Annotated in this window: 53 protein-coding genes and 1 pseudogene (2 of these 54 only partly in view); 35 read left to right on the forward strand and 19 right to left on the reverse strand. The window is 32.7% G+C overall.

Annotated features, from left to right (window positions below; all coding sequences use genetic code 11):
- Positions 1-149: the 3' portion of a hypothetical protein gene (locus ABD730_RS01350; protein WP_334467826.1), read on the forward strand. 43 nt of this gene lie to the left of the window's left edge; 149 of the gene's 192 nt are visible here — the last part of the coding sequence; its start codon lies off the left edge, out of view; its stop codon occupies positions 147-149.
- Here ABD730_RS01350 and lspA read toward each other — a convergent pair.
- The 4 genes from lspA to ABD730_RS01370 all read right to left on the reverse strand — a co-directional run bounded on the left by lspA (position 146) and on the right by ABD730_RS01370 (position 5920).
- Positions 146-646, reverse strand: a complete 501-nt coding sequence (gene lspA / locus ABD730_RS01355; protein WP_334467824.1) for a signal peptidase II — start codon at positions 644-646, stop codon at positions 146-148. The genes ABD730_RS01350 and lspA overlap by 4 nt on opposite strands.
- Positions 647-657: 11 nt before the next feature.
- Positions 658-1551 (reverse strand): ACP S-malonyltransferase, encoded by an 894-nt coding sequence (gene fabD / locus ABD730_RS01360; protein ID WP_344712024.1) that lies wholly within the window; start codon positions 1549-1551, stop codon positions 658-660.
- Positions 1552-1679: 128 nt separating this feature from the next.
- Positions 1680-3233 (reverse strand): NAD(P)/FAD-dependent oxidoreductase, encoded by a 1554-nt coding sequence (locus ABD730_RS01365; RefSeq protein ID WP_344712027.1) that lies wholly within the window; start codon positions 3231-3233, stop codon positions 1680-1682.
- A gap of 137 nt (positions 3234-3370) precedes the next feature.
- Positions 3371-5920, reverse strand: coding sequence for a S9 family peptidase (locus ABD730_RS01370; protein ID WP_344712029.1), 2550 nt, complete (start codon positions 5918-5920; stop codon positions 3371-3373).
- 164 nt (positions 5921-6084) lie between these two features.
- Here ABD730_RS01370 and ABD730_RS01375 point away from each other — a divergent pair, with 164 nt between their 5' ends.
- The gene (locus ABD730_RS01375) at positions 6085-7089 is read left to right on the forward strand and encodes an App1 family protein phosphatidate phosphatase (RefSeq protein WP_344712030.1); all 1005 of its coding nucleotides are present in this window, start codon (positions 6085-6087) and stop codon (positions 7087-7089) included.
- Here the strand turns inward: ABD730_RS01375 and ABD730_RS01380 are convergent.
- From ABD730_RS01380 to ABD730_RS01400, 5 genes are all read right to left on the reverse strand, one after another.
- Positions 7079-7537, reverse strand: a complete 459-nt coding sequence (locus tag ABD730_RS01380) for a glycosyl-4,4'-diaponeurosporenoate acyltransferase CrtO family protein (protein WP_344712032.1) — start codon at positions 7535-7537, stop codon at positions 7079-7081. The genes ABD730_RS01375 and ABD730_RS01380 overlap by 11 nt on opposite strands.
- Positions 7538-8152, reverse strand: coding sequence for a deoxynucleoside kinase (locus tag ABD730_RS01385; protein ID WP_215928415.1), 615 nt, complete (start codon positions 8150-8152; stop codon positions 7538-7540).
- 3 nt (positions 8153-8155) lie between these two features.
- The gene (locus tag ABD730_RS01390) at positions 8156-8950 is read right to left on the reverse strand and encodes a hypothetical protein (protein WP_344712035.1); all 795 of its coding nucleotides are present in this window, start codon (positions 8948-8950) and stop codon (positions 8156-8158) included.
- 109 nt (positions 8951-9059) lie between these two features.
- Positions 9060-9743, reverse strand: coding sequence for a response regulator transcription factor (locus tag ABD730_RS01395; protein ID WP_334467806.1), 684 nt, complete (start codon positions 9741-9743; stop codon positions 9060-9062).
- The gene (locus tag ABD730_RS01400) at positions 9736-11274 is read right to left on the reverse strand and encodes a sensor histidine kinase (protein ID WP_344712037.1); all 1539 of its coding nucleotides are present in this window, start codon (positions 11272-11274) and stop codon (positions 9736-9738) included. The genes ABD730_RS01395 and ABD730_RS01400 overlap by 8 nt, the downstream gene beginning before the upstream one ends.
- A 124-nt stretch (positions 11275-11398) precedes the next feature.
- On the opposite strand from ABD730_RS01400, the gene ABD730_RS01405 reads away from it, so the two are divergent.
- The 4 genes from ABD730_RS01405 (at position 11399) to ABD730_RS01420 (ending at position 16425) form a co-directional block, all read left to right on the forward strand.
- Positions 11399-11791: a hypothetical protein gene (locus ABD730_RS01405; RefSeq protein WP_344712039.1), complete on the forward strand. Its 393-nt coding sequence runs from the start codon at positions 11399-11401 to the stop codon at positions 11789-11791.
- Positions 11791-12642, forward strand: a complete 852-nt coding sequence (locus ABD730_RS01410) for a GLPGLI family protein (protein WP_344712041.1) — start codon at positions 11791-11793, stop codon at positions 12640-12642. The genes ABD730_RS01405 and ABD730_RS01410 overlap by 1 nt, the downstream gene beginning before the upstream one ends.
- A gap of 112 nt (positions 12643-12754) precedes the next feature.
- On the forward strand, positions 12755-13627 hold the full coding sequence (locus ABD730_RS01415) for a GLPGLI family protein (protein ID WP_334467798.1): 873 nt from the start codon (positions 12755-12757) through the stop codon (positions 13625-13627).
- Positions 13628-13665: 38 nt separating this feature from the next.
- Positions 13666-16425, forward strand: coding sequence for a carboxypeptidase regulatory-like domain-containing protein (locus ABD730_RS01420; protein ID WP_344712043.1), 2760 nt, complete (start codon positions 13666-13668; stop codon positions 16423-16425).
- A gap of 79 nt (positions 16426-16504) precedes the next feature.
- On the opposite strand, the gene ABD730_RS01425 is transcribed toward ABD730_RS01420, so the two are convergent.
- From ABD730_RS01425 to ABD730_RS01445, 5 genes are all read right to left on the reverse strand, one after another.
- Entirely contained in the window at positions 16505-18322 is a 1818-nt protein-coding gene (locus tag ABD730_RS01425) for a hypothetical protein (protein ID WP_344712045.1), read from the reverse strand.
- A gap of 150 nt (positions 18323-18472) precedes the next feature.
- Positions 18473-20896: a sodium-translocating pyrophosphatase gene (locus ABD730_RS01430; RefSeq protein ID WP_344712047.1), complete on the reverse strand. Its 2424-nt coding sequence runs from the start codon at positions 20894-20896 to the stop codon at positions 18473-18475.
- Positions 20897-21042: 146 nt separating this feature from the next.
- Positions 21043-21570, reverse strand: coding sequence for an inorganic diphosphatase (locus tag ABD730_RS01435; protein WP_334467790.1), 528 nt, complete (start codon positions 21568-21570; stop codon positions 21043-21045).
- Between the two features lie 128 nt (positions 21571-21698).
- On the reverse strand, positions 21699-24212 hold the full coding sequence (locus ABD730_RS01440; protein WP_344712049.1) for a DUF5686 and carboxypeptidase-like regulatory domain-containing protein: 2514 nt from the start codon (positions 24210-24212) through the stop codon (positions 21699-21701).
- A gap of 85 nt (positions 24213-24297) precedes the next feature.
- Positions 24298-25275, reverse strand: a complete 978-nt coding sequence (locus tag ABD730_RS01445; protein ID WP_215928435.1) for a pyruvate dehydrogenase complex E1 component subunit beta — start codon at positions 25273-25275, stop codon at positions 24298-24300.
- A 119-nt stretch (positions 25276-25394) separates the two neighbouring features.
- Here ABD730_RS01445 and ABD730_RS01450 point away from each other — a divergent pair, with 119 nt between their 5' ends.
- From ABD730_RS01450 to ABD730_RS01480, 8 genes are all read left to right on the forward strand, one after another.
- Positions 25395-25817, forward strand: coding sequence for a hypothetical protein (locus ABD730_RS01450; protein ID WP_344712051.1), 423 nt, complete (start codon positions 25395-25397; stop codon positions 25815-25817).
- A 471-nt stretch (positions 25818-26288) separates the two neighbouring features.
- A complete protein-coding gene (locus ABD730_RS17470) occupies positions 26289-26480 on the forward strand; it encodes a T9SS type A sorting domain-containing protein (protein ID WP_425583494.1) in 192 nt (63 codons plus the stop codon).
- A gap of 119 nt (positions 26481-26599) precedes the next feature.
- Positions 26600-27346, forward strand: coding sequence for an electron transfer flavoprotein subunit beta/FixA family protein (locus ABD730_RS01455; RefSeq protein WP_344712053.1), 747 nt, complete (start codon positions 26600-26602; stop codon positions 27344-27346).
- 129 nt (positions 27347-27475) lie between these two features.
- Entirely contained in the window at positions 27476-28438 is a 963-nt protein-coding gene (locus tag ABD730_RS01460; protein ID WP_215928439.1) for an electron transfer flavoprotein subunit alpha/FixB family protein, read from the forward strand.
- Positions 28439-28624: 186 nt separating this feature from the next.
- Positions 28625-29242 carry a bifunctional nuclease family protein gene (locus tag ABD730_RS01465; protein ID WP_215928441.1) on the forward strand — a complete coding sequence of 206 codons (618 nt, stop codon included), beginning with the start codon at positions 28625-28627 and terminating at the stop codon, positions 29240-29242.
- 16 nt (positions 29243-29258) lie between these two features.
- A complete protein-coding gene (locus ABD730_RS01470) occupies positions 29259-30980 on the forward strand; it encodes a NupC/NupG family nucleoside CNT transporter (protein WP_344712055.1) in 1722 nt (573 codons plus the stop codon).
- A gap of 278 nt (positions 30981-31258) precedes the next feature.
- Positions 31259-32083 (forward strand): thymidylate synthase, encoded by an 825-nt coding sequence (locus ABD730_RS01475; protein ID WP_334467775.1) that lies wholly within the window; start codon positions 31259-31261, stop codon positions 32081-32083.
- Positions 32084-32092: 9 nt separating this feature from the next.
- Positions 32093-32506 carry an energy transducer TonB gene (locus ABD730_RS01480; protein WP_334467773.1) on the forward strand — a complete coding sequence of 138 codons (414 nt, stop codon included), beginning with the start codon at positions 32093-32095 and terminating at the stop codon, positions 32504-32506.
- Positions 32507-32566: 60 nt separating this feature from the next.
- Here ABD730_RS01480 and ABD730_RS01485 read toward each other — a convergent pair whose 3' ends face one another.
- On the reverse strand, positions 32567-32866 hold the full coding sequence (locus tag ABD730_RS01485; RefSeq protein ID WP_334467771.1) for an isoamylase early set domain-containing protein: 300 nt from the start codon (positions 32864-32866) through the stop codon (positions 32567-32569).
- A 286-nt stretch (positions 32867-33152) separates the two neighbouring features.
- Here ABD730_RS01485 and ABD730_RS01490 point away from each other — a divergent pair, with 286 nt between their 5' ends.
- Entirely contained in the window at positions 33153-34085 is a 933-nt protein-coding gene (locus ABD730_RS01490; RefSeq protein WP_344712058.1) for a dihydrofolate reductase, read from the forward strand.
- A gap of 85 nt (positions 34086-34170) precedes the next feature.
- Here the strand turns inward: ABD730_RS01490 and metK are convergent, their stop codons facing one another.
- On the reverse strand, positions 34171-35424 hold the full coding sequence (metK, locus tag ABD730_RS01495) for a methionine adenosyltransferase (RefSeq protein ID WP_215928453.1): 1254 nt from the start codon (positions 35422-35424) through the stop codon (positions 34171-34173).
- Between the two features lie 558 nt (positions 35425-35982).
- On the opposite strand from metK, the gene ABD730_RS01500 reads away from it, so the two are divergent.
- Together ABD730_RS01500 and ABD730_RS01505 are read left to right on the forward strand one after the other, a co-directional pair.
- Entirely contained in the window at positions 35983-37074 is a 1092-nt protein-coding gene (locus ABD730_RS01500) for an acyloxyacyl hydrolase (protein ID WP_334467766.1), read from the forward strand.
- A gap of 42 nt (positions 37075-37116) precedes the next feature.
- Positions 37117-37866 carry a head GIN domain-containing protein gene (locus ABD730_RS01505; RefSeq protein WP_344712060.1) on the forward strand — a complete coding sequence of 250 codons (750 nt, stop codon included), beginning with the start codon at positions 37117-37119 and terminating at the stop codon, positions 37864-37866.
- A 185-nt stretch (positions 37867-38051) separates the two neighbouring features.
- Here ABD730_RS01505 and gldA read toward each other — a convergent pair whose 3' ends face one another.
- Positions 38052-38945 carry a gliding motility-associated ABC transporter ATP-binding subunit GldA gene (gldA, locus tag ABD730_RS01510; RefSeq protein WP_334467762.1) on the reverse strand — a complete coding sequence of 298 codons (894 nt, stop codon included), beginning with the start codon at positions 38943-38945 and terminating at the stop codon, positions 38052-38054.
- 358 nt (positions 38946-39303) lie between these two features.
- Between gldA and ABD730_RS01515 the strand changes: the two genes are divergently transcribed.
- Genes ABD730_RS01515 through ABD730_RS01530 form a run of 4 tightly spaced genes read left to right on the forward strand, consistent with a single transcriptional unit; the run spans position 39304 to position 43232 of the window.
- Positions 39304-40128: a prephenate dehydratase gene (locus ABD730_RS01515; RefSeq protein ID WP_344712062.1), complete on the forward strand. Its 825-nt coding sequence runs from the start codon at positions 39304-39306 to the stop codon at positions 40126-40128.
- On the forward strand, positions 40128-41270 hold the full coding sequence (locus ABD730_RS01520) for a pyridoxal phosphate-dependent aminotransferase (protein WP_344712322.1): 1143 nt from the start codon (positions 40128-40130) through the stop codon (positions 41268-41270). Before ABD730_RS01515 ends, ABD730_RS01520 begins: the two co-directional genes overlap by 1 nt.
- A gap of 5 nt (positions 41271-41275) precedes the next feature.
- A complete protein-coding gene (locus tag ABD730_RS01525; RefSeq protein ID WP_344712064.1) occupies positions 41276-42127 on the forward strand; it encodes a prephenate dehydrogenase in 852 nt (283 codons plus the stop codon).
- Positions 42128-42149: 22 nt separating this feature from the next.
- Positions 42150-43232 carry a chorismate mutase gene (locus ABD730_RS01530; protein ID WP_334467756.1) on the forward strand — a complete coding sequence of 361 codons (1083 nt, stop codon included), beginning with the start codon at positions 42150-42152 and terminating at the stop codon, positions 43230-43232.
- A 41-nt stretch (positions 43233-43273) separates the two neighbouring features.
- Here ABD730_RS01530 and ABD730_RS01535 read toward each other — a convergent pair whose 3' ends face one another.
- A complete protein-coding gene (locus ABD730_RS01535) occupies positions 43274-43747 on the reverse strand; it encodes a hypothetical protein (protein ID WP_344712067.1) in 474 nt (157 codons plus the stop codon).
- Positions 43748-43827: 80 nt separating this feature from the next.
- Here ABD730_RS01535 and rsgA point away from each other — a divergent pair, with 80 nt between their 5' ends.
- From rsgA to rlmN, 7 genes are all read left to right on the forward strand, one after another.
- Positions 43828-44781, forward strand: coding sequence for a ribosome small subunit-dependent GTPase A (gene rsgA, locus ABD730_RS01540; protein WP_334467752.1), 954 nt, complete (start codon positions 43828-43830; stop codon positions 44779-44781).
- Positions 44782-44882: 101 nt separating this feature from the next.
- The gene (dtd, locus tag ABD730_RS01545) at positions 44883-45335 is read left to right on the forward strand and encodes a D-aminoacyl-tRNA deacylase (protein ID WP_344712069.1); all 453 of its coding nucleotides are present in this window, start codon (positions 44883-44885) and stop codon (positions 45333-45335) included.
- A 4-nt stretch (positions 45336-45339) separates the two neighbouring features.
- Positions 45340-45477: a hypothetical protein gene (locus tag ABD730_RS01550; RefSeq protein ID WP_344712071.1), complete on the forward strand. Its 138-nt coding sequence runs from the start codon at positions 45340-45342 to the stop codon at positions 45475-45477.
- Between the two features lie 171 nt (positions 45478-45648).
- Positions 45649-45975 (forward strand): nucleotide pyrophosphohydrolase, encoded by a 327-nt coding sequence (locus ABD730_RS01555; RefSeq protein ID WP_344712073.1) that lies wholly within the window; start codon positions 45649-45651, stop codon positions 45973-45975.
- Positions 45976-46008: 33 nt separating this feature from the next.
- Positions 46009-47235: a 3-phosphoshikimate 1-carboxyvinyltransferase gene (locus ABD730_RS01560; protein ID WP_344712075.1), complete on the forward strand. Its 1227-nt coding sequence runs from the start codon at positions 46009-46011 to the stop codon at positions 47233-47235.
- 184 nt (positions 47236-47419) lie between these two features.
- Positions 47420-48469 (forward strand): tRNA preQ1(34) S-adenosylmethionine ribosyltransferase-isomerase QueA, encoded by a 1050-nt coding sequence (gene queA / locus ABD730_RS01565; protein ID WP_334467741.1) that lies wholly within the window; start codon positions 47420-47422, stop codon positions 48467-48469.
- A gap of 92 nt (positions 48470-48561) precedes the next feature.
- Complete coding sequence (rlmN, locus tag ABD730_RS01570) at positions 48562-49602, forward strand: dual-specificity RNA methyltransferase RlmN (RefSeq protein ID WP_334467738.1); 1041 nt, start codon at positions 48562-48564, stop codon at positions 49600-49602.
- An 85-nt stretch (positions 49603-49687) separates the two neighbouring features.
- Here the strand turns inward: rlmN and ABD730_RS01575 are convergent, their stop codons facing one another.
- Positions 49688-50827 carry a T9SS type A sorting domain-containing protein gene (locus tag ABD730_RS01575; protein WP_334467736.1) on the reverse strand — a complete coding sequence of 380 codons (1140 nt, stop codon included), beginning with the start codon at positions 50825-50827 and terminating at the stop codon, positions 49688-49690.
- A gap of 135 nt (positions 50828-50962) precedes the next feature.
- Between ABD730_RS01575 and ABD730_RS01580 the strand changes: the two genes are divergently transcribed.
- The 7 genes and pseudogenes from ABD730_RS01580 to ABD730_RS01610 all read left to right on the forward strand — a co-directional run.
- Positions 50963-51940 carry a polyprenyl synthetase family protein gene (locus tag ABD730_RS01580; RefSeq protein ID WP_215928476.1) on the forward strand — a complete coding sequence of 326 codons (978 nt, stop codon included), beginning with the start codon at positions 50963-50965 and terminating at the stop codon, positions 51938-51940.
- 135 nt (positions 51941-52075) lie between these two features.
- Positions 52076-52639 carry an RNA polymerase sigma factor gene (locus ABD730_RS01585; RefSeq protein ID WP_334467731.1) on the forward strand — a complete coding sequence of 188 codons (564 nt, stop codon included), beginning with the start codon at positions 52076-52078 and terminating at the stop codon, positions 52637-52639.
- The gene (locus tag ABD730_RS01590) at positions 52626-53414 is read left to right on the forward strand and encodes a hypothetical protein (RefSeq protein ID WP_344712080.1); all 789 of its coding nucleotides are present in this window, start codon (positions 52626-52628) and stop codon (positions 53412-53414) included. The genes ABD730_RS01585 and ABD730_RS01590 overlap by 14 nt, the downstream gene beginning before the upstream one ends.
- 124 nt (positions 53415-53538) lie before the next feature.
- Positions 53539-54627, forward strand: a complete 1089-nt coding sequence (locus ABD730_RS01595; protein ID WP_344712082.1) for a hypothetical protein — start codon at positions 53539-53541, stop codon at positions 54625-54627.
- Between the two features lie 277 nt (positions 54628-54904).
- Positions 54905-55009 (forward strand): annotated as a pseudogene (locus ABD730_RS01600) (cold-shock protein); the annotation flags it as partial.
- A gap of 233 nt (positions 55010-55242) precedes the next feature.
- Positions 55243-55626: a hypothetical protein gene (locus ABD730_RS01605; RefSeq protein ID WP_334467725.1), complete on the forward strand. Its 384-nt coding sequence runs from the start codon at positions 55243-55245 to the stop codon at positions 55624-55626.
- Positions 55627-55638: 12 nt separating this feature from the next.
- Positions 55639-57671, forward strand: the 5' portion of a protein-coding gene (locus tag ABD730_RS01610) for a DUF4132 domain-containing protein (RefSeq protein WP_344712084.1). It continues 553 nt past the right edge of the window; the window shows 2033 of its 2586 coding nt (coding positions 1-2033); its start codon is at positions 55639-55641; the stop codon falls past the right edge of the window.

Here is a 57671-nt window from a genome sequence, read left to right on the forward strand (position 1 = left end):
GCTTCACAAAAAAAATGGGTGTATTACAGACTAATGTCACCTACATCAAAAAGCAATTTTTAAGTATACCTTACAAAACACTTCACAAATATCGTGAAACTTATTATGGTGAAATTAAAGATTGCGAAGATTGTAAACTAGCGCGTTAAGCAATCTTTTCTTTTTTCTTGCTGTTAAAAACACCACTGAATAGTAACATTACCATTCCTATGGTAACAGACATATCAGCAACATTAAAGATTCCTGTTTTAAAAACACCGCCTAAATCAATAAAGAAAAAGTCAGTGACTTCACCGAAAACAATTCGGTCAAAGACATTGGCTATACCTCCTCCTGCAATACAGCAAAAGGCAATAAGGCTTAATCTGTCTAATTCTTTAGTTTTTAAAATATAATATATCACATAAGCTAAAACAAGGGTTGGTAAAACTAACAAGAAGATTAACCTAAGCGTAGGATTCATATCACTTCCCATACCTAAAAAAGCTCCTTTATTTTCTACCCAAATGAGTTGAAAATAATCTTGTATAACATTGATTTGGCCTTTACCTCCTTTAATCATTGTTGTTCTAACAATTACTTTAGAAATTTGATCAATGGCAATATTAAAAGCTATGAGTAATACAATAAATAGTGATCTGTTCAAAGTAATTGGGTTTAGGAGTTAGTTTCAAAAGTAGCTGAAGCCGTTTCTGCTTCTCTGTGTATTTTCTTTACTAAGCCTTGTAATACTTTTCCAGGTCCTACTTCTGTAAAATGTGATGCACCATCAGCAACCATTTGCTGTACCGATTGTGTCCAACGAACAGGAGCTGTTAATTGTGAAATTAAATTGGATTTAATCTCATTTTCATCTGTTATAGCAGACGCTGTTACGTTTTGATATATTGGGCAATTAGGTTTACTAAATGTTGTATTCTCTATGGCAGCAGCCAATTCTTCGCGAGCAGGTTCCATTAATGGAGAGTGAAATGCTCCACCAACAGGTAATACCAAAGCACGTCTTGCACCAGCTTCTTTTAATGCCTCACAAGCTTTATTGATGGCTTCTACCTCGCCAGAAATTACTAATTGACCTGGACAATTATAATTTGCAGGAACTACAACTCCTGCGATAGTTTTACAGATGTCTTCAACAACGGTATCTTCTAAACCTAAAACGGCAGCCATAGTGCTTGGTTGCAATTCACAGGCTTTTTGCATGGCTTGTGCACGTTGTGATACTAATTTAAGTCCGTCTTCAAAAGTTAATGCTCCAGCGGCAACTAATGCAGAAAATTCACCAAGAGAATGACCCGCAACCATATCCGGCTTAAAACTGTCTCCAAGTGTTTTTGCTAAAATTACAGAGTGTAAAAAGATAGCAGGTTGAGTGACTTTAGTTTCTTTTAAATCTTCAGCAGAACCTTCAAACATAATGTCTGTAATATTAAAATCAAGTATTTCATTGGCTTTTTCAAATAATTCTTGTGCTAAAGGTGAGTTTTCGTAAAGGTCTAATCCCATTCCTGAGAATTGAGCACCTTGACCTGGAAATATATATGCGTTCATTTGTGTTTCAATTTAAGATGCAAAAATAGGAATAATATCTTGAAATTGAATTAAGATTGCGTTGCTGATAGAAACAGGAATAAAGACTGTTTTAACTTCATCGGAACAATTATATCGTATACGTAATTCTAAACACATGCAGCTTCAGCACAACGCTCACCATCCATTGCAGCCGAAATAATACCTCCAGCATAACCACCACCTTCTCCGCAAGGAAACAAATTAGCGATTTCAGGATGTTCTAAAGTTTCTGTTCTTGGAATGTTTACAGGTGAAGATGTACGAGATTCTACACCAATAATATTAGCCTCTTCGGTATAGTAGCCTTTCATTTTTTCGCCAAATGCTTTAAAGCCTTTGCGTAAAGATCCTCCAATTATTTTGGGTAGTAATGAATGCAATGGTGCCGATTTTAAACCTGGTTGGTAAGAGGTTTCATTTAAACTTGAAGACAATTTGCCTTCTACAAAATCCGTCAACCTTTGAGCAGGAGCAGATTGTCGTCTTCCTCCAGCAGTGAAGGCTAAACGTTCTAAATCCTTTTGATATTCGAGTGCTTTTAAAGCTCCAAAATGTTCGTATTTGTAAAGGTCTTTATCAGCATTAATTTCTGTGACAATACCAGAATTGGCAAACTTATTATTTCGTTTGGAAGGAGACATCCCGTTAACGACAACTTCACCATTGGCTGTGGCTGCAGGAACTATAAATCCACCAGGACACATACAAAATGAATACACACCTCTGTCATTCACTTGTTGTACCAAACTGTATGAAGCTGCCGGAAGTAACTCGTCGCGTTGCTCACCTTTACAATGGTACTGAATACCATCAATGATGTCTTGCGGATGCTCTACACGTACTCCCATGGCAAATGATTTTGCTTCTAACTTTATCTTCTTATCATTTAACAAATAGAAAATATCCCTTGCAGAATGACCCGTCGCTAGAATGACTTTTTCAACATCGAGTTCATTGTCATTGTTAAGCTGAATAGCCACAATTTTATTGTTCTTAATCGTGAAATCAGTCACACGCGTTTCAAAATGCACTTCACCACCAAACTTGATGATATTCTCTCTTATATTTTGAACCACTTTTGGTAGTTTATTGGTTCCGATATGTGGATGGGCATCAACTAAAATTTGATCTGTTGCTCCGTGATACACTAGGTTTTCAAAGATTCTTCTAACATCTCCACGTTTTAAACTTCTGGTGTACAATTTACCATCAGAATAAGTTCCTGCACCACCTTCACCAAAACAGTAATTGGAATCTTCGTTTACAAAATGATCTTGGTTAATGGCTTTTAAATCACGTCGACGATCTTGTACATTTTTACCGCGTTCTAAAACAATAGGCTTAAATCCCAACTCTATACAGCGTAATGCGGCATACATGCCTGCTGGTCCAAAACCTATAATATGAATAGGCTTTGCGTTAGAGACATCTTTATAATCAAAATGATAATCTGAAGTTTCTGGTACAGGTTCATTAATGTAAACTTCAACTTTATAGTTGAACATAATATTGCGCTTACGTGCATCAATCGATTTTCTAAGAATTTTAATTCCTGAGATTTCGGAAGATTTCATTCCCAAATCATAGGCCGCTTTATTAAGCAAACCATCGGGTTGTCTTTCTTGCTGTAAATTAATGCGTAGTTGTAAGGCTTTTATCATGTTGCAAAATTAAAGAAAAGAAATGTTATCAAAATTTTTAAATAGCACTAAGTTGTAATGTTAGTGTTTCTATATAAGCATAAAAAAAACCACGCTAAGGAACGTGGTTTTATTTTTATCTCAAATATAGTAGTGTACTAAGGTTTTGTTTTAGGTTGATCTCTGTTTATTTCGGTGATATCAATTTCTGTTGCTTCTACTCCTAGTAAATGTTTACTAAAGTGATCGGCACGTAACCAAAAAGAATACTCAGTCATATTACCAAAACTATGACGTTGACCTGGCATAAGCATAAAATCGAAACGTTTGTTTGCTTTTATTAATGCGTTTGCCATTCTAATGGTGCCTCCTGGATGTACATTGTTATCTACATCACCAGTAATCAACATTAAGTTTCCTTTTAGATTTTTAGCTAAAGACTGGTTATTGTCAATGAGGTATTTGTATTTTACATTACCATCATCATCCATTTCTTCTTGTACACCATGATGCGTTTCACTCCACCAACTGTTATAAATGTTATTATCGTGGTTTCCGGCAGAAGAGACTGCCGCTTTAAAGAAATCTGGATACACTAACATGGCTGCGGTAGACATAAAACCACCACCTGAATGACCGTAAATTCCAACTTTATTAATATCAATAAAATTATGTTTGTCGGCAAGTTGTTCTGCAACGTGTCTCTTATCGGCCAAACCATAATCTCTAAGGTTTCCATAGCCATAGTTGTGGTACCATTTAGAACGGTCTGGATGTCCACCACGATTTCCCATAGTGACTACAATAAATCCGACTTGTGCCATACGATCTAAGCGATCCATACGTACAGAAAATGATTTATTTACAGCTTCGGTTTGTGGTCCAGGATATACATATTCTAGTAATGGGTATTTTTTAGTCTCATCAAAATCGAAAGGCTTGTACATTACTCCATAAATATCTGTAATACCATCGTCTGCCTTCATTTTAAAGGGTTCTGGAAATTGATAACCTGTAGCCATTAATTGTGATAGGTCGGCTTCTTCTAAATTCATAATAAGTTTTCCGGTATGAGATCTTAATTCTGATTTAGGAACGGTATTTACTCTAGAATAATTATTTACAAAATAAGCGTTAGAGTCTGCCATGCTCGTACTCGTATTATAATCACCAGGATTTAAAGCTTGCAGTCCAGAGCCATTTAAATTAATTTTATAAAGGTGTTCATAATACGGATCTTGGTTTTTTGGAATACCATGAGCTGTAAAATAAAGTGTTCTACTTTTTTCATCAACACCAATAGCGCGTTCTACATGATAAGAGCCTGAGGTCACTTCGTTTTTTAAGTTTCCTTCAGTATCATACAAATAATAGTGTGCCCAACCTGAACGTTCTGCCCAATGTAGCATTTCAGTTTCGTTATTTAGTAAGACTAATGGACGTGACTCTATATAGGTGTTGAAGCGTTCCTCTATTAAAACTTTTGTTTCTCCGGTATTAATATCAGCCACACAGATATCTAGTTTTTTACGATCTCTACTAATTGTGCTATAATAGATTTTACCTTTTTTAGATAAAAGTAATGAAGGTGAAAAATCATCATCGTAACTCGATTTTAATCTTGGCGCACGATATACTTGAATACTTTGTTGTTTAACAGTATCTAATTGGACTTTTATATTACTTTTTGAAGGTATATCGAAGACATGGAGTTCTGTTTTGTAATACTCATCTTCACCAGGCATGTGGTATTTGTAAGTTTCTAAAGTAGGACGCTTGTTTGATGTTGTATTAATAACCCACAAATCATTGATATGTCTAGAATCTGTTCTTTGGAATACAAACTTTTTAGAGTCGTGAGACCAAATACCACGAACATATTTACGTTTGTCTTTATTCTTTAATTTGGTTTCATTGTTTTCTCCACGGCTACTTCCACCAAAATCATAATTTTCTTCCCCATCAGTAGTCCATTGGTTTTCAACTATTGTAGAATCTTTCTCGTTTTTAACCGCTTTGAGGAAATTTTCTTTGTCCATCCAATACAAATTGTAATGTTTAGAAAATAACACTACGGAACTGTCTGGTGCAATGTTTGCCCATTTTTTCCAATCTTCTTTTTTCTTCTTTTTATTATCTAAGACGGTTAAGCCATTACTGCCAAGTCGGTATTCAAAATGGTATACTTTGTTGACTTTTTTAGCCTTTTTAGCTTTGCCTTTTTTCTTTGTTTTGGTAGAATCGGTGTCTTTGCTGTCTTCAATATCTTTATCGTCATCGTCGTCATCTTTTGCTTCGTCCACTTTTTCTGTAGACGTCACATAGAAACGTATTGCTGTTTCATTTTTTACAAACTCAAAGTTAAATTTTGGTAAATGTTTAGCATCATAAGGATCTTTTGTAATTTCAGTAAGCCATTTTGCCATCTTTTCATTGTCAAAAAGCACTTTTTTACTGCGTTTGTCTGCATCTACAATATAGTATTTAGAACCCTCAGTTGTTTTATATTGGTACCAAAACCGATTTCCGTTTTTTAACCAATGTGGATTTACAGACGTTGAATGTACCAGTTTTCCTAAATTTGTTGGAGAAAATTTAGCTGCTGCTCTATAGTTAGGTGTGGGTGTTAGATTTTCTTTTTCGGTGTTTTGTGCGGTTATTAAACTACAAGAGAAGCCTAATAGGAGTAGAAATATTAATTTTTGCATGCGTTGTGGTTGGGTTTAAGTTGCTTTAGTTTCTTGATTTGACTAAAATACTAGGAATATTATAAAGGTGATAAATATTTAACATTAGCCTAACGAATTAAACGTGCTATTGCTTTTGTAATGAAGTGATTTTAGTATCTTGAAAAACATAAAAAAATAGATAATTGAGCTGGTTAAAAAAAGACCCTTTACAGATTATTGCATTTCAAAGTTATGGAACAGATTCTCATTTTTATGCTAGAGGTAGAGCATTAGAAGATGAATCAATAGACTTAGAAGCTAACAATACTTGGCAGCTTATCGTGAATTCTTGGAAACGTTTTGGAACTGATGAAATTAAGCATGTAGGTTTAGATTTAAAACTACCTAATAATAACATTTTAAAAGCAACGACAGATAGAAAAGGCTATTTTTGGGTTGAAGCTAATTTAGAAAACTTAAAATCACTTACCAATGATGAGGGTTGGTTGCCTTTTGAATTATCTTATAATGACGTCAATATAAAACGTACCATACAGAATCAAAATCGATTTCCGGGAGAATTATTAATTCCTTCAAGTAAAGCGAAATTTGGTGTGGCAAGCGATATTGATGATACAATTTTACATACAGGAGTTGTGTCTTTGCTAAAGTGGAGATTAATTTATAATTCTATTTTTAAGAGTGCTAAAAGTAGAATTCCTTTAGAGGGCTCGGTAGAGTTTTTTCATAAATTACATCGAGGCTCATCTGGTGATAATGCCAATCCTATTTTTTACGTTAGTCATAGTCCGTGGAATTTATACCGTTATTTAGAACTCTTTCTAAAGCAGAACGATTTTCCAAAAGGACCTATCTTATTGCGTAGCGTTAGCGAGGCTTTAAAGAAAAAGGAATTAGGTGATAAGCCTCAGAAACAAAAAGAGATTTTGAACCTTCTTAAAACGTATCCAGATTTGCCTTTTATTTTAATAGGTGATAGTGGCGAGCATGATCCAGATATTTATATAGAAGTAGCAGAAAAATTTCCAAATAGAATTCTTGCTATTTATCTACGGTGTGTTAAGCACAAAAAGAAAATGTTACGGGTAAGACGCTTGATAGAAAATTATAGCTTAACACCAGTTTTGCTTGTAGAAAATAGTCAACAGGCAATAGAACATGCTAGAGAACACGGATTTATTGTTTAAGGATATTGTCTATTCTTTTTTTGTTTTTCTGTTGTAATAATGAAGGATATAGATTAAATATTACATTAAAAACAAACAATATTAGAGCAAAGGAGTAAGCTTTATGCCCTATTTGTAAACCTATAATAATAAGTATAAAAATGAAGCCAATAATATGTCCAATTTCGGCATAAACCATTTCATTTCTAATCTGTTTTAGATCTTCACGAGAAGCTCTTTTTTTTAGTTTTATATTCTGATTGAAGATTTTAAAGAAGCTGTTTTTTATAATCCAAGCAAAAACAGATAGCCCAAGACTATTATAAATAGTTGCGCTTCTGATAAATTGAAAATCTGATAATTTTGAATAGAATGTGGTGTTTTTTATTGCATTATTAACGATTAACCCAATAGTCCATGAGACAAAAGTAAATGTAATGGCCTTGAGAAAATAGAGTGTAAGAGTCACCTAAAATAAGCCATTAATCTCAGCATCAATTCTATTAATAATATCACCTAAATCTTCAGGGTTCGCTACAAAATCAAGATTGTCTACATCAATAATCAATAAATTACCTTTATTGTATTTAGAAATCCAAGCTTCGTAGCGCTCGTTTAAGCGACTTAAATAATCTATGCTGATAGTGTTTTCGTAATCGCGACCTCTTTTATGAATTTGAGCGACCAAATTAGGAATAGAACTGCGTAAGTAAATCAATAAATCAGGCCCTTTTACAAAAGATTCCATTAACTCAAATAGCGAAGAATAGTTTTCAAAATCGCGATTTGTCATTAAGCCCATAGCATGTAAGTTGGGTGCAAAAATATGTGCATCCTCATAAATGGTTCTATCTTGAATGATATCTTTTCCGCTATCGTGAATTTGGTTGACTTGACGAAATCTGCTATTTAAGAAATACACTTGTAGATTAAAGCTCCAACGTTCCATCTGATTGTAAAAATCATCTAAATAAGGATTGTCAACGACATCTTCTAATTGTGCCTCCCATTTAAAATGTTTAGCGAGTAATTTTGTGAGTGTAGTTTTTCCAGCTCCTATATTTCCAGCAACAGCAACATGCATAATCTATTCCGTTTTTAATTGGTATTCTCGTAGTATTTCTTGGTCGTAAATATACAAGGTTTCGTTGGTTACCAAAAACTGTTTTATTAACATTTTTGGATGTTGTATAGGCTTAATTTTAGAGCCATTTTTTTCTAAGAAATAAAGTTTTTCAGCCTTCTTTAAAAGCAAATATGCTTTACTAAAAGCTAAACGCTCATATCCTGTATTCTCTATCTTTTGAATTAAACTACCAAAATAATTATAAATGTAAAGAAAGTTCTCCGTAAGCAAATAGCAATAGTTATAGTCGCTTTTTAGGTCTAAAACGATAGACTGAACAGGAACAGTTTTGAGTTTTATCTTATTAGTTTTATAGTCATACAATTCTAAATATTGATAATCCTGATTGAATATCCACAACGAATTATCAAAACCAGAAGAGACAAAAGAGGCACTTTTGTATGGGTGAATGGTATTAAAATCTACTTTTGAAATTTCGGCTAAACGATTGTCTAAAATTATAACTGTATTAAAATCTTTATAAAATAGGCTTATTTTTAAAGGGTTAAACGTGTTTGCCGATGTGATTTCTCCAAGTTGAAAATTGGCATAAGTAATGGTGGTATCCTTTGTTTTTTTATTAAATGAATTGTTTTCTGTAGTATAGTAAAGTGTTCCAAAGTTGTCAATACCAAAAATAGCTTTGGTTTCAATTTTTATAGAATCTTTTAGAGTAGCAGTAATTCGTTGTTGTGTCTTCTCTTGTGAAAAGCAAAATAAACTAAAGAGAAAAAACAAATACACTAATTTTTGCATGATTGTGGGCGAATAAGCTTGAAAAATACAAAAATTGTGTCAGACTTTGTGTCAAGATCTTTTAGGTTTTTAAAACCTGAAAGGTTTAAACTTGGTTGCTAAGCTAAAATCAATCCGTTAATTTATACCCAAACCCACGAACATTAATGATTTGTATACTTTGATCCTTCTTTAGTTTTTTACGCAATTTTGTAATAAAAACATCCATGCTTCTTGTCGTAAAAAAATCATCGGTTCCCCAAAGTTTATTTAATATTAAAGAGCGGTCTAATACCTGATTTTTGTTTTTTATTAAATGAAATAAAAGATGCGCTTCTCTATGAGTTAATTGAATAGGATTTTCAGACTTGTAAAGAAGTTGTTGTTTGGGGAAATCAAAAGTATAAGCACCTATTTTTAAGACTTTTGTTGTTTTTTGTGTTTTAGACCTGCTTATTAAATTATGAATTCGTACTATAAGTTCTTCTATGCTAAAGGGCTTTTTTAGATAGTCATTTCCTCCAATTGAAAACCCTTCTACAACATCGGCAGTTTGCGATTTTGCTGTTAAAAAAATAATAGGAATATCATCATCAATGGCTCTAATTTCTTTTGCTAAAGTGAAGCCGTCTTTTTTAGGCATCATTACATCTAAAATTAAAATGTCTAGTGCTTCAGATTTGAATTTTTCAAATGCTTTTTCTCCATTATCGCATAAAACGACTTTAAAATCTCGTGTTTCTAGACTTTCTTTAATGATTTGTCCGAGCGCAGCTTCGTCTTCAGCTAATAAAACTTTTATGTGATCAGCCATTTGGAAGTGTGATTTTAAATGTGGTTAAATTTTTATTGAGTTCTAAGGAGATAGACCCATTGTGTTTGTCTATAATAGTTTTAGTGTAATATAAACCAATACCAAATCCTTTTACATCGTGTGTATTCCCTTTTGGAACACGATAGAATTTTTCAAAAATCCGGTCTTTGTTTGCTTTACTTAGAGTATTGCCATTATCTGAAATTAAAAGTTCTATATTTGTTTCTTTTGGAACTAAATCAATAGAAATAATAGCACCTCCATATTTTGTGGCATTGTCTAAAATATTATTTAGAGCATTTTCAAAATGAAATATATCGACATTAATACACAGGTTCTCAACTTTTAAACTGGTATTAAATTCCTTTTCTGGAAATTGAATTTTATAACGATTTACTAAAGTGTTTAGTAATTCTACAATATCAATAGACTCTTTGTTTAACTCTAAATTGTCACTGTCTAAAGTGGCTGTTTCTAAGAGTTTTTCAACCATAATATTCAATTTATCTAATTGCTTAGAAGACATATTAATGTAGGCTTTAGTTTTTTCTTTATCGTCAATAACATTAAAACTATTAATACTTTCTAAAGCAACACCAATGGTGGCAATAGGTGTTTTAAATTCATGTGTAATGTTACTAATAAGATCATTTTTTACTTCGGCTAATTGCTTTTGATGTTTTATGATTTTTAATAGATAGAATAAACAACTTATTACAGTTAAAACTAAGAGCGTTGAAATTAAGATGCCTCCGAGAATGCGATATAAAATAGCTTTGGTGGTGTTGGTAAATAATATGGTTAAAAATGTGCCTTTTGGTAGAAATCTAGATTTTGTATCTGTTTGAAGGTAATCATCAGACATGTGATTAGGATCTAATTCGGGTATGTATCCGTTTACCCTAAAATAGTCTAAATAGCGTTCGGAGTCTTTATAGTCTAAATAAAAATCGACATTAATATTCTTGCGCTCTAATTCTTTTGCTATTAGACTTTCAACGGCCTTAACATCAAGTGTGTCATTTTTTATCGAAATCATCACTTTAGAGGTCAGAAATTCGGCATTTTTAAATTCGAGATCTTTGGTATCAATTTTAAGGCTATCTATTTGTAATTTAAATTGATCTATTGATAAGGGCTTGTGTTTTTTATTATGAGCCTCTGACATTGAATCTGCTTTAAACCCTCTAAAAATAGTTATGCCTTCAATAGTATTTGTATCTAAAGCATCAAGATTTTTAAACTCTTTTTTAGATTCATCAATGGTTTTTAAAATTTTTTCTAGTTCTCCATCTTCTTCAAAAGCATTTTTTTGTTGGTCGCCTTCAAGAATAAAACCAAAAGTAGTGCGCTCTGCCAAAGCGGTATAATAATCATCTACCGCTTTATCCAAACTAATCTGTACGTCGTTAATTAGTTGTTGTTTATTGGTTTGGTAGTTTTTATAATTCCAATAGACCTGTATGCCAATGGTAGCCATAATTACGGCAATGATGGTGTATAAAATTAGGCGATACCGTTTATCATTCATATGTCAAATGTATAAAGTTATTATTAAGTATAGGTTATCGGTTAACACACGTTAACACTAGTTAACCTAAAAAACAAATTGGTGTTGAGATATTTGTAGGGTATTAATTATAAAACCATAAAAAATGAAATCAAAGTTGCGTGACTGTTATAGTCTAAAAAAAGTGCTCACTTGTTTAGTGTTATTAGTTTCTGTTGTTGGATTTAGTCAATCTAAAGTTGAAGAAAAATCAGTAAAAATTGATGCGTTTAGTATTGAGGTTAGCGTTGATTCTCTTGAAGAGTTAGAGTCTACTTTTAAAGCGGAAGATTTAGATGAGTTATTAGAAATGATGGATAACGATGAAGAGTTGAGTTTAACCTTAAACTGTAGCTTTTCAGAGGCTAAGGATAATTTAGAAGGAAACATGACTTATACTGTTACAGGAAGGGCAAATGAAAAAACGAAATTTCTAAAGAATATTGAAAAAATGAAAGCTACAGCATCGAAATTTTATAATTTAAAAAACAGAAACTAATGACAACAATTACTAGAATTATAATTTTGATATTAATGGTAATCGTTTCATCTGTTAGTGCACAAGATTTTCAAGGCATTGCGACTTACAAAACCCATCGTGATTTTGATATTAAAATGGATAGTACCAAAATGAACGATGCAATGCAAAAGCAAATGATGGACATGATGAAGAAGCAGTTTCAGAAAACGTATATTTTGACTTTTGATAAAAGTGCATCATTATATAAACAAGAAGCAGAATTAGATAAGCCACAAGTTGGAGGAGGCATTCAGATGTCTTTTGGCAATAGTGGGTCAGATGTGTTTTATAAAAATATAAAAGATCATAACTATGTAGATCACAAGGAAACAATGGGAAAAAAATTCCTTATTAAAGATACGATCTCTCCCATAGAATGGAAACTAGAATCCGACACCAAACACATAGGAGAGTATATGTGTTTTAAAGCAACATATACCAAGAAGGTGCCTAAAAATAATTTCAATTTTAACAGTAATTCAAATATAGATGATGATACTGAAGAGGAAAAAGAACTAGAAATGGAAGAACGTACAGTTACAGCTTGGTATACTCCTCAAATTCCTGTAAGTAATGGTCCTGCAAAATACCAAGGTCTTCCGGGTTTAATTTTAGAAATTCACGACGGAAAACTAACGGTAATCTGTAGTAAGATAGTCGTTAATCCTGAAGAAAAAATTAAGATTGAAGCACCTACAAAAGGTAAAGAAGTTTCTCAGAAGGAATACGACGTCATTATGGATAAAAAAACAAAGGAAATGATGGAGCGTTATGCACCCAGAAATGGTAGTAAAAGCGGTGAGGTGATTCAGATAAGTATAGGAGGTTAGTTTTCTTAACACAAGTTTAACAAACCTAGACTTAACTTTTCTTCATCAGTAGAGTCTTATGATAATAAGATTAACAAAAAAACTATTATTGAGTTTTACTATACCATTAAAGATGAAGAAACTACCGCTTAAAATTGCATTGTTATTAACTGTGATAATTTCCAGTTCTAATTTATTTGCTCAAGATTTTCAAGGAAAAGCCTATTACATGTCTAAAACAACCATGGATTTAGATCAGTTTGGTGGACAAGACATGAGCGCAGAACGTAAAAAGCAAATTCAAGAACGTATGAAGAGCTTTTTAGAAAAAGAGTTTACATTAACGTTTACTAAATCTGAGTCTATCTATAAAGAAGAAGAAAAGTTAGAAGCACCTGGTAGCGGAGGTCGTAGAGGTTTTGGAGGAAGTCTGACAGGCGGACCAAAATATAAAAATGTTCAAACCAAAGAAATGCTTCAAGATCAAGAATTTTTTGGGAAGCAGTTTTTAGTTAAAGACGAATTAAAAACTATAGAATGGAAAATGGGGACTGAAACCAAAACAATTGGTCAATACACCTGTTTTAAAGCAACTGCGATGGTAGAGCCTACAGGAATTGATTTTCAGAGTTTCAGAAGACCAAGAAATGGAAATCAACGTAAAGAAGGAGAGAAGGGTAAAGATTCAACTGACTCAAATGAGCCTGCAAAACCTAAAACAATAGAGGTTGTAGCATGGTACACTCCTCAAATTCCTGTTAACCAAGGGCCTGATAATTATTGGGGTTTACCAGGTTTAATTTTAGAAGTTAATGCAGACCGTACAACGATTCTTTGTACTAAGATTGTATTAAACCCAACAGATAAAGAAACGATAGAAAAGCCTAAAAAAGGTCAAAAAGTTACGCAAGAAGAATACACTGAAATCACTACAAAAAAGATGGAAGAAATGCGTGAAATGTACGGAGGACGCAACGGTAGAGGTGGCGGAAGAGGACGAAATTAAGCACCAAATATTAAACACCACAATCACAACCAAATTATATGAAAAATATTTTAGCACTACTATTTACCTTAGTAGTAATGAGCTCTTTTGCTCAAATCAAAATGCAAGGCATTGTAAAAGATAGTATTGGAGCGCCTTTAGAGTTAGCTAATATTATAGCTATTAATAAAGATACCAATACATTAGAATCCTATGCTATTACTAATGCTAGTGGAAAATATGTTATTTCGCTAAGTAAGAACGGAAGGTATAGTATTCAGGTGAGTTATATTGGATTAAAGTCCGTCGATGAAACTATTGAAACTAAAGAAGTAGATATCACAAAAGACTTTACAATGCTTACAGATAATATGCTTGATGCTGTTGAGTTGACTTATGAAATGCCAGTAACCATAAAAGGAGATACCTTAATTTATAATGCCGATTCTTTTAAAAGTGGAACAGAGCGAAAGCTTGAAGATGTCCTAAAAAAATTACCTGGTATAGAAATAACAGCAGAAGGTAAAATTGAAGTAGAAGGAAAGGAAGTTACTAAGCTAATGGTAAACGGAAAGGATTTCTTTGATGGAGATTCAAAATTGGCCACAAAAAATATACCTTCTAATGCTGTAGATAAAATTCAAGTATTACGTAATTATGCTGAGGTAGGGCAATTAAGTGGTGTACAAAACAACCAAGATAACGTTGCTATAAATATTAAACTAAAAGAAGGAAAAGAAAACTTTTGGTTTGGTGATGTTACAGTAGGTGGAGGTGTTGCACCATCTCCAAATGATGAGCTTTATTTAGTGCAGCCTAAGCTATTTTATTACAGCCCTAAATACAGTGTTAATGTTATTGGAGATTTAAATAATACAGGTGAAGTGGCATTAACAGGTAGAGATCTTCGAAACTTTGGTGGTGGTTTTAGAAGACCAAGTTCTAGTAGCGGAACAAGTCTAAATCTTGGAGATAATGGCTTAAGTGGATTAACCAATATAGACGATTCACAAACTGTAGAATCTAAATTAGCAGCAGTTAACTTTAGTTATTCGCCAAACAAAGCTTTAGATCTTAGTGGCTTTATAATTTATAATAGTAGTAGATTACGTACTCGTGAAGAAAGTTTTGTACGTTATACAAATCCCGAATTAGAAATTCCGGATGAAGAAACAATACAGACAGGTAGTGAGGCTACTAACCAAGGTTTAGCAAAATTAAGTGCAGCTTATAAGCCAAATGCAAATAACCAATTAAACTATGATGTTTTAGGTCGAATTTCTAGTGATTCTGAAACTCAAAATGAATTTTCTTCGGTTGTAGGTAATACGTATCAATTAGATGAGGCTAAACCATTTAGTATTAATCAAAATGTAAATTATTATTACACCCTAAATGAGAATAATATTTTTGCTTTTGAAGCGCAACATTTAATAAAAGATGAAGATCCGTTTTACAATGCCATTTTAGTAAACGACCCTACAAATAATAATGCTACAGATCCTAGTGATAGAGATGCTTTTGATAATACAGCTTTGAGTTTAGGACTAGATAGAGATCAGTTAGGTTATGATTTGAATCAAGACCGTCGTATAAAATCAAATCAGCTAGATGCTAAATTAGATTATTACAATATTTTGAATTCAAAAAGTAATATCAATTTAACCTTAGGGACTATTTTAAGTACTCAGAAATTTAACTCTAATATCTTTCAGTTTTTAGATGATGGTTCTTATTTTGATCCAACAGCAAGTTTAACAAACGAGGAAGGAGATGTGTTATTAAATGAAAATGACACTGAGTATAATTTTAGTGATATTTATTTAGGTTTTCATTACCGATTAAAAACAGGTAAGTTTACAATTACTCCAGGGTTTTCTGTGCATGCTTATGGTAACAAAAACACACAGTTTGGTGAAACATACGAAGACAATTTCTTTAGAATATTACCAGATTTTGAAACACAAATTCAGTTTAAAAAGAGCGAAAGCTTAACCTTTCGTTATAACATGAAAAATGCGTTTACGGATGTTACAAGTTTAGCTGAAGGTTTAGTTTTAAATAACTATAATAGTCTTCAGTATGGTGAACCAGAATTACAAAATTCGTTATCTCATAATTTGAGCTTACGTTACTTTAGTTTTAACCTATTTAATTATACCAATGTTTTTGCAATTCTTAATTATAACAAAAACATAGATCAAATACGTTCATTTACTAATTTTGATAATGTCATTAGAACAAATACATACTTTAATTCAAACTTCGCAGATGAGAGTGTTACAGCTATTGGACGTATACAACGTACATTTGGTAAGTTAAGAGCTAGTATGCGAGTTAATTTTAATTACAGTAAGAATAATCAATTTGTACAAGATGTAAGATCTGTAAATGAAACATTTTCTCAGAGTTATACACCAGAATTGCGTACTAATTTTAGAGAAGCACCAAACGTAAGTTTAAAATATTTATATCGTGTTTCTGATACGAATCAAGGTGATAATGATACACAGTTTATTACAAATGCTCCTTCAGTAGAGTTTGATGCATACTTGTGGAAAGCTTTAACGTTTAGAACTGATTATTCTTATACAAGTCAAAGTAGTAATGTTAGTGATACACAATCCTACCAAACTTGGAACGCTAGTTTAGCTTACCGAAAAGATCAGGATGCTAAATGGGAGTATCAAATTAGAGCAACCAATTTATTGAATATAGATTCTGAAGTAAATAATGGTTCTAGTAACATTTCAGTTTATAGTTCTGAAACATTTGTTTTACCAAGGTTTGTTACCTTTAGGTTAACCTATACTTTATAAGAACAATTTTAATATAAAAAAGCCTTGCATTCATATTTATTGATTGCAAGGCTTTTTGTTTTTTGAGGTTTTAAGTTAATTAATAATCTCTTAAAACATGCACAACTCCTGAAACAGAATGTGGGTTTCCATCATAGTCTTCATAAGTTCCGCTAAAATTAATATCAATATATTCACCAACAGCTCCAAGAGATGTTAGATTGTAAATGACGTTGTTATTGGTGTTAGACATGCCAAAACACTCTTGAAGATTGAAGCCCGTATCGCTGTTGTCATTGGCATTCCAATTGTAATTGTCGTAAGTCCCTTCGTAAGAGGTTTCATCTAATTTTCCAATCAGGTAAAAACAGTTTCCATCATTACTAGACCCACTAAGTGTTAAAATTGGCCCATTGTAATTAGGTGAGTTGGCATCAAACTGACTATTAATATTATCTAAAACATAAATTAAATCTCCACCGTCAATACTATACTGAATAAACTCAGTAATCGTGTTACAAGCACTTATAGTTCCAATGTTTGTTAATGGCGTGGTAAAGGTATAGCTAATACTGTCTGTTGTTTGAAGGTTGACATAGTCACTCGCTTTTATTTTGAAGGTATTATCGTTTTCGCAGCGTAATAGATTAATTTCAAACGTACCATCGTTAACAACATCGGTAAAGGTTTGTCCTCCGTATTTTAATTGTACGTAGCCATCTGTTACAGCATTGTCATCACAAGTATTAAAGTCTCCTGTTACAGTTTCGGCTATAATATCAGGATTGTCAGGTATAGTTATTGAGAGATCAGAGTCTGATGTAAAAGGGCCAATTATTTGCGAGTGTAATGATTCATTTCCACAAAAGTCATAATTATAAATATCTAGCTCTAAAGTTTCTCCACTAGGGACAAAACCACACACTTCTCCATTGTCGTTAATATAGCCACTACGAGTACCAAATGTAGCACTTGTAATACTTACATAGAGATTGTTTAAAACATTATTTTGATCGTCTGTGGTAGTTACACAAAGTGTGATAGCGTTGGCAGGAATATCACAATTCCAAAAGGAAAAATGCGTTACGGTTCCAACATACATATTGCCTTGTAAGGTGGCTTCACCTTCTTCAATCCAATAGCCTTTGGTTTCGTCAAAATACCAAAGTGGAATGGTTGCTGGTGCAATGCTCATTAAACTTGGGGCAACATACATTTTAATTTCAGAGGTAGATCCTTCAGCTAAGTTTAATTCTTCTCCTGAGCTTCCACGTAATTCTACAGCCAACATTCCAAGGGTTTGTAACATACGTTCAGCTCCATCAGAGTTTTGAGCATATAACATTCCTGGGCGTTGTAAGGCCATATCTTCATCTGCTGGATCTAAATGATGTACAATAACATTTACAGTGCCAGCGTATTCAGAGCCATCTTCTTTTATGAAATTTCCATCAAAACTTACAGAGCTTCCGTTGTCAAGTGATACTGTTCCTTCAGAACCACTGTTTACAGTACCTGTAATATTGGCGTCAAGTAACATAATAGTTACTTTATTAGTGCCATTAGTGGGTACTACATTTCTAGAGCCATGAATATAACCTGCTTTTGAAGCCTTGATATAGCCAAAGCGTTTGTGTACTGTCGCATTTTTAATGATAAAAACACCATTGCTGTCAGTTATTGCAGTATCATCACCAATTGTTATTAAAACGCCTTCAATAGGAAGATGGTTTTTGTCGATGACTGTTCCTAAAAAATCTCTCGAAATTTCATTTCCGAAATATTCAGAGAATTCGTCAGGAACAATTTCTTGTTGTTCACCTACCGGATTGCTATCATCTTTTTGACAAGACGTCATTGTAAGTAATGAAAATAAAAATAGAAAAATGAATTTGGGGAATTTGTTCGTACGTTTCATATCGCTTTTTTTTTTTGATTATGCATTTTACTTTTCACTTATAAAACAACTCAATAACTGAAATTCCTACCTGTTTCGATTATTCTAATAGAAAAACCCTCAGCATTAATTAAAATGTTGAGGGTTGTTTTTGGGTAACACTTTTAAGGGTTATCCTTTGGTAATATCTATTTTTTCGATCACTTTTTCAACCTCACCAGCTTTGTTAGTTAATGATGCTTCAAATGTTTTTAGTGAATTCTCTACTTGAGTTTTAGTTCCTTTAAAAACAATGGTTTTTAATACTTTTTCTCCATCTTTAATCGTCGAGTAATCAACTGTAGCTACGGCTTCAATATCTTCAGAATCAATAGTCATTTCAACAGAAAAGTCTTCTTCAATATTGGCTAAGCCTATGTCATTAGCATGACCACCTAAGATAGGAGCAATGACCAAACCGATTAAACAGGTTAATTTAATTAAGATATTCATTGATGGTCCAGAAGTATCTTTAAAAGGATCACCAACAGTATCTCCTGTTACTGCAGCTTTGTGCGCTTCAGAACCTTTAAACGTCATCTCTCCGTTAATTTCAACACCAGCTTCAAAAGATTTCTTAGCGTTATCCCAAGCACCACCGGCATTGTTTTGGAAGATAGCCCATAACACACCAGACACAGTAACACCAGCCATATAACCACCTAACATTTCAGCAATCGCTAAATTGTTCATTCCAAAAATCATAGGAACAAAAGCAATTACTAAAGGAAAACCAATAGTTAATAATCCTGGTAACATCATTTCTTTTAAAGAAGCTTGTGTAGAAATAGCCACACATTTATCGTATTCTGGTTTTCCAGTCCCTTCCATAATTCCAGGAATATCTCTAAACTGGCGACGTACTTCTTCTACCATTTCCATAGCTGCTTTACCTACAGCATTCATTGCTAAGGCAGAGAATACTACTGGCACCATACCACCAACAAATAACATCGCTAATACTGGTGCTTTAAAGATGTTAATGCCGTCAATACCCGTAAAGGTTACATAGGCAGCAAATAAGGCTAATGATGTTAAAGCTGCAGAAGCAATAGCAAATCCTTTTCCTGTTGCAGCTGTTGTGTTACCAACCGAATCTAAAATATCTGTACGCTCTCTAACGATAGGTTCTTGTTCACTCATTTCAGCAATACCACCTGCGTTATCAGATATTGGTCCAAAGGCATCAATGGCCAATTGCATAGCTGTTGTTGCCATCATCGCAGAAGCTGCTAAAGCTACACCATAGAATCCAGCAAAAGCATAAGATGCCCAAATAGCTCCAGCAAATAATAATACGGATGGGAATGTAGAAATCATACCTGTTGCTAAACCAGCAATAATGTTTGTACCTGCTCCTGTGCTTGACTGTTGTACAATATTTAAAATTGGTTTTTTACCTAAACCTGTATAATATTCCGTTACTGAAGAAATCACTGCTCCTACAAATAAACCAACTAAGGTGGCGTAGAATACTCGCATTGAAGAAATGTCTTGTAAGCCTTCTCCAAAGAAGTTCATTTGCATGGTTTCAGGTAACATCCACGTTACTAAACCAAAACATGACACAGCAACTAGTATAATAGATGTCCAGTTACCTATATTTAAAGCTCCCATAACCTGAGCTTCTTTAGCGTCGTTACTTTTTATTTTTACCAACATTGTACCGATGATTGAAATAATGATTCCTGCACCAGCTATTGCCATTGGTAATAAGATTGGGCCAATACCTCCAAACAGGTCATCAACTGCTCCACCCATATCTTTTATGACATAGTTTCCAAGAACCATTGCCGCCAATACGGTTGCGACATAAGATCCAAATAAATCGGCTCCCATACCAGCAACATCACCAACATTATCACCTACGTTATCTGCAATAGTTGCAGGATTACGAGGATCATCTTCTGGAATACCAGCTTCAACTTTACCAACTAAATCGGCACCAACATCTGCAGCTTTAGTATAAATACCACCACCTACTCTTGCGAATAAAGCAATTGATTCAGCACCTAATGAGAAACCTGCAAGTGTTTCTAATACTATGGTCATATCCATTGTATTGGTCCACTCACCTCCCATAAATACATGGAAAAACACGATAAAGAAAACGGTTAAGCCTAAAACGGCTAAACCAGCAACACCAAGTCCCATTACAGTACCACCTCCAAAAGAGATTTTTAATGCGTTTGGTAAACTTGTACGTGCGGCTTGTGTTGTTCTAACATTTGTTTTAGTAGCAATCTTCATGCCTATATTTCCTGCAAAAGCAGAGAATACAGCACCAAAAACAAAGGCAATTACAATTAGCCAATGCGTAGTTGGAACAATGAAAGAGACTAGAGTTAATAAGGCTGCTACAATGACTACAAAAATGGCAAGCAATCTATATTCGGCATTTAAGAACGCCAATGCACCTTCATAGATATGATCTGAAATTTCTTTCATTTTACCATCTCCAGCGTCTTGTCTCATTACCCAAGATTGCTTTATAAGCATGTAAATTAACCCTAAAAGTGCCAAAGCTATTGGCATATAAATCATCATTGACTCCATATTATAATATTTAATTTAATTAGTTATTAGCTAGGTAAATGTAATAAAATGAATCATATTTTTACGAAAAAAGCAATATCAATTATATGATACTGCTTTTTTATTAGTTTTTTGTTAAAAAAACTTGAGATTTCTAAATGAGAATATTAAATCGTAAACGTGCGTTTCTTTTTGTGTTCGCTTTCATCATAACGTTGTACACATTCATGATAAATTTTGATAGCTTCTTCTGCGTCTCCCCATCCACCAACATCTACTTTCTTTTCTTCTAAATCTTTGTATACACGGAAAAAGTGTTCGATTTCTTTTAATCTATGTGGATTTAAATCACTTATGTTTTTATTATTACTCCAAATTGGATCAGAAACTGGTACACAAATAATTTTTTCATCTGGACCTTTTTCATCTGTCATATGGAAAACACCAATTGGTCTTACTTCCATTACTACCATTGGATATGTTGGTTGGTGACCTAAGACTAAAACATCTAAAGGATCACTGTCTAAAGCTAAAGTTTCAGGTATAAAACCATAATCTCCAGGATACATCATAGATGAAAAAAGCATACGATCGAAACGTATTTTATGTAATGTAAAATCGTATTCATATTTATTACGACTTCCTTTTGGTATTTCAATTAATACATCGAAGGTTAATTCTTCTGTTGTTGACATGTTAGATTTATTTTGTTTTTTTACAAAAAGAACACGGAAATTTAATTATGTAATTTTTGTGATAATTTAAGCAGCAAATATAGTATAATACAGATTTGTTGCCAAAGGAAATTGGGCTTATGTAGAGATTAAAAATAAAAGCCAAAACTACCTGTAATGCCAAACTTTCTTGCATCAGGATTTTCAAGGTAATTACCTCTAAAGTTAAAGTCTAATCTTAAAACTTTAAAAATATTGGCAACACCAAAACTATACTCGTAATATATACGTGAATCTGGAGCAACCAATGTAAATTCAACAGGATTACCAGTAGTGCTAAGGTCTCTGTTTTCTTGAGATAATTCGCCCCAAACACCTCTTAAACTTAAAATAGCTCTTAAATTATATTTCTTTAAAAATGGAATGCGTGAAAAAATACGTCCATTAAAATTATGCTCTACATGCATCGATGTATATGTGTCTGTAACAAACTCATAAAAGTCAAGTTGAGAAAAGGTATTATAGATTGAAAAATAGGTCTGGTTTCCTGGTACAACATTTAGTAGCGAAAGAGGGACTTCTCCATAAGTTTTACCTGCTTCGATAGATGTTGTTAAACGGCCAAAACCACCAACTTGCCATGGTTGTATATATGAGAATTGTACTTTTGTATAATCAAAATCACTGTTAAACCAACTGCGATCTCCACGACTTACTTGTGCAAATAATCTTGCGAAATTGTCATTTTTTTCTTTTCGTTCGACTCCAAAACCAGTCATTTGGCGTTTTGGGTAAAAGGCTAATGAGAGTCGGCTTTCAAATTGTTTTACCTCAGAAGAAATTCCAGATGGCGCTTCTGCATCATTATAATCTAAACTAAAAGTAGGAGAGGCAGAGCTTAATGTACGGAAACTACCATCTAAGCGTATTTCGAAATTTCTAGCAGCTTCAATAGACATTCCGAGGTTGGTTAAATTGATATTGGTTAATTTATCATTAGAACCAGTACCAATAACAGAGGAAGATGCTAAGCTTCGACCAAGGACATCTGTAGAGCTTGTTAAACTTGCACCAATTTGTTCTATGTCGCGCCTGTTTCCGCCAAACAAGGTTAATCGGCTTCGTTTATCTAGCAACCATTTTCCAGAAAGGCCGTATTTAAATTTATCGTCTTTAAAGCCATAAGCCATAAAGCCTTCGACCCTCCACATATCGTTAGGGCCAAAATAAGTTCGTCCTCCTGTTCTTAAGCGTAAACCTTCAACTTCATTATATCCAAAGGTTGAGAAAATAGGACCATAATCAAAATTAATGCTTGGAAATTCTACATAACCAGAAGCAAGAATGCTTCCTAAATTATACAATCGCTTAAATTTCTTCACTGTTTTAAGCGTGTCTAACATTTTGTAAACCCCTTTTTCGTCTTTGTTTAAGGCTTCAAGTCTATTGTTTTCCCAAAAATCATCTTCTCTATTATAAACGTCTTTGTCATAATCATAGACAACTTTATCATAGAATTTAGGATCTTCTTTTGGCTGATTAAATTTGTAATTATCGTAAATTGTAGTTCGTTTACCATAAACACCTCTAGATTGTTCCTTTTTATTAAATGCAAAATCGGAAAGAAAATAATCGCGTTTAATAAGAAATAAAGAGTCGCTTAGTACTTCAAACTCTTGTTCTATATAAATTTCTTTTACCCAATTGATATTAGCACTTTTAGATGCTTGAAGATTAATTTCTTTAATGGCGTAGGTAGAGTCGTTAACCCAAAAGTCGCCTTTAAAAGTCAATTCGTTTTTTCGTCTAGGATAATATATAATGTTGTAGCACCATTTATTATCAATAAATGCACTGTCTGACAATACGTAATTATAGGTTTGGATACCTGTTCTACTTAATGGGCTTACAAAGCTCTTATCAAAAAACTTTAGGTAATTATCATAGACATTATACTCGGAATATAAATCGTCTATAAAGTCTATAATGATTTGGTTGTTGCTAAATCCTGAGTTTTTATTTCCTAATAAATCTTCTCGTTCTTTCTTAAGAATATTATCGCCAGATATTTTTTTAACAGATTCGTTTAAGAAAATAGGCAAATACGTTTTTCCAGTAACGTTTGAAGTATCTACTTCTTCAAAAACAAACTCCATACCTTTAAAGAGTTTACTTTTTATTAAAGCACTATCTATAGTGTTTAGGTCAAATTCAACTTTTTCATACTGGTCGTATTCGTATTGTTTAAATTGACTTAAACCATTTTGTCGTTTACGTTCCCAAATTTTCTTAAGAATTCTAATCGCTGGATTTTCGGAGGCTTTTTTAGATTGTTTTCCGGTAACAATAAGCACCTCGTCTAAAGAGGAAGCTTCTTCTTTTAATATAAATTTTAAATCGTAATTAACACGTTTGGTTAGTGGAATTTCTAAAACTTCAAAACCAATAAAAGACACAATTATGGTTTCCCATGTTTCATCAGATTCTAGATAAAACTTTCCATCTTCATTAGTAATGGTACCTTGTGTAGAACCTTTAAAGAAGATATTAACATAAGGAAGTGCTACGTTGTTTTCATCAAACACGTATCCACTAACTTTTGTCTGTGAGATTGCAGAAAAAAAGCCTAGAACAAAAAAAAGTGTAAATAATTTTAATTTCATATTAAAAACAAACTTCATCAATAACCATGCTAAACTTTAGTTAGAGGGTTACTAATGAAGTTTTTTAAACGCAGAAAACTGCAATTTATTTGTACATTACTTTTTTTACTGCTTTAATAACATCGTCGCTATTAGGCAACCATTCTGCTAATAAAACAGGAGAGTATGGTGCAGGAGTATCTGCGGTATTTATTTTAACAACTGGGGCATCTAAATAATCAAATGCTTCTGATTGTACTAAGTAAGTGATGTCAGTAGCTACATTTCCAAAGGGCCATGCTTCTTCTAAAACAACTAATCTATTGGTTTTCTTCACAGATTTTAAAATGGCTTCTCTATCCATTGGACGAACAGTTCTTAAATCTATAATTTCACAAGAAATACCTTCTTTTTCTAATTCGTCTGCAGCTTTGTAAGCTTCTTTTATGATTTTACCAAAAGATACGATAGTAACATCTGTTCCTTCACGTTTCACATCTGCAACACCAATAGGTATTACATATTCTCCTTCTGGTACTTCGCCTTTATCACCGTACATTTGCTCACTTTCCATAAAAATTACAGGATCGTCATCTCTAATGGCAGCTTTTAATAAACCTTTAGCGTCATATGGATTTGAAGGAACAATAACTTTTAATCCTGGAGTATTGGCAAACCAACTCTCAAAAGCCTGAGAGTGTGTTGCTGCTAATTGGCCAGCAGATGCTGTTGGTCCTCTAAATACAATAGGGCATTTAAATTGTCCACCAGACATTTGTCTAATTTTAGCGGCATTATTTATAATTTGATCAATTCCAACCAAAGAGAAGTTAAACGTCATATATTCTACTATAGGACGATTGCCCGTCATTGTAGATCCAATGGCAATACCAGCAAAACCAAGTTCTGCAATAGGTGTATCTATGACGCGTTTAGCACCAAACTCGTCTAACATCCCTTTAGATGCTTTATAAGCACCATTGTATTCCGCTACTTCTTCACCCATAAGATAAACGCTTTCATCTCTGCGCATTTCTTCGCTCATAGCCTCGCAAATAGCTTCTCTAAATTGAATTGTCTTCATGCTTTTGTTTTTATTCGAGCTGCAAAAATAATAATTCTAGACTATATAATGACATTAAATCTTAAACGAAAAAAGAAAATAATTGTAACTTGTAGTTCGTATTAATTATTTGAGTGTTTATGAAAGTGAAAAATTACATTTTTATCTGTTTGTTTTTTATAGTTTCTAATTTTGCTTTTGCTCAAGAAGCTGTGCTTTGTCCGTTGCAAAATCATCATGTAAAAATTGAATCCACAGCAGATATTCCGACGGTAATAGATAATATGGATGGTACAATAACGCTAACACACCAAGATCAAAACATTACTGATATTTTTGCCGATTATGTAATTTATGATTTCTACCAATCTTTTCCCAACACAAATCCTGATGGTGAGCTTATCAAATATTATACAATTGTACATGGGAACAGAACACTTATCAATGAGTTATATGATTATGCATATCCCGATGTTTATAGTATGGAACCATATCCTAACACCTCTATAAGTCCTGGTTTAATTAATTTGTTAGACAACAAAACTTATAAAGTATTGTACTGAATCAACAGAAGGAGGGTTACCTTGCCCAGAAGGGGAACAAAATGTGCCAGCTGGTTTTCAACTAAATATTGTTTTTACATATGATGAAGTCAATGGTATGATGCATGCGGAACAGAAGGTATTTCTAGCTGTGAAAACTCTTTTTCGATAAGGCTGAGGGGAGGATTTGACGATGGATTTGGCAGCACAGATAACACACTTCAATTATGGCAATCTGAGCAAGGAACTTCTACCGTTATAAGTTATAATCAACCATGTCACTATATTGAAAAAATGCTCTATTCCGTTTTAGATATAGGATGTATAGACCATGATAATTATGGAAATATTAGGGTTAATAAAAGTATAGATGAAACAGGCCAGATCATTCTTGAAAGAGAAAATGCATTTTTTGCGACGGATTTTTTAACTTTTCAAGACACTGCTTTATCAGTAAGTGATGAAACTTTTTGAGACTAAAGGAAATCCATTTTGCAAATCACTAACTTAAATAATCAATTGGTAAATGTTGAAATATATAACACATCTGGACAACAAATTATTCAGCCAATTACGTTCAAAGAAAACAGTCTAAATATTTCAAATCTTTCCAACGGATTATATTTCATTAGAGTTTCAAACTTAAATAATCAGCAAAAAATCTTCAAATTTTTAAAAAAATGATAGTTTATTGATGAATGATTGAATTTTTCTGAAATTTACTATGCGTGCATAGTAAAATTCAAATTATTATTTTTATCTTCGTACTCAAGAAAAAAGACGTTTAAATAAATCATTTTTATATGAAAATATTAGTATGTATTAGTCATGTACCTGATACAACATCAAAGATTAATTTCACAGAAGGAGATACAAAGTTTGACACTAATGGTGTTCAGTATGTTATTAATCCTAATGACGAGTTTGGTCTAACACGTGCCATGTGGTTTAAAGAAAAACAAGGAGCAAGTGTAGATGTCGTTAACGTTGGTGGTGCAGAAACAGAGCCAACTTTAAGAAAAGCATTAGCAATTGGTGCCGATTCTGCAATTAGAGTGAATACACCGGCAACAGATGGTTATTCAGTAGCAAAACAATTAGCTAAAGTTGTTAATGATGGTGGTTACGATTTAGTAATAGCAGGAAGAGAATCTATTGATTACAATGGTGCTATGGTTCCTGGAATGTTAGCTGGAATAATTGGTGCTAATTTTGTTGCCAATTGTATTAGTTTAGAAGTTGATGGCACTAATGTTAAGGCCGTTAGAGAAATCGATGGCGGTAAGGAAACAGTTAGCACAACTTTACCTTTAGTTATAGGTGGTCAAAAAGGGTTAGTTGAAGAAAGTGATCTTCGTATTCCTAATATGAGAGGTATTATGATGGCACGTAAAAAACCTTTAACGGTTGTAGAGCCTACAGATGCTACTGCAGAAACTAAAGCAGTAAGTTTTGAAAAACCAGCTCCAAAGGGTGCAGTTAAATTGGTTGATGCCGAAAATATAGACGAATTAGTAAACTTACTTCATAACGAAGCTAAGGTAATTTAGTAAACTTTAATTATTCCGAAAGGTTACGCTGAGCAGAGTTCAAGTGTTATTTCGGAATCTCTTGAAGTTAAAGGAAATAGTAATAAGTTCCTGAATCAAGTTCAGGATAAATTTTATAAATAAAATTTTATGTCAATTCTAGTATATACAGAGTCCGAAAACGGAAAATTTAAAAAAGCGGCTTTAGAAGTCGTGTCTTATGCTAAAGCTGTTGCAGACCAAATGGGAACTTCAGTTACAGCAGTTGCTGTTAATGCAGACAACGCAGAAACGCTAGGAAATTATGGTGCGTCTAAAGTACTTTCAATAAAAGATGAATCTTTAAATTCATTTAACGCTAAAAAATATGCAGCTGCTATAGAAGGTGCTGCAAAAAACGAAGATGCAAAAGTGGTGGTTATTAGTGCCAGTGCCAATAGCAAATATTTAGCGCCATTGTTAGCTGTAGGTTTAGAAGCAGGTTATGTTTCTAATGTTATTGCAGTACCATCTAGTGTCTCTCCATTTACAGTGAAACATTCAGCGTTTACAAATAAAGCATTTGCAAATACTGAAATAACAACAGATGTAAAAATTGTTGGTTTATCTAATAATTCATTCGGTTTGGTAGAAACGGAAGGTAGTGCTACTGTAGAAGATTTTTCACCATCAATACCAGAATCAGGTGTTAAAGTTGAGTCTGTAGATAAAGCTACTGATAAAGTAAGTATTGCTGATGCCGAAATTGTAGTTTCAGGAGGTAGAGGATTAAAAGGTCCTGAAAATTGGGGTATGGTTGAAGAACTAGCAGAAGTGTTAGGTGCTGCAACAGCATGTTCTAAACCTGTATCAGATTTAGGTTGGAGACCACATAGCGAGCACGTTGGCCAAACAGGAAAGCCTGTAGCGTCTAATTTGTACATTGCTATAGGTATTTCTGGTGCTATTCAGCATTTAGCAGGTATTAATTCTTCAAAAGTAAAAGTGGTAATTAACACCGATCCTGAGGCACCTTTCTTTAAGGCTGCAGATTACGGAGTTGTAGGTGATGCATTTGAAGTGGTACCTAAATTAATTGAAAAATTAAAAGCTTTTAAAGCTGCAAACGCATAATTTTATTACCTTGTAATATTAAATGCCAATTCATAAAAAATTAGATGCGGTATTAATAAGGACTGTTTAAATTTAGATTCCTCTTATTCGCTTGCGTTTTATCGAAAGTATAGAGGAAATTAACCAAATCTGCACAATGCAGTTGGTAAAGTCCAAATTTAAACAGTTCTTTGTGTTTTATAAATTATGAGTTTAGTTCGTTTAAATATCAAAGGCATCTCTTATAGTCAAACCCAGAATGGTGCTTACGCTTTAATACTTAATGAAGTAGATGGTGATCGTAAATTACCAATAGTTATTGGTGCTTTTGAAGCGCAATCTATTGCCATTGCTTTAGAAAAAGAAATTAGACCTCCGCGTCCGCTTACACATGATTTATTTAAAAACTTTGCCGACCGATTTGATATTGTTGTTAAGCAAGTCATTATTCATAAGTTGGTTGATGGTGTATTTTATTCAAGTTTAATTTGCGAACGCGATAAAATTGAAGAAATTATAGATGCCAGAACGAGCGATGCTATTGCATTAGCCTTACGTTTTCAGGCACCAATTTTTACTTACAAAAATATTTTAGATAAAGCAGGAATCTATCTTAAAGTCAATCCTAAAAAGGAAGACGATGAAGAGCAAGATAGTATTCTTGTTGACGACCTTATTGTTGAAGAAATTGAAGCTGCATCTGCAGAACAAGAAGGTTATAAAAATAAATCTCTCGAAGAACTTAATAATCTCTTAGAAGAGGCGGTTAATAATGAAGATTATGAAATGGCTGCCAAAATAAGAGACGAAATTTCTAAACGCTAACTAACACTTATTACATATGAATCAGTTTTTCAAGGCTTTTCTAGCTATTTTTCTAGGGCTTTCGTCAATAACAGCACAGGAACTTGAAAAAACATGGGAGTCTACAGATTCTGAAAGTATGTATACGACTTTGGAGTTCAACAAAGGAGAATTCAATTTTTCTTCTAATACGGTTGATGACTTACAAGGAGATTATATGTACCAAAATAGCTTGCTGGTACTGTATAAAAACGATTCATTAAATACCATAGAAAGGTATAAAATTAGAGAGCTTACAGATTCTACTTTAGTATTCTCAGGAAAAGAGATGCAGTTCAATTTTGTGTCTACTAAAGAAAAAGAAGTAGAGGCTGTTGTATCTCCTAGTGTAACTACAAATGACATTATACCAAATCAAGGTTTTTCTTTTAACAGTTTGTGGAGGGGGATTTTAGGGATGGTGACTCTAATTTTTATTGCGTTTTTATTTAGTAGTAATCGTAGAGCTATCAATTGGAAAACAGTAGGTATTGGATTATTATTTCAATTAATTATCGCTATTGGTGTTTTAAAAATAGATTTTGTAAAAACTGCGTTTGAATTTATAGGCCAAGGGTTTATTGCTATCCTTGGATTTACGCAAGCAGGTAGTGAATTTCTATTTGGAGGGATGTTAGACATTAATTCCTTCGGTTTTATTTTTGCTTTTCAAGTTTTACCAACCATTATATTCTTCTCAGCCTTAACATCTGTATTGTTCTATTTGGGGTTAATTCAGAAAGTCGTAAAAGGTATGGGATGGTTGTTATCTAAAGTTTTAGGGATTTCTGGTCCAGAAAGCTTAAGTGTTGCAGGTAATATTTTCTTAGGTCAGACCGAAGCTCCATTACTTATTAAGGCGTATTTGGAAAAAATGAATAAGTCTGAAATTCTCCTTGTTATGATTGGAGGAATGGCAACAGTTGCAGGTGCTGTATTAGCGGCTTACATTGGCTTTTTAGGTGGTGAAGATGAAGCTTTACAATTATTTTATGCCAAGCATTTATTAGCCGCATCGGTTATGGCTGCACCAGGAGCTATTGTGATTTCAAAAATATTATTTCCGCAAACGGAAGAGGTTAATACAGATGTTGCTGTCTCTCAGGAAAAAATTGGTTCTAATATTTTAGAAGCCATTGCCAACGGAACAACTGAAGGACTAAGATTGGCGGTTAATGTAGGAGCGATGCTATTAGTATTTGTTGCCTTTATTGCCATGATAAATGGAATTCTTGGTGGCATTGCCGGTTTTGATGGATTTACAGTTGAATTCCTAAATATAGATTGGCATTTTACATCTTTAAATGAAATTATAGAAGCTAATACACCATATCAAAGTTTGTCCTTAGAATTTCTTTTGGGTTACTTATTTGCTCCGTTAATGTGGTTAATTGGTGTAGCATCAGAAGATATGGCACTTATGGGACAGTTGCTTGGAATTAAACTAGCAGCAAGTGAGTTTATAGGTTATATTCAATTGGCTGATTTGAAAAATGCTGCAAATGCAACACACCTTACGTATGAGAAGTCTATTATTATGGCAACTTATATGCTTTGTGGATTTGCTAATTTTGCTTCTATAGGAATTCAAATTGGTGGTATTGGGTCTTTAGCACCAGGACAGCGTACACAATTGTCTAAATTTGGAATGAAAGCTTTAATAGGTGGAACGATTGCTTCTTTAATATCTGCGACTATTGCAGGTATGATTATAGGGTAACAAATTGCTGAGAAAGCAGGAATCTCATAATGGTTTAGAATAAACACCACTTCAAATCTAACTCGTTAATAACTTTTAATATCTGCTACATGATATTTCAAGTGATTATTTAACATTTACCTAAATTCGTAATTGCATTTTATAGCATTTGTCACACTTAGCATTACTGAAATGAAACTATATTTTTGTTGAAAGTACATTGCAAAGCAAGGCGAAGTGTCTTATAATATAGGACTTAAGTTTAATTTAAACAGATTCCCACTTTCGTGGGGAATATTATGAAACAATATCACGATTTAGTAAAGCACGTTTTAGCAGAAGGTAATGATAAAGGAGACCGTACAGGTACTGGAACAACAAGTGTTTTTGGTTACCAAATGCGTTTCGATTTAAGCGAAGGTTTTCCAATGGTTACAACCAAAAAACTGCATTTAAAGTCTATTATATACGAATTGCTTTGGTTCTTAAAAGGGGATACCAATATTAAATATCTCAACGATAATGGAGTAAGAATTTGGAATGAATGGGCTGATGAAAATGGAGATTTAGGACCTGTTTATGGCCATCAATGGAGAAATTGGGCAAGTGAAGAAATAGACCAGATTAAAGAGGTTATAACAACTTTAAAAAATAATCCAAACAGCAGAAGAATGTTGGTTTCAGCTTGGAACCCTTCAGTTTTACCAGATACGTCTAAATCATTTTCAGAGAATGTGGCTAATGGTAAGGCAGCTTTACCACCATGTCATGCCTTTTTTCAATTTTATGTAGCAGATGGGAAATTGTCTTGTCAGCTTTACCAACGTAGTGCAGATATCTTTTTAGGTGTGCCTTTCAATATTGGATCTTACGCTTTGTTTACGATGATGATGGCTCAAGTTTGTGGCTATGAAGCAGGAGATTTTATTCACACTTTTGGTGATGCACATATTTACAATAACCATAAGGAACAGCTAGAATTACAATTGTCTAGAGATATTAGACCATTGCCTAAAATGATTTTAAACCCTGAAATAAAAGATATTTTCGACTTTAAATTTGAAGATTTTACATTGGTCGATTACAATCCGCATCCACATATTAAAGGTAAAGTTGCCGTTTAAATTTTCTCTATGAAATTATTTGTATTTGTTATGACCTTTCTTTGCGGCTTATCTTTAAGTGCGCAAGAACGAGAGGATGGTACGTATCCTGTTTTTAGAGGTTGTAAACAAGAATTAAGTTTCGAGGAGACTAAAAAGTGTACATCTGATAAAATCATGGATTATATCAAATTGAGCTTTAACTATGAGTTGGCAGATAAAGTCTTTCCAACGGATTTAACCACCGAATTCTTTGTAGAATTTACCATTAATAAAAAAGGTAAAACAGAACAAATTAATGTAAAAGCACATCATAAAGCTATTGCTATAGATGTGATTCAGTTGATAAAACGTATGCCTAGATTTAAGGCACCAGGAACCGTTAAAGGGAAGCCTGTAGATACACGCTTTGCTTGTTTAATGACGGTTAGATTGTTAGGGTAAAAGAAAAAGCGTCTCAAACTAAATTGAGACGCTTTTTTTTATGTTTTTTATAGAAAAGTCCTATAGATTGATTACGCAATTTTCTTCCCCTGCAAATTCATTATAAGCATAAGAATCAGCCTCGTCGTCATTAATATAAGCTCCATCAATAAGGTATCTGAATTCGTAAGAATTATCACGTGCTAAATCAACAGTACCTTTAAAGGTTCCGTTTTTTAATTTCTTTAATTTAGTCGCTTTTGTAGTATCCCACTGGTTAAAGCTCCCAACAACTGCTACACTTTTAGCCGCTTCTGCAGGGACAGAAAATGTTACCTTACAAACGGGCTTACTTTTTAAATACTGCTTTTTAATTGCCATAATAATAGATTTAATTACAACACAAAAATATAAAAGAATAGCGCATATAATATTGATTAAGTGCTTAAAAACTAAAGAATTATCGATTTCATAAAATTGCCATTAATTTTTATTTAGAATGTAAAATATGAACACTTAATTTATTGGATTGTTAGTGTTAAGCGGAATTGCTTGGTGGCTGATTATCAATGATATCGTTTTCGTTAGAAGCTTTTCTTCAAAGTCTTTAATTCACAATATTGATTTACTAAAAAAACAAGTATCTTTATCTTATTAAATTACGATTATGTTTGGTAAGAAAAAACAGGTTTCAACTATAGATAAAGATCAGTTAGAGCTTATAGAAAACGCTCAAAAACGCATAAAACAAAAAAAGCGTTTGTATATTCATTTTGTTATATTCTTAATTGGTGCTGTATTTTTAATCGTGGCCAATACTGTTTTAGGTATTAAAAAAGATTTTAAGATTGCAGGTATTGATTGGTTTGTGTATGCTATAATTGCATGGTTCTTTTTATTTATTTACCACTTTGTGAGTGTTTTTATAACCAATAAATTTATGGGTAAGGACTGGGAGAAGCAACAACTAGAAAAGTTAGTTAGTGCACAACAGGTACGTATTGATAAATTGAAGCAGAACTTTCTAAAGGAAGAGACTAAAATAGCGCAGACCCAAGCTTACAACGAAGCTAAAAATTTGCCTAACGCTTCAGAAAAAAAAAAATCTAACGAATTAACTATTATTGTTGCTGCAGGAGAAAATAATGCTATCGGAAAAGACAATGATTTAATTTGGCATTTAAGTGACGATCTTAAGCGATTTAAATCCTTAACTAACGGTCATCATATTATTATGGGACGCAAAACGTTTGAAAGTTTTCCAAAACCACTACCTAACAGAACGCATATTGTTATTACGCGACAGGAAGATTATAAGGCGCCAAGTGGAGTCATTATAGTCAATTCATTAGAAGATGCTCTTGATGCTGCAAGACTAGACAAACAACCTTTTATTATTGGCGGTGGAGAAATCTATAAACAAGCTATGCCTTTAGTTGATAAAATTGAAATTACACGTGTTCACTCTGAATTTAAAGATGCTGACACTTTTTTTCCTGAGATAGACAAATCTAAATGGCAAGAAGTGAACAGAACGACTCATAAGGTTGACGAGAAGCATGCCTTTGCGTTTTCTTTTATTACCTATTTAAAAGTATAGAAATGTATGTTTATACAACTTAAAAACCCTAACTAAAATAATTAGTTAGGGTGTTTTTTTGAAATTTTATAAAGTCTATTTAGTTTTAAATATCAAACGCAGCTTTTACTTTATCTACGTAATCTAACTTTTCCCAAGTAAACAATTCTACATCTAAAGTTATAGGTTCTCCATTTGGTTGTTCAAATGTTTTACTTACAACTTCGTTTGTTCTTCCCATATGTCCATAAGCAGCGGTTTCGCTATACATTGGTTGACGTAGTTTTAGTCGTTCTTCTATTGCTGCTGGTCGCATATCAAAAAGCTGTTCTACTTTTTTAGCAATCTCACCATCTGTTAAGTTAAAAGGACAAGTGCCATATGTATCTATAAAAATTCCCATTGGTTCTACAACACCAATAGCATAAGATACTTGCACTAATATTTCTTCACATAACCCAGCTGCAACTAAATTTTTTGCAATATGCCTGGTTGCATACGCTGCACTTCTGTCTACTTTACTTGGATCTTTTCCAGAGAATGCACCTCCACCATGGGCACCTTTTCCTCCATAAGTATCAACAATAATCTTACGACCTGTTAAGCCTGTATCTCCATGCGGTCCGCCAATAACAAATTTACCAGTTGGATTAATGTGGTAAGTTATATCATCATTAAATAATAATTGGATGTGTTCTGGTAAGTTAGCAACTACTCTTGGAATCAATATTTCAACAATATCTTTTCTAATTTTAGCTAACATTTTATCTTCTGCGTCAAAATCATCATGCTGTGTAGAGACTACAATAGAATCTATACGTTGAGGTGTATTGTCATCGCTATATTCAATTGTTACTTGACTTTTAGAATCTGGGCGTAAATAGGTGATATCTTTATTTTCGCGACGTAATTCTGCCAATGCTTTTAAAATTCTATGCGATAAATCTAAGGCCAAAGGCATATAGTTATCGGTTTCGTTTGTTGCGTAGCCAAACATCATTCCTTGGTCGCCAGCGCCTTGTTCTTCTTTGGTTGCTCTATCAACACCGCGATTTATGTCTTCTGACTGTTCGTGTATAGCTGAAAATACTCCACAAGAATTGCCATCAAACATATAGGCACTTTTAGTATAACCTATTTTGTTTATGGTATCTCTTGCAATTTTCTGAACATCTAAATAAGTATTCGATTTTACTTCACCTGCAAGCACTACTTGTCCTGTGGTTACTAAGGTTTCGCAAGCGACTTTAGATTCTGGGTCAAAGGCTAAAAAATTATCAATTAAAGCATCACTAATTTGATCTGCTACTTTGTCTGGATGGCCTTCAGAAACACTTTCTGAGGTAAATAAATATGGCATAAATTCCTATGTTTAGGTTATGGTTATTTGCTGAAAAACTTAGATTACAAGTCGCTAGAGAAGTACATAACTTACTGCTTTAGCATTTTTTATTCTGAAATAATTTCAGAATCTGCTCTTTAAAGAACAGGTACTGAAAATGGTTTCAGTACTAGAGGTTGCAATCAGACAAATTTTTCCTCTTAAATTTTAATAAGGCAAAAGTAGAAAAATTAAATGGAATGAAGATTTAATAACGTAATTAAGTTAGATCTCTAGTTTGTAAATTAGAGAATTAATTCTGTGTTTAATATTAATTAAGCACATAAATAGATAACTATTTCTTAGGCTTTAATTAACAAACAAAAAGACTTTTAATGAGATATTTGTACTGTATTATTAAGCCTCAGAAAAGATGAAATTAATTAAAAAGCATAAGTCAGATTTTAAATTTGCAGTGCAAATTGTGTTGCTAACAGTTGTTTCTTTACTAGCGTCACTTTTTGTGTCATAGTTTAGATTTTAGAATACAATTATTAATTGTATTTATTGATTATTTTTGCTGCTCAATAATAGTCAATGCGGAATTTATTAAGTATAATTTTATTACTCACCTCAGTTGTGCTCTACGCACAAGACGATAAAAAAAATACGTATTTCGATTTCAATTATTTTGGTGGAAACATAGCACTTCACAACAATGATATTCTCCACTTAATTAAAGGTCACCCAGAAGGTTTTGTTTTTAGTTTTAATAAAAAAACTTACGGAAACAAAGTTTGGGAGCAACGCTATAATTATCCAGAATACGGCGTGTCTTTTATGTATCAAGATTTAAAAAATGATGTATTAGGGAATAATATTGGACTCTACGGACATTACAATTTTTATTTTTTTAAGCGCCATTTAATGTTGCGTATTGCTCAAGGTTTAGTGTATAGTACTAATCCTTACGATAAATATGAAAATCCAAAAAATATTGCATTTGGATCTGATATTTTGAGTTCAACCTATCTAATGTTCAATTATAAAAAAGACCGCCTTTTTAATGGATTTGGTTTTCAAACCGGTGTTACCTTAGTGCATTATTCTAATGCCAATGTAAAGGCACCAAACACAAGTGTTAATACCATTTCGTTTAATCTGGGTTTAACTTATAATTTAGCATCAGAAGATAAAGATTTTATTACTGATAGTGTTGATGGTAAATTCACTGAAAAGATAAAATATAATTTAGCTTTTAGGTCTGGTATTAACGAAAGTGATATTATAGGTAGTGGCCAATATTCCTTTTATGTGCTTTCGGCTTATGCAGATAAACGATTAAGCCATTATAGCGCTATTCAGTTTGGTACAGATGTGTTCTTTTCTAATTTTTTGAAAGAACTAATTTATTACCAATCGGTTGCATATCCTGAATTAAATGTAAACAGAGATGATGACTATAAACGCGTCGGATTATTTGTAGGGCACGAATTATTTGTCAATAAAATGTCTGTTGAAACTCAAGTAGGCTATTATGTGTATTATCCTTATGATTTTGAAGGGAGAACTTATTTAAGGATTGGTTTAAAGCGCTATTTTGGCAAGACCTTATTTGGAGCCGTTACGCTAAAATCGCATGGTGCAAAAGCTGAAGCTGTTGAGTTTGGTGTAGGAGTAAGGCTGTAAGTTTAATATTTAGTAAAGGCACTTTTAAAATTTTATAAATACATGAATAAGATAATTTTATACATACTTACGCTTTTTCTATTTTGTGCTTGCAATAGTGAAGATGTTAATGATTGTTTTCAAGCTTCAGGTAATATTATACAGCAAGAGGTTGTTGTGTTAGACTTTGAGCGTATTATTGTTAATAGAGATATTGAATTAATAATTAAAGAAGCTCCAGAATATAAAGTGATTATTGAAACAGGGGAACATTTAATTAACGATGTTAAGGTTGAAGTTATTGGTAACCAACTGGTATTAACAGATCATAATTCTTGTAATTATGTAAGAGATTATGGTATCACTAAAATTTATGTTGAAGCACCAAACCTTAAAGAAATAAGAACATCAACCCAATATTCTATTTCTTCAGATGGAGTTTTAAATTACAATACCCTAAACTTGTATTCAGAAGATTTTAATGGGATAAGTGAGTTTGCAGTTGGTGATTTTAGACTCCAAATTAATTCAGAAAGACTAAATATTGAGTCCAATAATCTTTCCTTTTATTATATAAGGGGTGTTGTAGAAGATTTATTTGTGGGCTTTTATTCCGGTTCTGGTCGTTTTGAAGGAGAACACTTATTGGCTCAAAACGTTCATGTTTTTCATCGTAGTAGTAATGATATGGTTGTAAATCCACAACAAAAGCTTACAGGAAATCTTAAAAGTACAGGTAATTTAATTTCTGTTAATGAACCTCCCATTGTAGAAGTTGAGCGGTTTTATACAGGACAGTTGTTGTTTGAATAAACCGTAAATGGTTTCAATACTACAAATCTTATAAATAATTTAGAATACTTATGTGTTTATGCCAAGCGTTATTAAAAACAGTTTTAAACTTTTAGGTTTTAAGAATAAAACACCAATGTATAAGAGGTGCTTGTATATTTAGGTAAAGATTAAAAACTGCTATAACAAGCTTTATTACTGCAGGCCTATTTTGTTAGTTCTTGAAACAAGCTTTCTAAACTCGCGTTTTTCTGGTTTAGTTGTAGAATTTTTAAATCATTATCATGTGCAAAATCAAATACATGAGAGCGCATGTCTTCTTTGGTAGAAAAGGTGATTTCGTAAATAAAATCGTGTGTGTTTTTTACCGCATCTACTTTTGGAAGTTTTAAGAGAAATGCATCTTCAACTCTATAATCAAATTCAACAATCACAACCTGCTGTTGGCCATCTCTTAAATCCTTCAAATATTTATCTGCAACAACTTCACCTTTATTTATAATAATAACACGGTCGCACATAGCTTCAACTTCTTGCATGATATGTGTAGAAAGAAAAATGGTTTTTTCTTTACCAATAGTTCTAATTAAGTTTCTGATATCTACTAATTGATTAGGATCTAAACCTGTTGTTGGCTCATCTAAAATTAAAACGTCCGGATTGTGTAATAAGGCATTTGCTAAGCCAACACGTTGTCTATAACCTTTAGAAAGTTGGCCAATTTTTTTGTGTGCTTCAGGAGTTAACCCAGTTAGTTCAATAACTTCATTAATTCTGGATTTAGGAGTGCCATACACATTTGCGTTAAAATTTAAATATTCTTTAACGTATAACTCGGTGTACAACGGATTGTGTTCTGGTAAATAACCAACACTACTTTGCACATTCTTTTTATCGGAAGTTACATCAAACCCATTTACACTAGCAGAACCTTCAGAAGCTTCAATGTACGTGGTTAAGATTTTCATCATGGTCGATTTTCCTGCACCATTAGGACCTAAAAAACCAACAATTTCAGCATCGTTTACTTTAAAAGAAACATTGTTAAGTGCTTTTTGGTTTTTGTATAGTTTTGTAATGTTTTGAACTTCAATAGACATATAGAAAGAAATTTAGTCAAAAATAAGTAATTCAGAATAGTGTATCACAAATATTGATAATTCTTTAAAACTTTAGAATATTTCTCAAAAAAGCATTTCAACAATTTTGATTTGTAAAAATAATAATTACATTAGCATTATAATTATAGATTTCCACAGATGTGGAAAATGAATATGAACATATCTAGAGCATATTATAACTGGTTTTATTTCTTTTTTAGTTAAAGGAACGAGACTGAGTATGTTTTATTTAAAATATAGTTTTAAAAGTCTCGATTTAATCGAGACTTTTTTTGTTTCAGCATTTTTGAAGTTGAAATAATTCTGGATAAGATTCAGAATTTAAAAGATAAAAAATTTGAAAAAACCAATAGCCATACAAGGAGTAAAAGGATCATTTCATCACGAAGTGGCTCAGCAATATTTTAGTGACACTACAGAAGTTGTAGAGTGTATGTCTTTTGACAGTACTGTAGAACGTCTGTTAAATGCAGATACAGATTTTATTGTAATGGCATTAGAGAATTCTATAGCAGGTTCAATAATTCCTAATTATGCACTTATTGATACTCATAATTTAAGAATAGTCGGTGAGCATTATTTAGATATTCAGCATAATTTATTAGCGTTAAACAATCAGTCTATAGCAGATATTACAGAGGTACATTCGCACCCAATGGCATTATTGCAATGTAAAGTTTTTTTTAAAAAATACCCGCAGATAAAACTGGTAGAAGCTAAGGATACAGCAGATGTTGCAAAACAGATTTCAGAGCAAAATATAAAAGGAATTGCAGCTATTGCAAGTAAAAATGCAGGAAAGTTATATGGTTTAAAGGTTTTGGCAGAAAGTATTCAAACGATAAAACACAACGAAACGCGTTTTGTTATTGTAAAGCGCGATAATGATGAAATAGTGCCAGATGAAGTCAATAAAGCATCACTAAAATTTGAATTAGATCACAAGCGAGGAAGTTTGGCTGCAATTTTAAATGTGCTGAGCGATTGTAAACTCAACCTTACTAAAATACAATCGTTACCAAAAATTGAAACCCCTTGGAAATATGCTTTTTTTGTTGATGTAAGATTTGAAACATATAAAGACTTTGAAAAAGCTAAATCCATTATAAATTTAATGGCAGAAAATTTTAAAGTGTTGGGAGAATATAAAAATACAAGATGATGATAGAAGTTGCTAAACGTTTACAGAGTGTTCAAGAATACTACTTTTCTAAAAAGTTGAGAGAGGTTGCGCTTTTAAAAGCGCAAGGAAAGCCAATCATAAACTTAGGTATTGGTAGTCCGGATTTAGAGCCACCTTTTAAAGCTACGATGTTGCTTCAAGATAGTTTAATAGATGAGAAAGCACACCAATATCAAAGCTATCAAGGCTTGCCTGAATTGAGAGAAGGAATTTCTGATTTTTATAAAAACCATTATAATGTCAATTTAAGTGCTCAAACAGAAGTATTGCCATTAATGGGGAGTAAGGAAGGGATTATGCATATTTCTATGGCTTTTTTAAACAAAGGGGATAAGGTTTTAGTTCCAAATCCTGGTTACCCAACTTATGCGTCTGTAACTAAATTATTGGAAGCAAAACCTATTTATTACGACTTAAATGAAAAAGATAATTGGTTGCCAGATTTTATAGCATTAGAACGTTTAGATTTAAAGCGTGTAAAAATTATGTGGATTAATTATCCGCACATGCCAACAGGTGTGAATGCTACAAATAAGTTTTATGATCGCGTAATTGCCTTTGGAAAACGGCATGATATTTTAATAGTAAATGATAATCCATACAGTTTTATATTAAATGAAAAGCCAATAAGTATTTTAAGATATAAAAATGCAAAAAACGTGTGTTTAGAGTTGAATTCGTTAAGTAAAACGTTTAATATGGCTGGTTGGCGCGTTGGAATGTTAGTTGGTAATTACGATTTTGTAAACGCAGTATTACGCGTAAAAAGCAATATGGATTCAGGAATGTTTTATGGCATTCAAAAAGGAGCAATTGAGGCTTTAAAATGTTCAGACATGTGGTTTAAAAGCTTGAATAGTGTGTATAAAAAACGGCGAGAATTAATCTGGAAATTAGCAGAAAACCTTAATTGTATTTATGATAAAGATGCCACAGGCTTATTTGTTTGGGCAAAATTACCACCTCATATAAAATCTGAAGAATTTACAGATTTGGTTTTAAAAGAACATTCAATTTTTATAACACCAGGAACCGTTTTTGGAAGTAATGGAGAAGGATATGTACGTTTTTCGTTATGTGCTTCTGAAGAAGTTATAGAAGAAGCAATAGCAAGAGTTTAGTAAGTATGAACAATATTTTTATAATAGGAGTTGGATTAATTGGCGGCAGTTTTGCGTTTGATGTAAAAGCATTACATCCAAAATGTAAGGTTTTTGGTATTGATTCAACTGAAGCACATCTTGAAGAGGCTTTGCAATTAGGAGTTATTGATGAAAAAGCACATTTTGAAGATTTAAATAAAGCAGACGTTGTAATTATAGCGATTCCTGTAGATGCAACTTTAGAGGTTTTGCCTAAAGTGTTAGATCATATTTCTGAGGATGCCATTGTTTTTGATGTGGGATCTACTAAAGAAGATATTTGTGATATAGTGAGAAATCACCCTAAGCGCAGAAATTATTTAGCAGCACATCCTATTGCAGGTACAGAACATTCTGGTCCAAAAGCCGCAATTCGTAATTTGTATAAAAACAAGACGAATATTATTTGTGAAGTAGAAGAAACAGCCTTCAAACTTCAAGAAAAAGCATTAAAGTTGTTTTCAGATTTAGGGATGAGAATTCGTTATATGAACCCTAAAGCACACGATAAACATATTGCTTATGTCTCACATTTATCGCATATCAGTGCGTTTATGTTGGGAAAAACAGTGATTGATAAAGAAAGAAATGAACGCGATATCTTTGATATGGCAGGTAGTGGTTTTGCGAGTACAGTGCGTTTAGCAAAGAGTTCACCAGCGATGTGGACACCAATTTTTAAACAAAATAAAACAAATGTTATAGAGACTTTAGACGAGTATATTAATAATCTAAAACATTTTAAACAACTGATGGAAGACGATGATTTTGAAGCTGTTTATAACGAAATGGATAAAACAAATCATATAAAAGACATATTAAACGGAATACAATAGTAATTAAGAATAAAAAGCAAAAATGGAAAATAAGAAAGAAATGAGAACCTGGTTGGATGCTATGAATCTAGATCATCCTTTAGTGATAGCAGGACCATGTAGTGCAGAAACTGAAGAACAAGTATTAAAAATAGCACACGAGCTAAAAGATACAGATGTTAATTACTATAGAGCAGGTATTTGGAAACCAAGAACGCGTCCGGGTAATTTTGAAGGAGTAGGAGCATTAGGCTTAAAATGGTTGCAAAAAGTAAAGGCAGAAACAGGAATGAAAACCTGTACAGAAGTTGCAAATGCAGCACATGTAAAATTAGCTTTAGAGCATGATGTCGATTTATTATGGATTGGTGCACGTTCTACTGTAAGCCCTTTTATAATGCAAGAAATTGCCGATGCCTTACAAGGAACCGATAAAATTGTATTGGTTAAAAATCCAGTAAATCCAGATTTATCATTATGGTTAGGTGGAATTGAACGATTATATTCTGCGGGAATTAAAAATTTAGGTGCTATACATAGAGGGTTTTCTACGTATGAAAAATCTAAATATAGAAATATACCAGAATGGCAATTGGCTATTGAGTTTCAAAATAGATTTCCAGATTTGCCTTTGATTAATGACCCTTCTCATATTACAGGGAATAGAGATATGATTTTAGAGGTTTCTCAAACAGCCTTAGATCTTAATTTTGACGGCTTAATGGTAGAAACACATTTTGATCCTGAAAATGCATGGAGTGATGCTGCACAGCAGGTAACGCCAAGTAGTCTTGTTCAGATAATGAAAGATTTAAAGATTAGAAAAGAATCAGATCCTGAAGCAGAATACAATTCAGAACTTAATAACTTAAGAGCACAGATTGATGTTGTCGATAATCAAATTATCGAATTACTTGGTAAACGTATGAAAGTTGCAGATGGTATTGGTTTACTTAAAAAACAAAAGAATGTTGCCGTGTTACAAAACAAGCGATGGAACGAAATTTTAGGTAAAATGGTGTTAGAAGGTGATGAAAAAGGACTAAGCGAAGAGTTTATTTTACGCATGTTTAAGGCGATTCACCAAGAATCAATTAACCATCAAGAAAAGATTATAAATAACTAAAACTTAAAGGCTCGCCATTAGCGAGCCTTTTTTATATGTCATTATTTTACACGCTTAAATGTATAACGCGTTACAAAAATACCTTGACCATCGCCTTTACCACTATCACTTTCTACAGCACTATTTATAAACATAAGTTCCCAACCTTCTTTTGCCATAGACGTAAGTTTAGAACTAACAACGGCATCATTAGCAACAATATTTTGAAAACGGATACCACCAATATTATAAAAGTTTAATAATTTAGTTTCCTCAAAATCCTTGACACGTATATCGCCACGCTTAGATTTGTTTCTGCTATTATCTTCTTCGGTTTGACCAGAGGTGAAATCTTCGTAATTTCTATCAATATTAGAGGATATCAAACGTGAACGTCCCAATCCATTAGATACAATAGACTCTATACTAGTAATGACCTTATATTCAACTTCAGGAATGGTGTCTTCTTCCTGAACAAAGGAGAAGGAAATAAAGCCCGCAATGAGTAATCCAATAATCAATAAATTTTTTTTCATAAAGAATGTTTTTAAGTTTAAGACTCTAAATTAAGTATTTTTTTAGTTTAAAATCGTTTCTTTGTTATACTATAAAAAACATGACAGGAACAGTATATAAATCTACAGGCAGTTGGTACACTGTAAAAAACCTTAACGGTAAATTCTATGAATGTAGAATTAAAGGCCGTTTTAGGTTGGATGGTATTAAAAGTACCAACCCAATTGCTGTTGGCGATAAAGTAGAGTTTGAGCTAGAAACAAAAAATAATACCGAAACAGGAGTTATAAACCGAATTGAAGAACGTAAAAACTATATTGTTAGAAAATCGGTAAATCTATCTAAGCAAACGCATATAATTGCGTCAAATATTGATCTGGTATTTTTATTAGTAACCATAGACAATCCACCAACATTTACTACGTTTATAGATCGTTTTTTAGTTACAGCAGAAGCCTATGATATTAAAACAGTTTTACTTTTTAATAAAATAGATACTTATAACGAAGAAACGTTGTTAGAAGTAAAGTATTTAGCAAGTATATACCGCGCAATTGGTTATGAGTGTATAGGTATTTCTGCAACCACAGGAAAAAACATAGACAAAGTAAAAGCTTTAATGAAAGGCAATGTAAGCATGTTTGCTGGTCATTCAGGAGTTGGTAAGTCTACCTTGGTAAATGCTATTGAGCCCTCTTTAGACTTAAAAACAAAAGCGATTTCAACACAACATAGCCAAGGACAACACACCACAACATTTGCTGAGATGTTCGATTTAAGCTTTGATGCCAAAATAATTGATACACCAGGTATAAAAGGTTTTGGAGTGGTTGATATGGAAAAAGAAGAAGTGGGCGATTATTTCCCTGAGTTTTTTGCACTAAAGCAAGATTGTAAGTTTAATAATTGTATTCACTTAAACGAACCAAAATGTGCCGTAAAAGAGGCTTTAGAAGCGAATAAGGTATCTTATTCAAGGTATAAAAGTTATGTTCAAATCTTAGAAGGAGAAGATGAGCATTACAGAACTGATAATTGGGATGATGCGCAGTAAGCAATTTTCTTTTATAGTAAGGTATATGTATTAAAAGGAATATCTCTTCAAAATAACAGTAGGTCTAATTTTAAAAAATTCCCATGTTTTTGGGCAATGATATGAAAATAGTAATACAAAGGGTTTCTAAAGCAAGTGTTACCATTAAAAGCAATAAAGTTGCAGAAATAGATAATGGTCTTTTGATTCTGTTAGGTGTTGTAAACGAAGACAGCCAAGAAGATATTAATTGGCTCTGTAATAAAATAACCAATCTTCGTATTTTTCCTGATGAAGACGGAGTGATGAACAAATCATTAAAAGATGCAGAAGGTGATGTAATTTTGGTAAGTCAATTTACGCTTCATGCTAGTACAAAAAAAGGAAATAGACCAAGTTATATAAAAGCAGCAAAACCAGATGTAGCTATTCCGTTGTATGAAAGTTTTATAGAAACGCTTCAAAAGACTTTGGGAAAAAAGATACAAACCGGAGAATTCGGCGCAGATATGAAAGTGCACTTAGTTAATGATGGTCCAGTAACTATTATCATCGATTCTAAAAATAAAGAGTGATATCATGGCATCACTATTTGGTCATGGATTGGTCGCTTATACAACCTCTATACTTGTAGATTCTAAATCGAGTAGATTGCTTTTAATACTGGCAATCAGTTCTGCAGTATTACCAGACTTATATACAATTCAAAAACTCTGACGTTAAGTTTACTTATCTTGCGCAACAAAATGGAAATTATTTACAATTAAAAGTTCAATTAGATATCGTTAATACACTTATTTTACCAGAAAATTATAAAGGTTTTAAGGCTTTTTATACTAAAATTGTAGAGAAACAAGCAGAACAAATTATACTAACTAAAAACTAAATATGAACATTAAAAACGCACAAAAAGAAGTTGATGATTGGATTAATGCACATGGCGTACGTTATTTTAACGAGCTTACTAATATGGCTCAATTAACAGAAGAGGTTGGAGAGGTTGCACGAATTATTGCCAGACGTTATGGTGAGCAAAGTGAAAAAGAAAGTGATAAAGATAAAGATTTAGGTGAAGAACTATCTGATGTTATGTTTGTTGTACTTTGCTTAGCCAATCAAACAGGTATTGATTTACAAGAAGCTTTTGATAAAAAAATGCATAAGAAAACAAAACGCGATCATAACAGGCATCATAATAACGAGAAATTAAAGTAGTTTTGTCATATCAACCTATTTTAGAGATGCCTTATGGACATTAATATCCAAAAATCAAAACTTCAAAATCAACAAACGATTCAAATCACAGGATCTAAAAGCGAATCTAACCGATTATTGTTATTGCAAGCTTTATATCCTCAGATTAGTATTAAGAACATCTCTAATTCAGATGACTCGGTGTTAATGCAAAAGGCTTTAACTTCAACAGATCAGCTTATAGATATCCATCACGCAGGTACAGCTATGCGATTTCTTACAGCTTATTTCTCTATTCAAAAGGGCAGAGAAGTAACAATAACAGGATCTAAACGAATGAAAGAACGCCCAATTAAAATATTGGTCGATGCTCTAAAAACCCTTGGAGCAGATATTACATATTTAGAAAATGATGGTTTCCCTCCATTAAAAATAGTTGGGAACACATTAAATAAAAAAGAAGTCGCTTTAGATGCTAATGTCAGTAGTCAATATATTTCTGCACTATTGCTTATTGCGTCTAAATTAGAAAATGGTTTAGAGCTTACTTTAAAAGGTAAAATAACCTCTGTGCCATATATCAATATGACATTGAGTTTATTAAATGAAATAGATGTTAAAACGAGTTTTATTGATAATATCATTTCTGTAAAACCTCAAACATCAGAGATTAAACCTTGCACTTTAACAGTGGAGTCAGATTGGTCTTCTGCTTCTTATTTTTATAGTGTTATTGCATTAAGTGATGTTGGTAAAGAACTAACAATAGCATCTTATAAAGAAAAAAGCTTACAAGGAGATTCTGTTTTGGCAACCATTTATAAAAAGTTTGGAGTTACAACCACTTTTTTAGACGATGCCATAACCCTTCGTAAATCGTCAAGTGTTGAAACAAAAACTATTATCAAATTAGATTTAAGTAATGCACCAGATATAGCACAAACTATAGCTGTTACCGCATTTGGTTTAGGGTTAGAATGTCATATGATAGGTTTACATACGCTAAAAATTAAAGAGACAGATCGTTTAGTCGCACTTAAAACAGAATTAGAAAAATTAGGAGCTCAGGTAGAAATTACAGAAAACGCATTGCATTTAAAAGCTTCAAATAAAATAACAACCGACGTTTCAATCGCAACTTATAACGATCATAGAATGGCTATGGCCTTTGCACCATTAGGATTAAAAACAACATTGGCAATAAAAAATGCAGAGGTCGTAAGTAAATCTTATCCGCAATTTTGGGAAGATTTTAAAACCATAGGATTTAGTATAACATAACGATTTATTAAAAATCTAATCTCAGAATTAAAACCACTAACCATCTGTAAATTTCTGTTTTATTAGTTCAATTAACTGATCTAACGTTTTTTTAAGCCACTCAAAGTAAAATAAACACCTATTTACTTGACAAGGCCTATGTTGAGATTGTATATTTGCTAATTCTAAAAAAATAATAAAATACATGAAATTATCACACTTTAGTTTTGACCTTCCAGACGAATTACTAGCCGAGCATCCTGCTGAACACAGAGATGAATCTAGGTTAATGGTATTGAATAGAGAAAAACAAACTATAGAACACAAACTTTTCAAAGACATTATCGATTATTTTGATGAAGGTGATGTGATGATAATGAATGATACTAAAGTTTTTCCAGCACGTTTATACGGTAATAAAGAAAAAACAGGAGCACGTATCGAAGTGTTTTTATTACGCGAATTAAACCAAGACCAACGTCTTTGGGATGTATTAGTAGATCCTGCTCGTAAAATTAGAATTGGTAATAAATTATATTTTGGCGAAGACGAAACTCTTGTTGCTGAGGTTATAGATAATACAACTTCAAGAGGTAGAACCTTACGTTTCCTTTATGACGGGTCTTATATGGACTTTAGAACAAAATTAACGGAGCTTGGTGAAACACCTTTACCAAAATATATTAATAGAGCTGTAGAGCCAGAAGATGAAGAGCGCTATCAAACCATATATGCAAAAAACGAAGGAGCAGTAGCAGCACCAACAGCAGGTTTACATTTCTCTAAACATTTATTAAAACGTTTAGAAATTAAAGGTGTAGAGACGGCAGAAGTGACATTACATGTTGGTTTAGGAACTTTTAACCCTGTTGAGGTAGAGGATTTATCTAAGCACAAAATGGATAGCGAAGAGATTATTATTACAAAACAAGCTGCAGATATAGTAAATAGAGGAATAGAAAATAAAAAACGTGTATGTGCTGTTGGTACAACATCAATGCGTACCGTTGAAAGTTCTGTGTCTTCAAACGGAAGACTTAATGAATTTGAAGGCTGGACCAATAAATTTATTTTCCCACCTTACGATTTTAGTATTGCAAATTGTATGATTACTAATTTTCATACACCAAAATCAACCTTATTAATGATGACATCTGCTTTTGCAGGTCATGATTTTATTAAAAAGGCTTATGAAGAAGCAGTAAAAGAAAAGTATAAATTCTATTCTTATGGTGATGCGATGCTTATCATCTAAAATAAGAATATACCCTATATTTAAAAGCCTCTTAGTTGAGGCTTTTTTATTTGTGTAAGAAAACCAAATTCATTTAAGTACTTTTGCATCAAATGGAAGTAAAAAAGAAAGACATACGCGCTTTAACTAAAGAGCAACTTAGAGCATTCTTCGTAAAACAAGGCGATAAAGCCTTTAGAGGAAATCAAGTGTACGAATGGTTGTGGCAAAAATCAGCCTATAGTTTTGAAGATATGACCAATATATCTATAGAAACTAGACAAATGCTTGAGGATAATTTTGTTATTAATCATATCAAAGTAGATCAGATGCAACGGAGCTCTGATGGTACTATAAAAAATGCAGTACGATTACATGATGATTTAATTGTAGAATCAGTACTTATTCCAACAGCAACTAGAACCACAGCTTGTGTCTCTTCTCAAGTAGGTTGTAGTCTCGATTGTAGGTTTTGTGCAACAGCGCGATTAAAACGCATGCGAAATCTAAATCCAGATGAAATTTATGATCAAGTTGTTGCTATAGATAATGAAAGTAGATTATATCATAATAGACCTTTAAGTAATATTGTATTTATGGGAATGGGAGAACCTTTAATGAACTACAATAATGTTCTTAAAGCCATTGACAAAATTACTTCACCAGAAGGTTTGGGAATGTCTCCAAAGCGTATTGTGGTTTCAACTTCTGGAGTACCAAAAATGATTAAAAAAATGGCTGATGAAAATGTAAAGTTTAAGTTAGCGGTATCATTACATTCTGCAATAGATGACATACGTACATCTATAATGCCTTTTAATGCTACATTTCCTTTAGCCGATCTAAGAGAAGCGTTGCAATATTGGTATGCCGCAACTAAAAATAGAATTACTTATGAGTATGTCGTTTGGGATGGTATTAATGATAAACGAAAAGATGCTGAAGCATTGGTAGAGTTCTGCAAATTTGCTCCGAGTAAAGTCAACCTTATAGAATATAATCCAATTGACGATGGTGAATTTCAACAAGCCAACTCAAAAGCTATAGATATGTACGTATCCGTGCTAGAAGCTAATAATATTACTGTGACAGTAAGAAGAAGTAGAGGTAAAGATATTGATGCCGCTTGCGGACAATTGGCAAATAAAAGCTAAAACATAATGTGAATTTTTTAGTTTTAGAAATAAAAAAAAGCGGCAATTGCCGCTTTTTCTTGTAATATTAAAGAGCTATAATTAATTACTCTTTAGTAACTCTAAGAGTTTTAGTTTTAGTTCCAGAAGAAATCTTAACTAAGTAAAGACCTTTAGATAATTCTGATAAGTCAATAGATGAATTGTTTATTTCATTTTTAGTGAAATTTGCTACATTTTGACCAAGTAAGTTAAATACAGTTACATTATCAACATCTTGTGATGATTTAATATTTAAAACATCAGAAGTAGGATTAGGATATACATTAAGAGTTTCTAATGAAACTTCTTCTCCAATACTTAAGAATTGATCATCAGTTGTGAAACTCCAAACAGAACTTGTTGTGGTTCCAAAGCAATTGGTAATGTCAATACTCCAAAAATAAGTTGTACTAAGACCTAAACCTGTAATTAATACTCCATTTTCAATACCTTCAATTGCTTGTGACGGTGGATTGGTAGTACCAATATTTAATGTGTAGTTATCACCAGCGTTACCTGCGTCGTTCCAGCTAAAATTTAAGCCGCCATCAGCAGTAATACCAATAGCTGTTGCAGCATCAGCAGGCAGAGGAGTTGTTGCTACAGCAGGAGCTGCTGTTTCTGTACACTGAAAAACAGATATATTGTCAATAGACCAAGATATAGACCAATTACCTGTCCATACAAATCTTATTTGTGCATTAGTTACACCTGCTATTTCTGATATATCAAATAATTGAGAACCAGTTATAGTGGTATTAGGTGTACTTCCAATTGCAGTAGCATAAGTTTGAACGTTTACCCATGCACTACCATTGTACACTTCTATCTCACCAAGTCCTCCGAAATTTCCGTTGTAAACAGTGTCAAAAGTAAGTGTCGCTGAAGTTATAGAAGAAGCGTCAAAGACAGGGCTTGTTAGAGTGGTGTTCTCTGCACCTCCTTCAGAACCATAACCATCACTATCCATAGTAGCGTAGTTACCTTCTAAACCACTCTCATAAAGTAAAGTGTTAGGTGCCGTAAATCCTCCAGCTTCACCGCCAGTTTCAATTGTCCATATTTCGCCACTTGTTGTTAAATCTTCAATTGTCCAACCCGTCGGTACTGTAAGTCCAGCTTCAAAATCTTCAGACAATACTTCTTGAGCAAACATAAGGTTTGAAGCAAAAAATAATGCCAATAATAAAGTAGTTTTTTTCATGTGTTTTATGATTTTTTAGATTAATTCCATAAAGTTACAAATATTTTTGAGTACTAAAAGTTAAAATGCTATAATTCCTTTTTTTTTGAATGAAAAGCTAATAGAATTTGTAATTTTACAGAGTTAAAGTCTTTAATGAAAATAACCGAACAAATAAAACAACCTATTACTTATGAGATGGACCTTTTTGAACAAAAGTTCCAACTCTCAATGGCAAGTAAAGTAGCGCTTCTTAATCGTATTACACATTATATTGTAAACCGAAAAGGGAAACAAATGCGACCTATGTTTGTGTTCTTGGTTGCTAAAATGATGAACAATGGCGAGGTGAGTGAACGCACTTATAGAGGTGCTTCGGTTATTGAACTAATTCATACTGCGACTTTAGTTCATGATGATGTTGTTGATGACAGTAATAGAAGACGAGGTTTTTTCTCAATTAATGCGCTTTGGAAAAATAAAATAGCTGTTCTCATAGGAGATTTCTTATTGTCTAAAGGCCTCTTGCTTTCAATAGATAATAATGATTTTGATTTACTTAAAATTATTTCAGTTGCTGTTCGGGAAATGAGCGAAGGAGAGCTACTTCAAATCGAAAAGGCAAGACAACTCGATATTACTGAAGCTATTTATTATGAAATCATAAGACAAAAAACAGCGACTTTAATAGCCGCATGTTGTAGTCTTGGAGCCGCTTCAGTAAAACCCAATTCGCCAGAAGTGGAAACCATGCGAAAGTTTGGTGAGTTGATTGGTATGGCATTTCAAATTAAAGATGATTTATTTGATTATGGACAAGAAGCCATAGGTAAACCAACAGGTATAGATATTAAGGAGCAAAAAATGACCTTACCTTTAATATATGTTTTAAATAACTGTACCAAAAAAGAAAAATCTTGGCTTATTAATTCGGTTAAAAATCATAACAAAGATAAACAACGTGTTAAAGATGTTATTGCTTTTGTAAAGGATAATGGTGGTTTAGATTACGCCGTGTCTAAAATGAAAGCATTTCAAGAAGAAGCTCTAAATATTTTAGCAACTTATCCAGAATCACCATACAAAGCATCTCTAAAGCTTATGGTGGATTATGTTATTGATAGAAAAAAATAAATCACAATCAGCTCTTTTTGAGGTGTTTGTGTGTTTATTTGAATTATTTTCACTCTCCAGGCAACCCTTGGCTGCAAAATTGCGTCTTTATAAATAGAAAGCAACATGAAGCGTATTTAGAACTTAAAATTAAACATGAAAGTTATTCAACTTCATAAAAACGAAACAAAACTCATAGAGCGTGCTGCGAAGCAAAATCGTGAAGCGCAACATGTATTGTACGAGTTACATGCTCCAAAAATGCTTAGTGTTTGCAGGTACTATGTAAAGGATGTACATCAGGCAGAAGAAGTAATGTTAAATGGTTTCTTTAAAGTATTTAAGTACTTAAAATCATTTAAAAATGAAGGTAGTTTTGAAGGTTGGGTAAGACGAATAATGGTGCGAGAGGCTATTTCTTATATAAGACAACAAAAGCATATTGAATTTGCTGTAGAGGATGATTATTTAGAATACGATTCCTCAAACAATATCAATTCAAATATTGAAGTAGCAGAAATACAATTACTTATAGATAGTTTACCTGAAGGTTACCGAATGGTTTTTGTAATGTATGCTATAGAAGGGTACAAGCATCAGGAAATTGCCGAACTATTAAAAATTTCTGAAGGCACATCAAAGTCGCAATTATTTAAAGCAAGACAAATGCTTCAGAAAAAAATTAAAGAATTAAATAACAACAGTTATGGCTCCAATTAAATTTGAAGAAAATATAAAAGATAAGCTCGAAAAACGAACCTTATCTCCAACATCAGAGAGTTGGTCTAAATTATCAGATCGGTTAGATGAAGACGAAAAGAAATCTAAAAAACCAATGTATTGGTGGTTAAGTATTGCAGCGGGATTATTGATTTTGATGGCTATATCAATACCGTTTTTTAACAACAATGATTCAGAAGTGATTCAGCCTCGAATGGTCGAAGAAGAAGCAATTAAAGAGCATATCCAAAAAGAAACGATACAACCAGAGCAAAAAGAATCTATTGAATTAGCAAATGAAGCACATGGAGTAGAAGATAAGAGTCAAGAAGCGTTGCCAAGCGTTAAAACATCTAAAATAATAGATTATAAAAAAGCAGGTAAACTAAATTCAGAATCTAAAACTCAATTGGCGGAGAATCGTGAAGTGTTAGAAAATCCAACTGCAATTACTACAAATAAAAAGGTAAATCAGGAATTGCAAACAGAAATTGATGAGACTATTATCAAAAATGCCATAGCAGAAGCCATGGAAACCTTAAAGTCTGAAAACAATTCGGTTACAGAACAAGAAATCGATTCGTTATTAAAACTCGCAAGTAAAGAATTGTTTAGAGAAAAACTACAAAAAGAAACATCAAAAACAGTTGATGCTACTCAGCTATTAGAAAGTGTTGAAGACGAAATGGGGCAATCTTTTAGAACTAAAGTTTTTGAAGCTTTAAAAGATAGTTACGAATCTGTAAAAACTGCAGTTGCAGATCGTAATAACTAATATTTATTTGAAATAAAAGAATCACATATTCATAAATATAAAATAAGAAATAGATGAGGAAATAAGAACTCTCATCAGAAGAATCAAATCAATAAATCATCAATAAATCAAAAAACGAACAGTTATGAAAACAATTACAAGATTGGTAGTATACTTAGTGTTATCTCTAACATTTGCTACAGTTCAAGGGCAGGAAACAAAAAAGGACAGCATACAAAAGTCGGCAAACGAATTAAAAATTAAAACACTTACAAGCCTCAAATCAAAAATAGAAAGTGAGGAACGCGAATTTCTGAAAATAGAAATAACATCAATTAATAAACGCTTAGACGATGGAAAAATAACAGCAGCAGAGGCGGAAGATTTAAAGAAAGAAGCTGCAAAAAAAAGAGCTTTAAATATTGAAAATAGATTAGCGATTATTGACAATAAAATTGCTTTATTAGAACGAAATGATAAGGTGGAAGATGCTAGTGGTGATGGATTTACATTTAGAATCGGTGCCGATGATAACTCTAGTGATAGTTTTATTTATTTTGGAAATCCATCAAAAGATAAACCTAGAAAATACGATAGACGTACATCTACAGATATTGTCTTTGCCTTTGGATTTAATAATGCTTTAATCGACGGTCAAGATTTGGAAGATTCGCCATACAAATTAGGTGGATCTGGGTTTATAGAATTGGGTTACGCATGGAAAACGCGAATCTTTGATAATACCAACTTCTGGAGATTGAAATATGGTTTTTCTTTACAATGGAATAAGTTAAAGATTAAAGATAATAACTATTTAGTTAATACCGATGGAGACATTTCTTTACAAGAATATCCTATAGATGCCGATAAAATAAAATTTAGAACAACAAATTTGGTATTCCCGATGCATATAGAATTTGGCCCTTCCAAAAAGATTGAAAAAGAAGATTATTTTAGATATTCAACACACAAAAAACTAAAAATAGGGTTAGGAGGTTATGCCGGTTTAAACTTGGGGAATATGCAAAAGATAAAGTATAAAGAAGATGGTGAACGCGAAAAAGAGAAACAACGTGATCAATTTGAAGTAAGCGAATTTATCTACGGACTAAGCGGATATATAGCTTTAGGTGATGTCGCTTTATATGTTAAATACGATCTGAATCCATTGTTTAAAAATCAAGTGGTAGACCAAAATAACATATCTGTCGGATTACGATTCGATATGGATTAAATCAATCAATCAATCAATCAATCAATCAATCAATTTTTGAGTGTTAGAAAAGCCTAAGTCTAAATTTTAGATTTAGGCTTTTTGTGTTTTAAATTAGTAATTTAATAAAGCTTCAATTTTAGCTTTTACTTTGTCCGTTGAAGGAATCATGGTTTGCTCTAAAGTTGAATTTAAAGGAATTGTGTGGCATATTCTCGCTTTCAATAATCATTACCGGTATATTTAAAGTAATCTTCTTGAATAGTTTTTATGGCTTCCAACTCATTAAATTCTTGAACATATTTCAGGTTTAGTTGATGCGATTAGAGAAGGTGATAATGTAGAATTCGATTTAGCAGAAGGAAAAAAAGGATTAAACGCAGTTAATGTAAAAGTTATATAAGTATATATCGTACAATCTTTTTAAGAGTAAAGCCTATCTTTTTAGATAGGCTTTTTTTATGTTTAATGTCTGAAGTACCTGCTCCTAATTAGCATATGATTTCCATGAAGGACTAGTGTTAATATAAAAGCTTCGTATGACGTACAATAGCCTATATTTTAAAATTTAACCTAAAAAAGACAGACCTCCATTATAATTTTAATAACTTAACTTCTTAAATAAACTTCTGTTTTATGAACACAATAACAATTCAAGATGAAAGTGCTGCAGGTGATATATTAAATGAAATAACACTGAAATTTAATGAAGAATATATTACAGTTTCTGAGCTTATCAAGGCTCGAATAGAATTGGAGATTTCGCGGTATAATGACAACGTAGAAACTTATAAAAAAGGCTTAGTTACACCAGGTCAATTAGAGTCTAAACTCAATAACAAAAAAAGCAAATCTATAGATGTAGAAAAGCAATTATACATCGCTTTAGACGCTTTTAAAACTAATGGCTTTATTTTACTTGTTGATGATCAACAAGTGGAAAACATCCATCAAAAAGTACTTGTCGATAAGTCAACAACAGTATCATTCATTAAATTAACACCATTAGTTGGTGGATAAATCATCCTAGAAATGCTTAATATTTTCAAGAAAAAAACAACTCCATCAAAATTTAAATATATTGATGACATTATTACAAAAGTTAATTCTTCAGTAAGTTATGTATACAGTTCTAATGATCTTTCGGGAAATTCCGAATATGAGAATTTAAAAAAAGAATCTAAGACCTACCAAAAACAATATATTATAGATAGCGTCAATTACATTGAAGAAATCCTCAACAGAGAATTTGAAAATCAACAAAAATCAGTAAAAAAGAGAGACAATGATATCTATAGGTATCGCTTGACTGCATTTGCAATATTAAATGGATTAATGCGCAGAAATCTTGATTATACCGAGAAAGAATGGATAAGTCTATTTGAATTAGTCAATGAAAAAATTATAGCTTTAAATAGAAACGCCTATGGTTTTTCTCTAAGTGATTTTCCAACAAACTACGCTATTCAACAAATTGAGCGCACTATTAAAAAAGAAGGACTATCGGATGAATTATCTAACTTTATTAAAAGCATGTTGGAATGGAATAGTCTTACCGATACCTCCACTAGTTATTGGGGAAGTGATCTTAAGAAATCAGTTTCAAAATTGAGTAAAATAGTACAAGTCGACGGAGAATTTGTCCCGTTTATATTAAAAACAAATGATATTGGAAACGAAGTAAACGCGATTGTTAATCATAGTGGTGAAAATGTAAATGAACTTCATCAATTATTATTCTTAACCTATGATGCTACAAGCTCTAAACCTTCTAAAAAATTTCAAGCACAAACAGAAAAGTTAATAAATGCTATTGGAAAAAATAAGTATCGAAAAATTGCTCAAGAAATTCTTTCCATTGCTGTAAGTCATCCTATTTCAGAGAAAACAGAGACTTATACATATTCAAATGAAGTAAGAGAGTACACGCAATATTCATATTTATGCGATCCTAGCAAACAATTCATAAAAGGAATTATCTGGACAATGTCCCCTTTTTCAGATAAAGAAACATTACATATATTAAGTAAACTCCTTGAAAAATCGTATACCAAAATGCCAGGAGTTGGTCCAGCAGCAGCAGCTATAGGTAACGCATGCATTTACGTAATGGGTAACATGAGAGGAAAAGATGGATTGGGGGCTTTATCTCGAATAAAATTAAAACTAAAACAAAATAACGTTAAAAAGAGCATAGACAAATATCTTGTGGAAGGTGCAAAAAAATACAACGTTTCGGTTGAAGAACTCAAGGAAATGGCTGTTCCCGATTTTCAATTAGAAGGTGGAATTAAATCTGTTTTGTTTGAAGACTATAGTCTCAATATTTCTATCACAGAAAGCAAGGTCAACCAACAATGGATAAAACCCGATGGTAAGAGTATGAAATCTGTACCATCAACTGTTAAAAACTCTACAAAGCTAAGCAATCAACTTAAAGAATTACGTAAGGAAATCAAAGAAATCCAAAAGGTATATTCAGCTCAAAAACAAAGAATTGATAATCAATTTATTCTCAATAGAAGTTGGGATTTCCCTTCTTTTAAAAAGTATTATTTAAATCATGGTTTAGTCAATCCTATTTCAACAAAACTTATTTGGACAATTAAAAATGAAACCCAATCTACTTCTGTTTTATGGATAGATAATACATGGCAAAATGCTAATGGTGAAATAATAAGTTGGATTGATGACAATTGCACCGTACAACTCTGGCATCCTGTTTTTGCTACTGAAAAAGAAATAGTTGATTGGAGAGATAGAATTATAGACTTAGAATTAAAACAACCCATTAAACAAGCATTTCGGGAGCTTTATATTCTAACAGACGCAGAAATTAATACGCAAACCTATTCTAACAGAATGGCGGCTCATATTTTAAAACAACACCAATTTAATGCCCTTGCGGGACTTCGTGGTTGGAAATATTCATTAATGGGAGCTTATGATGATGGGCGTGATGACGAATTGTGTTCAAAATATTTACCTGAACACCAAATAACTGCGGAATATTGGGTTGATGAACTCAATGACCACGATGCTTATAACGATGCTGGAATTTGGCT

The organism is Winogradskyella damuponensis, from assembly GCF_039538385.1.
GTDB classification, from domain to species: domain Bacteria; phylum Bacteroidota; class Bacteroidia; order Flavobacteriales; family Flavobacteriaceae; genus Winogradskyella; species Winogradskyella damuponensis.

Coding starts and splice junctions, on each gene's coding strand:
- fabD (WP_344712024.1), bottom strand. CDS start 1,551: ATGAACGCATATATATTTCCAGGTCAAGGTGCTCAATTCTCAGGAATG.
- ABD730_RS01560 (WP_344712075.1), top strand. CDS start 46,009: ATGGACATTAATATCCAAAAATCAAAACTTCAAAATCAACAAACGATT.
- gldA (WP_334467762.1), bottom strand. CDS start 38,945: ATGTCTATTGAAGTTCAAAACATTACAAAACTATACAAAAACCAAAAA.
- ABD730_RS01435 (WP_334467790.1), bottom strand. CDS start 21,570: ATGTCAACAACAGAAGAATTAACCTTCGATGTATTAATTGAAATACCA.
- ABD730_RS01585 (WP_334467731.1), top strand. CDS start 52,076: ATGAAAGTTATTCAACTTCATAAAAACGAAACAAAACTCATAGAGCGT.
- ABD730_RS01550 (WP_344712071.1), top strand. CDS start 45,340: ATGGCATCACTATTTGGTCATGGATTGGTCGCTTATACAACCTCTATA.
- ABD730_RS01385 (WP_215928415.1), bottom strand. CDS start 8,152: ATGCATGTTGCTGTTGCTGGAAATATAGGAGCTGGAAAAACTACACTC.
- ABD730_RS01470 (WP_344712055.1), top strand. CDS start 29,259: ATGAATCAGTTTTTCAAGGCTTTTCTAGCTATTTTTCTAGGGCTTTCG.
- ABD730_RS01415 (WP_334467798.1), top strand. CDS start 12,755: ATGAAGAAACTACCGCTTAAAATTGCATTGTTATTAACTGTGATAATT.
- metK (WP_215928453.1), bottom strand. CDS start 35,424: ATGCCATATTTATTTACCTCAGAAAGTGTTTCTGAAGGCCATCCAGAC.
- ABD730_RS01605 (WP_334467725.1), top strand. CDS start 55,243: ATGAACACAATAACAATTCAAGATGAAAGTGCTGCAGGTGATATATTA.
- ABD730_RS01365 (WP_344712027.1), bottom strand. CDS start 3,233: ATGATAAAAGCCTTACAACTACGCATTAATTTACAGCAAGAAAGACAA.
- ABD730_RS01580 (WP_215928476.1), top strand. CDS start 50,963: ATGAAAATAACCGAACAAATAAAACAACCTATTACTTATGAGATGGAC.
- ABD730_RS01595 (WP_344712082.1), top strand. CDS start 53,539: ATGAAAACAATTACAAGATTGGTAGTATACTTAGTGTTATCTCTAACA.
- ABD730_RS01395 (WP_334467806.1), bottom strand. CDS start 9,743: ATGGCTGATCACATAAAAGTTTTATTAGCTGAAGACGAAGCTGCGCTC.
- ABD730_RS01430 (WP_344712047.1), bottom strand. CDS start 20,896: ATGGAGTCAATGATGATTTATATGCCAATAGCTTTGGCACTTTTAGGG.
- queA (WP_334467741.1), top strand. CDS start 47,420: ATGAAATTATCACACTTTAGTTTTGACCTTCCAGACGAATTACTAGCC.
- ABD730_RS01525 (WP_344712064.1), top strand. CDS start 41,276: ATGAACAATATTTTTATAATAGGAGTTGGATTAATTGGCGGCAGTTTT.
- ABD730_RS01460 (WP_215928439.1), top strand. CDS start 27,476: ATGTCAATTCTAGTATATACAGAGTCCGAAAACGGAAAATTTAAAAAA.
- ABD730_RS01505 (WP_344712060.1), top strand. CDS start 37,117: ATGAATAAGATAATTTTATACATACTTACGCTTTTTCTATTTTGTGCT.
- ABD730_RS01480 (WP_334467773.1), top strand. CDS start 32,093: ATGAAATTATTTGTATTTGTTATGACCTTTCTTTGCGGCTTATCTTTA.
- ABD730_RS01450 (WP_344712051.1), top strand. CDS start 25,395: ATGAAAGTGAAAAATTACATTTTTATCTGTTTGTTTTTTATAGTTTCT.
- dtd (WP_344712069.1), top strand. CDS start 44,883: ATGAAAATAGTAATACAAAGGGTTTCTAAAGCAAGTGTTACCATTAAA.
- ABD730_RS01400 (WP_344712037.1), bottom strand. CDS start 11,274: ATGAATGATAAACGGTATCGCCTAATTTTATACACCATCATTGCCGTA.
- ABD730_RS01500 (WP_334467766.1), top strand. CDS start 35,983: ATGCGGAATTTATTAAGTATAATTTTATTACTCACCTCAGTTGTGCTC.
- ABD730_RS01410 (WP_344712041.1), top strand. CDS start 11,791: ATGACAACAATTACTAGAATTATAATTTTGATATTAATGGTAATCGTT.
- ABD730_RS01405 (WP_344712039.1), top strand. CDS start 11,399: ATGAAATCAAAGTTGCGTGACTGTTATAGTCTAAAAAAAGTGCTCACT.
- ABD730_RS01465 (WP_215928441.1), top strand. CDS start 28,625: ATGAGTTTAGTTCGTTTAAATATCAAAGGCATCTCTTATAGTCAAACC.
- ABD730_RS01475 (WP_334467775.1), top strand. CDS start 31,259: ATGAAACAATATCACGATTTAGTAAAGCACGTTTTAGCAGAAGGTAAT.
- ABD730_RS01575 (WP_334467736.1), bottom strand. CDS start 50,827: ATGAAAAAAACTACTTTATTATTGGCATTATTTTTTGCTTCAAACCTT.
- ABD730_RS01440 (WP_344712049.1), bottom strand. CDS start 24,212: ATGAAATTAAAATTATTTACACTTTTTTTTGTTCTAGGCTTTTTTTCT.
- ABD730_RS01590 (WP_344712080.1), top strand. CDS start 52,626: ATGGCTCCAATTAAATTTGAAGAAAATATAAAAGATAAGCTCGAAAAA.
- ABD730_RS01420 (WP_344712043.1), top strand. CDS start 13,666: ATGAAAAATATTTTAGCACTACTATTTACCTTAGTAGTAATGAGCTCT.
- ABD730_RS01485 (WP_334467771.1), bottom strand. CDS start 32,866: ATGGCAATTAAAAAGCAGTATTTAAAAAGTAAGCCCGTTTGTAAGGTA.
- ABD730_RS01370 (WP_344712029.1), bottom strand. CDS start 5,920: ATGCAAAAATTAATATTTCTACTCCTATTAGGCTTCTCTTGTAGTTTA.
- ABD730_RS01555 (WP_344712073.1), top strand. CDS start 45,649: ATGAACATTAAAAACGCACAAAAAGAAGTTGATGATTGGATTAATGCA.
- ABD730_RS01490 (WP_344712058.1), top strand. CDS start 33,153: ATGTTTGGTAAGAAAAAACAGGTTTCAACTATAGATAAAGATCAGTTA.
- ABD730_RS01445 (WP_215928435.1), bottom strand. CDS start 25,275: ATGAAGACAATTCAATTTAGAGAAGCTATTTGCGAGGCTATGAGCGAA.
- ABD730_RS01455 (WP_344712053.1), top strand. CDS start 26,600: ATGAAAATATTAGTATGTATTAGTCATGTACCTGATACAACATCAAAG.
- rsgA (WP_334467752.1), top strand. CDS start 43,828: ATGACAGGAACAGTATATAAATCTACAGGCAGTTGGTACACTGTAAAA.
- rlmN (WP_334467738.1), top strand. CDS start 48,562: ATGGAAGTAAAAAAGAAAGACATACGCGCTTTAACTAAAGAGCAACTT.
- ABD730_RS01425 (WP_344712045.1), bottom strand. CDS start 18,322: ATGAAACGTACGAACAAATTCCCCAAATTCATTTTTCTATTTTTATTT.
- ABD730_RS01390 (WP_344712035.1), bottom strand. CDS start 8,950: ATGCAAAAATTAGTGTATTTGTTTTTTCTCTTTAGTTTATTTTGCTTT.
- ABD730_RS01530 (WP_334467756.1), top strand. CDS start 42,150: ATGGAAAATAAGAAAGAAATGAGAACCTGGTTGGATGCTATGAATCTA.
- ABD730_RS01520 (WP_344712322.1), top strand. CDS start 40,128: ATGATAGAAGTTGCTAAACGTTTACAGAGTGTTCAAGAATACTACTTT.
- ABD730_RS01535 (WP_344712067.1), bottom strand. CDS start 43,747: ATGAAAAAAAATTTATTGATTATTGGATTACTCATTGCGGGCTTTATT.